This is a genomic window from Algoriphagus antarcticus (assembly GCF_002150685.1).
GTDB classification, from domain to species: domain Bacteria; phylum Bacteroidota; class Bacteroidia; order Cytophagales; family Cyclobacteriaceae; genus Algoriphagus; species Algoriphagus antarcticus.
In genome coordinates this window covers 1-55935 of the sequence record NZ_MSSW01000071.1, presented here as the reverse complement: position 1 = coordinate 55935, position 55935 = coordinate 1, and the positions used below count along the sequence as shown (strand labels likewise).

Genomic DNA, 55935 nt, shown 5'->3' with positions numbered 1-55935 from the left:
TAAAGATACTTATTAGAGAATTGGAAGGTTAGCTTTTGGTAAATAGATCTCTTTTTATAAACTAAAGCTGATTACTAGTTATAGGGCTTTGCAGTGGATTAGGAGCATAGAGCAATCTACGGTGTGACGGTGGATCGTGAGCCGAATCTTGTTCGGTTTGATTATTGAGTCATTTTCGTATTTTCAAATCTGTCAAATTATTCTTCCTGATGGAGTGGCAGATTATATCCAGGATAAGAAGCTGTATTAGTAGAGGTGATTTTAGTTTAAGTCCGCTAGAAAAATAAAGTAGGATGTGGAATATTCTTCAGATAAGTTAGACTTAAAAGCAGGAGATAGTTCATTGTAATTTTCTAGAATACTTTCTCCAGTTACACCAAAAGCTAATTGCTTGTCTTTTACTACCGACGGTGTATAAAGGGTGATGTTTGATAATAAATCATCATAGAAAGAAAGGTAGGTAGTGAAGGTGTTCTTGCTTTCACTCCAAATACCAATTTTTCTGTTTCCTTTTTCAATGAATTCAGCCATTATCAAGTCATTGGATAACGAAAAAATATCTCCAGAAAGATACGTGTATTTTTTTTGGCCAAAAAACTTCATCATATCCATGGCATTTTCGATTCGAAGGAATTCTCCGTCAGGGACTTTGCTTGATCCAAAATCTACAATAAATAGTGGCTTGAGCCTTTGTTCACTATAACTATATACTGTGTCGTTAAAATATTTCGTAAATAAAACTAGTCCTTTCCATATTGAAAATGGGGCGCTGGTTTCATATGAAAATTTATATTCTCGATCATCCAATGGGATAGCAACATAGTTTATAGTGTCTGTATAGGTGACGAAGTCCCAAGATAGATCATCATTTATCCAATTGGTAAACGCTAAATATTCGTTTTTATATGGAAATTGAAAGCTTGCTTTAACCAAGAGTGTTTCAGTATAATCCTCTTTTAGGTTTTCATCTAACCACGTCAGGTTAAGACCATTTTGAATAATTCCAATTTTATTATTTTTTAAAATTAGGTTTGTTATACTATTGCTGTTAATTCTGTCATCGACTCCAAATTGAATGGTGTTTAATATTGTTCCATTTTTATCAATCTGGTAAAGTGAGGTTGTAAAGTCTTGATCAAATAGATAGTAATATGAGTCTCCAATAAATACTCTAGGAGTGCCTGCAATAGGACTTTCAGATTTTATTTCCAAAAAATCCATCTTTTTGGAAATTGAGGACATCAAAAGTGGAGAATCTATATCTATAGGTATGAGTGATATAAGAGCTTCATCTTGGGGCTTTTGAGAACAGGCTAAAAACAAACATAAAAATACTAAAGTTAATAGTTGTTTCATAATTAGGTAGTGTTCATAAAGTTTGAAATAAGCTGGCCAGAAAATTCTAGGCCAGCTTTAACTATTACTCCCCAAAGGGATTTTCGTCACAGAAATACTGCATGTTAGCAAAGCATTCCCCAGCACCATCAGTTCTACACCGAATAACCTGTTCAACTGCACTACCTTCAGAACAATCAGTCCACTTAATTTTCCAAGGGTTCTCTTCAACTGCTTTTACTTCCGTAGTTGATGAAACCAAAAAAGCCAAAACTAGCAGCCCACTAAAAAGAGCGGATGCCATCATTTTATAAATCTTCATTTTATTTATTGTTTAAATGATCCATCTATTACAAGAGATGGCTTCTTGGATTCACTTAATCACTTAGGCCTACGGGAGTGCTTCAGTTGTAATTTAGTTACAAAATTATATTTACAAGGTAACTACTTTACAGTCGGTTCATTTAATGGGTGGGGGGGGGGTGAATAATTAGTTTGAACGGCAATTTTATGTTTTGAGTAAATTATAGACCCCAATCACTATTTGTATTAGGTACATTTTTTTAAAAGCAATCAAAAATTCAACAAAACCTTGCAATAAACTCCTCTTTTTCTTTTCTTGAATACCTACCCAAATTGCCTGACTTTTCAACTTCAAACCTGACCTTAATGAAATCGAGCCTGCTTGAGGCAGAAAGGCATGTAGTATCCGGCACACACCGGGATGTTCCGATGGCTATTGGGATTGGCATGCGAGATTCCATATGACAACTAAAAACCTATTATAAACAGATGAAAAAACATACCTACGGAAGTGGGGTGATCGGCAACTGTGCCTATATCGCTCATGTAGAACTAGACACCAATATCAGTTGGATGTGTCTTCCAAGATTCGATTCAGATTTTATTTTTGGAGGGATGCTGGATCGCGAGAAAGGCGGGGAATTCACCATACATCCTGAATCCACTGAGATTAAATCCTCCCAAGTCTATCTCGAAAATACCAATGTACTCAAGACTACCGTCAAATCGGGAGAAGACACTTATTCGGTAACGGATTTTGCCCCACGTTTCAAAAACTTTGATCGCTACTACAAGCCACTGATGCTGATACGTAAGATTGAGGCAGTATCTGGTTCTCCTAAAATCAAAATCATCTGCAAACCTCGGGCAGATCGAGGCTCTCGGGCTTTGACGGCGAGTATGGGTTCAAACCATATTAGTTTTGCTGGAATAGACCAAGAACTGCGACTCTCAACTAATGCTCCACTCAGCTATGTAATGGATGGAAAAGCGTTCCTTTTGACAAAGCCGGTGTATTTGGTGTTGACATTTGGACGTCCGCTCGAAGCTCCTATTGAGACTACTTCTGATCAGTTTCTCCAGGCGACCACGAGTTATTGGCAGGAATGGGTAAAGTCCACGAGTATCTACAATTTTCACCAGAAATTGGTGCTTCGTTCTGCATTGATTCTCAAGATCCACCAATACGAAGATACAGGAGCAATCATAGCGGCATCTACGACCAGCCTTCCAGAGTCTCCCGGATCCACACGAAACTGGGATTACCGCTACTGCTGGATACGTGATAGCTACTATACCTTGACCTGTTTCAATAGTCTAGGGCACTTTGAGGAGTTGGAGAAATACTTTGAGTTTATTCACAACCTAAAGCCAGGTCCGGATGGGCGCTATCAGCCTCTTTATTCGATCACCGGCGGTTCGCTTTTGACAGAAGAAATCTCCGAACTCGCAGGATATCTGGGTAACAAACCAGTCCGCTTTGGTAATCAGGCATATACTCATATTCAAAATGATCTCTATGGTCAGGTATTGGTTTCTTTATTGCCAATTTATTCTGATCAGCGTTTTACCGAAGAGGAGAGAAGTTCCTCCAAGCCTATGGTCATGAATTTGCTGAATAAGATCGAATCCACGATGAATGAGAAAGATGCAGGGCTGTGGGAATTTAGAAATCTGGCTCAGCAGCATTGCTATACATTTTTATTCCACTGGGCTGGAGCTTGTGCTGCCGCAAAAATCGGCATTCGAATGAAGGATGATAACATGTATCAAAAAGCGATTGTACTACGGGACATGGCAGTTGTAAAAATCGAAGAATGTTATCTACCCGATCGAAAAGCCTACGCTCAGGCATTGGGATCTACCTATATGGACGCTTCAACGCTTCAGTTGATTACGATGGGGTATTTTGGGGATGATCTGGAGCGTGCAAACGATCATCTCAAGGCTTTGGAAGATGAGCTTTTGGCTAAAGATTATCTCTTCTACCGTTACAAGCATATGGATGATTTTGGTGTGCCAGAGACTACTTTCTTGATCTGTGCATTTTGGTATATCGAAGCCTTGGCATGCGTGGGAAGATTGGATGAGGCTGTAGAAGGCTTTGAGACGCTGGTGAAATACTGCAATCATTTGCAGCTTTTCTCAGAAGATGTGGATCAGAAGACAGGAAGTCAATGGGGGAATTTCCCGCAGGCCTACTCTCATGTAGGACTGATGAATGCCGCTTTCCGTATCGGAAGGAAGCTGGATCGACCGAATTTCTTGTGATTCGTTTTCTACCGCGGTGAGCGCGGCGGGTTACGCAGAGGCAACAACTTACTGTTATCTTTCTTCTCCAGAAGCTGGACTTACTTAAACCTTAGAGGTGTCACCCTAAGCGAAGTCGAAGGGTCTCCTCGAAGGTTTTTTTGGTTTTTAACCACGAAGAGCGCAGAATTTTATGCAGCGGCCACAACATAGTGTTAACTTTCTTCTCAAGAAGCTGAACCTACTTAAACCTTTGAGCTGTCACCCTAAGCGAAGTCGGAGGGTCTCCTCGAAGGTTTTTTTGGTTTTTAACCACGATGATCGCAGAGTTTTACGCAGAGGGCACAACAAAGTGTTATCTTCCTTTTCCAAAACTGGATTTACTTTAACCTTTGAGGTGTCACCCTAAGCGAAGTCGAAGGGTCTCCTCGAAGGTTTTTTTAATTTGCAACTACGAAGAGCGTAGAGTTTTACCCAGAGGCCACAACTTACTGTTATCTTTCTTATCAAGAAGCTGAACTTGATTAAGAAATAAAAACCTTTGAGGAGGTTTCTCAAAAGTCCCTTCTTCAAAATGACACAGCAAGGGTTTAGGTGGAGTACTTAATTGAGAGTTATGGATTTAGGCGGAGTTCAGGGCTGAAAGCTTAAAATACCTTACCCAAGTTCGGTAGGGCTGGGTATTTTAAGTTACGTTTAATTGTAAAGCTATGAAAGAGCGAAATATAGCTACCAATTCTTGTTAGGAATTTTCAATTCATCTTTTTAAGATAGATTATAGGAAATAGTACAATACTTGTAGCTTCAACTTCTGATTAATTATTTCCGCACATGAGTTTCCATAGATTTTTCTCTGCTCTTCTACTTATCGGTATTTCAATAGCGTTTGCTTCCTGTTCCAAGAACATCTACAAGGACAATAATAAAGCACATAAAAAGGCAGTCAAAGAAGCCACTGCCTTCATCCGGGAAATTCCTAAGACCAAGGCTGAACTCGATTACGATACCCTTAGCATCACCGATGAGTGGGTGGGGACTACGAATTTTAGCATCAGAAAACCTAACTATGTCATCATTCATCATACAGCTCAGGATTCCCTGAAGCAGACGATCATTACATTCACTGTTAGCCGAACTCAGGTGAGTTCGCACTATGTGGTGGGAAGAGATGGAGAGATTGTACAGATGCTAAACGATTATTTGCGCTCCTGGCATGCAGGAAGTGGGCGTTGGGGAAATGACACCGATCTTAACTCGGCCTCAATCGGCATCGAGCTGGACAATAATGGGAGCGAGCCATTCACTAATGCGCAGATTGAAAGTCTCTTGGTACTACTGAAGCGATTGAAGTGGAAATACGGAATTCCTACTGCCAATTTTATTGGTCATTCTGATATTGCCCCTTCTCGTAAAGTTGACCCGAGTACTTATTTTCCATGGAGAAAGTTGGCCGAAGAAGGATATGGACTTTGGTATGATGAGGCCGAGGTTTTTCCTATTATTCCGCCTTTGGATTATACTTCGATACCTCTCGAAAACTCTGACTATTTGCCTAAGGAAACGGTAGATCCGATTTTAGCTCTGAGAATTATCGGCTATGACGTCAGTGATCCAAAAGCCGCCATTCGCTCTTTCAAATTGCATTTTATCCAACGTGATATAGAATCGGAATTGACCGAAACGGATAAGAGAATCTTAGATAGCCTGTATAAAAAATACCTCTAAGGTTTTTTACCACAGCAAATAAAAATTTACCGCAGGAGGGCACAAAGGGTAACGCGGAGAGCTCAATTCGGGATTGTATAAGGTAGGGGCGGAAAAACTTTCGATCAATAAATGGTCGGAGATTATCCAGGTTGTCTGCCAAGTTTCTCAATTGTGCAACCCCCGCCACTCGGGCAGGCATTTCAGGGTTGAAATTCGTCATTTCCAATCCTCTTAGATCCCGCATTTCATACTGGCTATTCGCGGTTTGATCCCATTAGGATCATATGCTCGGAACTATATAAATATAGAAAACCAGGAAGTCGTTAAACCATGAATAGCCATGGATGGAACCTATGGCTAATCGAATTCAAATCCGTCGAACGACCCCGAAGGGTGTCCAACTAATGGGCTTTAAAAATTCTTAGGGGCAAAAAATATTTCGCCCCTACATAAATTATAAATTCATTCCTCAAATCAGGAAGTTAACTTCTGAAGCAACTGCCTTACCTGTTTCACCGATTTGATATTGAAATTAGCTTTTGTGTAAGCATAGCCGACACGAATAGAATAGGCATTTTTTGGCATCGCTTTGAACGTATCTTCATCAGTCCAATCATCACCGATAGCCAAGATGAAATCATATTCCATTCCTTTCATCATCGCTGTAGCCGCACGGCCTTTATTGATATCGGGACGCTTGATCTCCAGGACCATATTTCCTTCCAATACCTGTAAATTGTAACCTCTCGCCATGTATTTCAGGTGGCTGAATAGTTCGCGCATTCTGAGATCTCCCAGACCACTTTCTACTTTTCTATAATGCCAGACGAGTGAGTGATGCTTCTCTTCGATAAATGCCCCGGGAGTTCGTAATACGTAATACTCCATTATTTTTCGGATGTCACCTTTCCAGGTGTCGTCGATCTCAGCGTATAATTCCCAATCCCCCTGATCCTCTTTCCTCTTCACCCATACGCCATGCTCTGCGATCATATCTATATTTTGGCCTTTAAACCACTCTCCAAGGGTGTCTTTATCTCTTCCCGAGATGATCACCACCTGAGAAACTTCGCTAAGGTCTTTGACTATCCCTCTTAGTTCTGCATCAGGCGAAGCCTTTTGTGGGTCTGAATGGAATCCTGTCAGCGTGCCGTCGTAGTCAAGAAACAGGATAGATTTCTTCGCTTTTTTGAAACTGGCTTGGATCTCGTTCATCACTTTAGTGTCTACATCCTTGGATGTCAGTTCCTCTTGCTTTTGCTTCACATGATCCAGACGATCCATGAATACTTTCACCCATTGGAAAACATCATACTTTTTCAGGCTTTCCTGCATGCTTTTCATCCTGGCTTTTTGCTCAGCCAGAGGCATAGAAAGCGCATTGTAAATTGCATCGACTACGCCTTGTCTGTCATTTGGATTGACGAGGTTAGCGTCCTGAAGCTCTTTGGAAGCACCAGCCATCTCTGAGAGAATCAATACACCAGTCTGGTCAGTTTTGCTTGCCACAAATTCCTTGCAGACCAAGTTCATACCGTCCCGAAGTGGAGTCACTAGGGCGATGTCGGACATATTGTAAAAAGCACTGAGCTCTTCGAAAGGAAAACTCCGGTAAAAATAATGCACCGGTACCCAGTTTAACGTGGAGAACTCACTATTTATACGACCCACCAAAAGATCAATTTCTTCCTTAAGTTCTTTGTAAGACTGCACCTTGTCTCGGCTAGGTACCACGATCATAATCATGGACACTTTGCCTTGTAGTTCCGTATGCTGTTCTAGTAGTTGATTGAAAGCCTGAATACGCTGAGGGATTCCTTTGGAATAATCCAGGCGATCTATGGTGAGTAGCAGTTTTTGGCCTTCCACCTGCTTCCCAAATTCTTCTACAAATCGAAGCGTTCGTTTGCTTTTTGCTTGCTTCGCAAATTTGTCGTAATCAATTCCCATCGGGAAAGAATCAACATTGATAATCCTGTTTTCTGCCTGGATATAGCCACTTTCGCTGGACAAACCGTTGATTCTGCCCACGGCGCTGAGGAAGTGACGCATATCATCATAGGTGTGAAAGCCTATCAAATCTGCTCCGCACATTCCTGCCAACAGCTCTTTTCTCCAAGGAATCATTCGAATGATCTCGTATGAAGGGAATGGGATATGTTGGAAAAATGCAATGGTAGCATTTGGAAGCACTTCACGTAGCATTTGTGGAAGTAGGAGCAGTTGATAATCATGAACCCAGATCGTGTCGTCTGGCCCTGCTTTTTTCAAGATGGCATCGCAAAACTTCTGATTCACACGGACATAAGCTTCCCAGTGCTCTGGATTATAGACCATGTATTGGGTGAAATAGTGAAATGCCGGCCACAACGTTTCGTTGCTGAAGCCTTCGTAGAATTCTTCCACATCTGCCTTTGAAAGGAAAACAGGAGCCATTTTGAGTTCATGAAGTTCAAGGATGATTTCTGCTCGTTGCTCTGGATCGTCCACGGTATTTCCAGGCCATCCAATCCAAATATTTTCTCCTTCTTTATAGATAGATCCAAGCCCTGTGGCTAGACCTCCAGCACTTGGCTTGAACTCAAACCGGCCGTTTCGGTGTCGTAAACTGATAGGAAGGCGGTTGGAAACGATTATGGTTTTTGACATAAAATAATAGGTTTAACAATTAGAAAAGGCATAATCCAATTCATAAGGATGATAAGAGAAGTTAAAGATTATCTCTTGGAAAAAAAAAGTAATAGGGATGATGAGTTTAATCTTAATTCTGATTTTACAATTTGGAAACAAAAAAAGCACCCGGGGTGTCGGGTGCTTTTAAGATTATTTGCTCGCTACATTTTTAGGTTTGGTGTCCACCTTTGTCCAGATGAATTCCGCCAAGTCCCGGCCCTCTATGATGCCGTATTCAATAGCAGGTCGGTAGTGGATTCCACCATAAAACCTGCTCAAAGCGGCTTCTTCAGCAGCTTGGGAAAAGGAATCATATTCTCGAATAGGAAGGCCATAAGCTACTTCGGAACTATCTACGATATGAAATTCATCTCCAAAAAGATGAGCCAATGTATAAGCAGATGCTGCTGAAGCAACACTATGCCCGCTGGTGTGCTCAGGGAATGGGGGTGTTTGCAAAAGTGGAACCCATTGCTCATCGATGTGCTGATTGATGTACGTTTCAGGTCTGATTAGATTGCTTCTGTATTTCTCATCCCAGCAGGATATGAACGCTTCATTAAGTGAGATTCCAGTCATCGCAAAAGCTTCTGTGATTCCTTTCCAGTCTCTTCCTGCCGCTTTTGAGGCTATTGCTGCGATGCTCATCCAATGCCCGCCAGGAGTGATTTTCTTCTCTGCAAACATCACATGACCTTTCACATTCATTTTGTATGGATTACAGTCCCAAAATAACGCAATGTTTTTTTGCTCTTGAGTTGCCGCTTTGTCCATATCATAGACTTCTTTGGCTACTTGATAAAACTCACTGCCTGGCTCGGTAGAGAATGGAGGCGGAGGTAGTGGTCTGAACTGAGATGCTGAGTCCAGCACGAAAGTCCTGATCTTACTCCAATGAGGCTCTATAGCCTCCATGTATGCCGGTGGAGTAGGCTGCCAAGTTCCTTCTGTATCGGTCACAGTAAATTTTGGAAAAGAGCGACTTTGGTGATAATTATCTTTGGAGGAATATGCTCTGATTACATCTCCTACTTCTTTGCCGAAGGCTACAGAAGCTTCAAATACATCGTCTGGAATTCCTTTCTCTTTCAAAGCAGCGAACGTAGCATCTCTATGCTCATTCATCATGTCTTCGGAGAAAATCAATCCTGTACCCACGTAATAATATGCTGCCAGTGAGGCTAAAGGCGGATATACTTTTTCAGAAGGAGTGAAAGTCACTTTCTCTGATCCATTCAATTGCCCCATAAGAGAAGCATAATTTGGATCAACGGATGCAGCGACTTCATAAGCTGCAAGTGAAGCGTAGGTGTAAATCCTCGCTGCTACAGGAGGGGAGAAAATATCGTGAATGATTACTTCTGTAATTCTATCTTGAGCTTCACTGATATAATGGCCATCGGTAATGGCCTGGGAGTAATCGATAGGTTCTGCGCAAGAAGCTGAAATCAGGAGTATCCCTGAAAAGAGCATGAATTTGACGGTACGCATATTTTGGGATTTATTTTGTGCTGTTAGAATTTGAAATCTTGGTGGAGCTTTAGCAAAGCAGATTTCGATTAGTTCTGTTTGGGCCTCAAAGCTATTGGAAATTAAGCAAGTATCAAAAGATTTCAATCAAGTTTGATCCAGTAAAGCGGTCCAGAATTGCTTACTGCCAGATTGTAGCTAGTGCCTTTGACAATTATTTTTTCAAGGTTTCTTATTTCAGATTTTGCAGGAATTGTATGTTTAATTGTGGACTCTCGCCATCCCGTAGTTTCCCGATGAAAAGCTGTAATGGCAGATGCAGTATTGATTCCAAGGTCAACACGAAACCCTGAGAAGTTGCCTCCAAGCAAAACTGATTTTTCAGATTTATCCCAGCTGATAGAGAAAATAGGGGAGAGTTGGGCTGCATCTGGAAATGGCTCAAATAGAAAGCTTCCATCTACTTGCTGGAGATAAACGCCTGAGCGGAATTCGTACACAGCATGCTTGGAAGTCTTCACCAAACTCTCCTCTGTAAACAAATCTGTTGGGCTAGCTATCTCTGCGTAGCTCTGATAGGAGGGGTGTTTTTTCTTGATTCCAGGAATTTGCTTGATCAGATCGTCCCGGGTGGCTAAAGGAACTAAGCGATCTCCCATGTAATGAAAGATTAACGGGTCTGCTTGGCCATTTTCATCGAAATCTCCATGATACAACCAAACAGGCTTTTCCGGACTTGCTTTCAACTTGCTGTTTAGACCAAGATTTCCTGTCAAAATATCAGGTTTTCCATCTCCGTTGACATCCGAAATTGCCAAACTTTGGATCCATCCAGATGAGTATTCTAAACCTTTGATGATTTTTTCTTGAAAAGATTTGCCGTTGATAATTTCGAAAACTCGGATTCCCTGCCAATCTCCAGTGAAAATCAATTCGCTTTTTCCATTATCGTCCAGATCAGCCCAAACTGCTGAATTGATCATTCCTAAGTCTGTTTCAGAACCAAACCATTCCTTGGTTCTATCCTGAAATATTCCATTGCCTTGGTTGATTAGCAGTGCGCTTTTTGGGCTTGCACCATAGTCACCCGTTACTACCGAGCTTCCTACGAAAATATCCAGATCACCGTCCGCATCCAGATCGTGTACAGCAATTGTGGAGGTATTCTCGCCACTATGCGGAAGTGACATGGGACTAAAGCGAAAATCCCCTTTTCCATTCCCCAACATCAGACGGTCAAAATTAAAGAGCACACCACTTTCGTGTTCATTGCCGCCACTACCTACATATAAGTCAAGGTTCCCATCTCCATTGAAGTCGGCAAATGCCGCTATCACGTCTTCGGCTCGCGCAAATTGTGAGAAGATTTCATTTTTCTTTTCCACAAACTCCCCATTAAGCAGTTGAAGAAACAATACTCCCGCATGGTCTTGAGCTCCTCCGACGTAGAAATCATCTAACCCATCGCCATTCACATCCCCGACGGCCAATGACGGCCCAATGCTGGCAAAACTTTTTGGAATCAAATACTCCCGTTTCGTTTCATCCAGGGTGTTTTTCTCCTGATGTCCCCAAGAAATTATAGGGTGGATGAAAGTTTCTTTCTCCTTCTTAGAGGTTGTGATAGCTGGCTTTCCTTCACCTTGAATTAGTTTAAAGGTCTGATTGATTGATTTTTCATGGAAAATCTCCTGCACTCCATCTGGCCAGCGTACAGAGATAGAATCTATTGCTTGCGCTTTTCCCAGACCAAAAACCAATGTGGATGAAGTGCCGGACATGAATCCTCTAGTTCCGGAATACTGCTGAAATAAGGATTTTCCTTCGAAATAAACACCAACTTTTGCTCCCATTCCGAAAGGATTGTTCCCCTTGGCTTTTAGATTAATCCGGAGGAAGGAACTCTCTGATTTCTCAGCGTGATTTTGATAGATAAATGCTGGTTGATTCAGGTTGTTGATGATCAAATCCAAATCGCCGTCATTGTCCAGATCTGCGTAAGTGGAACCATTGGAATAACTTGGCTGATCCAATCCCCAATTCGTAGCCTGATCAGTGAACTTTAAGTTGCCTTGATTTTGGAAGCTAAGATTAGGAAGCTTCACAGTTGGCAGCATGTCGATTTGCTTTTGGCGCAGCTCATCCATGCTAAGATTTGGATCGGCCTGCTGACTGTACTGTATAAAATCCAAGTCGTTGGGACGCTTTTCGATTCCATTGGTGATATGGATATCAGCTAAGCCATCATTATCCATGTCAAAAATCAAAGGTGACCAGCTCCAGTCAGAAGCATAAACTCCTGAAAAAAACGCTATCTCACTAAATCCATTTTCACCCTGGTTTAGCTGAAGATGATTTCTTACGTATTGATCTGAATACCCAAACTTCTTTTTGATTTGATATACTTCGGGCTTGTCTTCTCCCACAGATTTCATCCAAATCTCCGGAGCATCCGGTAGCATGTCCGTGGTGAAAATCTCCGGTAATCCATCCCCATTCAAATCCGCCAAATCATTTCCCATACTGTAGCGACTGGTATTCGATATAAGATCTTCCAGTGAATCTACAAATGTGCCGTCTTGCTGATTCAGATAGAGGTAGTCGTTCTCGGTGAAGTCATTTGATACATAAATATCAGGCCAGCCATCCCCATTCACGTCCTCTATCCCAACTCCCAATCCGAATCCCAAAATGCTCGAATAAATTCCTGATGCTTCGGTGACGTCTTCAAAGCCAGTTTGACCTTCCGAAAGTAGATTTTTAAACAATTTATCACCTAAGGCATCCGGGTGAATTCGCTGATCTGATTGGGTGAAAATCTCTGGAGATTTGACGGAGTGATTCAATAAATACATATCCAGATCTCCGTCATTGTCATAGTCTAGGAATGCTGCTTGAGTGCTAAAGCCAACGAAATCGACTCTGTATTTCTCGGCTTGATCTTCAAATTTATTAGCTCCTTGATTGATGTATAAACGGTTTTTTCCGGATAATCCTTTGTAATTACCTACCTGAGAAACGTAGATATCCATTAATCCATCGCCATTCACATCCGCCATGGTAACTCCTGTGGACCATCCACCCTCGCCGCTTACTCCTGCGGAATCGGTGATGTCTTCAAACTGAAAATTGCCAAGGTTGAGGTAAAGACGATTTGAAACCTGGTTTCCTGCGAAATACAAATCTACCAAACCATCATTATTGATGTCTCCCGCTGCGACTCCTCCGCCGTTATAGAAATAAAGATATTCTAGAATATTCAGCGAATCTGAGGAAATAAGTGTGTTCTGGAATTGTACACCTGTTTTTTCTGCAGGCATCAATTCAAAAAGCTTGTCTTCTTCTTTTTTCTCTTTACATGAAAAAAGAAGTCCAATCCCGATCAGAAATGCAATAGAAAATCTGTCCATCTTAATAGTTCCAGATTTCAGCAGAGGCACTGTTTTTCACTACCAAAAGTTTGCCCTCACCCAAAGATGCAAAAGCTCTAATGTCACCTTCCAGCTTAAGTCCGTTTTTCGCATTTGGCCAGTATTCGAACGTGCCGTCTCCCTTGCCTAAAAGCACATCACCGTAGCTAGCATCATACTTACCTACTTCAGGCTTCGCGTTAAATAAGTTCCCACCTAGGATAAGATCCTGATTCCCGTCATTATTAAGGTCAGCCACTTGGATGGCAAAGACGTAAGATCGCTGAGCCATTCTGGGGAATGGCCTCCAGGTGAATTTCTCATTTCCTTCATTCATCAGCACTCCTGATTGCAGACTATTGATCTCATTAATGATGGACTTGTCCAGTACTTCCTGGGGGAAAATATCCGATAGTGACTGATTGTTGTAGTTGCTATATCGCATGTACTTCTTTTTGATAGAAGGAATTTGTCTTTCTAGCTCATGCTTCAGCGTGTACGGTACTTGGACTTCTCCCTCCTGACGCGTGAAAATATGTTCTATGGAACCGTTTTGGTCAAAGTCATTCAGGTACATTTTTACAGGAGTACTTTCAGAAACTTTAAATCGTGAGTTCAGCCCATTGTTTCCCAAAATCAAATCTGGCAATCCATTACCATCTAGGTCTGCGATTTCCAACGTTCTATACCAGCCCTTGAGATTTTGCAATTCTGGCATTTCGATTTTTTGAAGTTTACCGCCTGTGTTTCTCATTAAAATAGGAGCAATCCATTCGCCTACAAGAACAAGATCATTCTTACCGTCGTTGTCCCAGTCGATTACTTTTGCATCAGTGATCATCCCGATTTCTGTCAGTTCTGGCGCCAAAGTGGACGTTTGTTCACTGAAGTTGCCTTTTCCATCATTGATCCAAATGCTGCTACTGGCAGGAGCTCCATAAACGAATGGCACAAGCCTACCTCCGATGAATAAGTCTGGAGCTCCATCTTCATTCAGGTCAATCACTTGTACTACCGAGCTACTTCCTCGATTAGCACTGAATTCTTGCTGTTGGCTTTTGGTAAAGTGGCCTTTGCCATCATTCAAATACAATCTATCCTCTAGTTCTAGTGCTCCAAGGCCGGATTCATTTCCTCCTGAGACTACTACTAAATCCTGACTTCCATCTGCATTAGCATCGAAAAAGACAGCATCAATATCCTCGGAGAGTGCATCATTGTCAAATGCGGTTTGATCAGACAATCTGTATTTCCCTGATTTTGATCCTAGAAATAACCTGCCGGAAAAGCCTTTGGCTCCGCCAAAATACAAATCTTCTATGCCGTCTCCGTTGACGTCTGCTTTTGCAAAAGCTGGCCCTTCGGTAGAGTACATGTGGAAAGTCAATCTATCCCGGTCGAAATCTACCATTGGATTTTCCTGATGAGTGAAATCTAGACTTGCCTGTTCCTCTTTATGGAAGAATGTAGCTTCTTTTTTATCAAAGAAACTTTCGCCTTCTGCTAATGGCTTGGCTTCATCCCATTTCAATTTCAATAATTTATCCGCCTGGATATTTTCAACCTGGGTGAAGCTTCCATCCGGCCAGAGAACTTTGACTTGGTCTACTGTTTCTATTTCCCCCAGGCCTATCGTCAGCTTTGGATCCACAGAAGACTCAAAACCACGATTTGGCATTTGCTCGGTATAGAATATTTGCTCTCCAGCAATGATCTTCACTTGAGCTCCGATAGCTTGGGTGTTTTTACCTTTACCGATCAGTTGAATCTGCAGGGAATGGTATTCGGGATTGAGTTCTCTTCCCTTGTTCTTGAAAATAGATACAGGCTTATTGACGTTATTTACCACCAAATCCAGAGTCCCGTCATTGTTCAAATCTCCATAAGCTGCGCCATTGGAATGGATAGCCTCACCTAGTCCCCAAGCTTCTGCCATATTTTCAAAATTGAGCTCACCCAGATTTTGGTAGGCAAAATTTGGAATTGGATTAATTGGAATCGGATCAATTAGAGCTTTGTAGTTTACTCCTGATTCAGAAATAATTTTGCTTTTGGTTTCATCATCATCTATGAAATTCAGGTAATCCAAGTCGGTAATATCCTGATAGATTCCATTCGCCACGAAAAGATCCCGCTTGCCGTCATTGTCCATGTCGAAGATCAATGCTCCCCAACTCCAGTCGGTTGCTTCCAAATTTGCCAATCGACCCATTTCGCTGAACGTTCCATCGCCATTGTTGACGTGGAGCATGTTTCTGGAAAATTGGTAATGGTAACCGTGGGTTTTATTGAATTGGAATTTATCCCAGTTTTCAAAAGTTGTTATTTGCTTCAGCCGAGTTTGTGACTCAGGAAGCATGTCGGTCACAAAAATATCCAGCAATCCATCTCCATTGATATCAGCAATATCAGCGCCCATGGAAGCAGCGGAAATAGAGCGTATGGATTTTTCCAGAGATTCAGTGAAAGTGCCGTCTTGGTTATTAATGTAGAGGTAATCCTTTTCGAAGAAATCATTGGAAATAAAAATATCTGGCCAAGAATCCTGATTCACGTCTCCAATGGTTATTCCCAGACCAAAACCGATCAGGGATCCATAAATTCCGGCTTCTGCGCTTACATCTACGAACTTCCCGTCATCATTTCTAAATAATTTGTCACCGCCGACTGAATCACGTTTGGGACGTTCATTCTGCATTTTATTAAAGCTTCCGATCGATTGGTAGCTATTGTTCAATAAGTAAGTGTCTAGGTCGCCGTCTTTGTCGTAATCGAAAAAGACTGCATGAGTAGAGAAACCCTTATCGGCCAATCCGTATGCTTCGGCCTGCTCTGTAAAAGTGCCATTTCCCTGATTAATGAAGAGCTCATTTTGCTTATTGTCTCCTGAGATATCACCGGAATTACAAACATAAATATCAAGAAAACCGTCTCCATTGACATCTGCCATGGCGACACCAGTACTCCATGCACGTGTGCCAGCCGTCCCGGATAGCTCAGTGACATCTTCAAATTCGAAGTCGCCCTTGTTGATGAACAGCTTGTTTGGACCAAGATTGGCAGTAAGGTAGATATCGAGCAGTCCGTCGTTATTCACGTCACCCAGCGCTACACCGCCACCATTATAGAAATTGCGATAGGTGAAAATATTAAAGGATTCATCATACGTCAGATCATTGCTAAATATAATACCGGACTCCGAAGACTGAACGGATTCAAACAGCGGATGGGAAGGAGTTGTATGCTCCTTTTTCCCGCAGGCAAAAAGTAGTGTGAGAAGAGCTAGAAGTTGGAGTGTTCGTTTCATGCCGGTTCCTTAGCTAGTTCTTTCTGGATTTTCAGATCTGAGATTTCTGCTCTCACTGAAGAAATATGTTTCTTAAAAATCCTGATACGCCTATTTCCGTCTATTTTCACCCAAGCGATCTGAGATCGATCCTCGTTGGTCACTTCAAAGAATCCATCGCCATACCATTTTTCGAAAAGCTTGACCACGTCTTTGAGTAACTTTTCCGAGGATAATTCTTCATTCCATGGAGCCCAATTGTCATACGCGAATTCCGCAGGCATGAGATAAATTTTGTTTTCTTCAAATTTTGGATAGAAGCGCATATTACCAGAATTTCCAGAAGGGAGCTCTACTTGGTACTCTACAGAAAGTTCACCAGGTCCGTTTGTCAACACGCCTTTTTCATTCAAATCCCAGCAGGTCTCGTAGAAGTTGTTTTTGTCCATTCCCAGTTCCAAACCGAGAAAAATCTCATTTACAGTATTTCCCGACGCGAGTTCTCTTTTTTCTACCTTCTCATATTCAGACTGGCAGGAAACTATAGATAGGGATAGAATTAAAATAGAAAGAAATTTATTGAATTTTAAATGCAAGAGGTTTTTCATTGTTTCTCAATGTGATAATATGTGGTTCGTTTTCGATTTTTATTGACAGGATTCCTCTGATTTCACCTGGGACGAATAGTCCGCTTTGCTCGGGAAGAAGGGACTTCCATTGGTTTTTTCCACTTGGTTTCAGTACCCACCCGTAGCTTCCCATTTGTCCTCCAAGTTCGGGTTTAATGCGACTTTGATTCCCTCCAAAAAAGAGAGTCGCAACACCTGATTCAGAAGGAAGCGCATAAATTGCAAAGATCGGTGAAGCTTGAATTTCATGTGGTAAGGGGCTTTGAGATAGCTTCCCATTTCCTTCATTTATCCAAAGTGAGGTCTCCAGTAAATCTGCCTGTAAAGTTACTGATTTTGACAGAACTGACTCAGGAAAAAGCTCTTCCAAGGTCTTGTTTTTATAGGAAGAATAAGTTAGTAACTGCTTCCTCAAAGAAGGGATTTGCTTCACCAGACTGTTTTTAAGTACCCATGGAATGGACCTTGTTCCGTCAAATGAAACTAGAATGTGATCCAAAGAGCCATTTTGATCAAAGTCATTGATGACCATTCGTAGTTTGGATTTTTCAGATGATTTAAGTCTTGAATTCAATCCCCAATTTCCTGCCAGGATATCCGGTTTGCCATCCCCATTGATATCTTCTACCAAAAGACAATTCCAAAGTCCACTAGTTTCCGTTAATCCAAATTCGGAGGTTTTTTCGATGAATTTATCCTTTGCAAGGGTGAAAATCCGAATAGACATCCATTCACCTGCTACAATAAGCTCTTGTTTTCCATCCTCATCTAAATCAGCAATCGCTCCGGAAGTGAGCATGCCCAGTGACTGAATTGCTTCTCCAAATTTTGATGAAATATTCAGAAAATTCCCTTTACTATCATTTTCCCAAACTTGAATTCCTGTAGGGATACCATAGGCAAACGGAATACTTCTTGATCCGATAATCAAATCTTCGTCACCATCCTGATCGATGTCATTGCTGAGAATAAAGGAAGTTGGGAGAGAAGAGAAAACCTGATCACTTTTTACAAAATTGCCTTTGCCGTCATTCAGATAGAGTCTGTCTTGATAAAGAGGTGAATTTGCACCAAACTCAATACTCCCGCTTCCTACCAATACGTCCGGTGCACTGTCTCCATCTGCATCAAAAAAGTAAACAGTTACGTCTTCTGCCAAACTATCTGGCTGGAACAGGGCTGCTTGATGGTTTCGGAATTTTCCACCATTTTCCTGAATCAAGAGACTTGAGGATTGGCCCTTTCCTCCAGGAATAAACAAGTCTTCCAAACCATCCTGATTGACGTCCGCTTTTGCGGCTTTTGGTCCTTCATTGCTGATCATCCAGAACCGTAGTCTGTCCCGATCAAAATCTGCGAAATCAATCTCGCGATGGCTAAAGGGAATTTCCTTGTCAGAAAGAGAAAGAAGTGTAGTGGGATTCGAAAAATTTTCTTCCAAAAGAATTGTATTTGCCTTATCCGGATTCAGGATTTGGTTGGCTGCTATATTTTTGAGTAAGCTAGTTTCCCCATTAGGCCATTGGATCTCAACGGAGTCCAGTTTGGTGATTTCCCCTAATCCAAAATGTAGTTTCGGATCGACCGAAGACATGTATCCTTTTACCGGCTGAAACTCCTGGTAGAATGTTTTGGCATTTGCAAAGCAAGTAACCTGAGCTCCAAACGCGTCTCCCAAATCTAATTGGAGGTAATTGCCTGATCCATTTTCACGACTTGTGTTTTTGTAGACAAATGCACGTTCGTTCAGATTATTCACTACCAAATCCAAATCCCCATCATTATCTAAATCTCCATAAGCTGATCCCGTACTAAACGTCAGTTGATCCAGGCCCTCTACCGCTGATTGATTTTCAAATTGCCAATTGCCCAGATTTTTGAACCAGTAGTTTTGCTGAGGAATAGAGGGAAACGCGTCTATCATTTTGGTCAGGAGTACAGAGTCCTCTTTGTAGCCTTTTACTTTCTCTTGGTTATTCACGTAGAAGTCGACGAAGTCAAAATCAGTCAAATCCTTAACTATCCCATTTGCAACAAAAACATCTTTCCATCCGTCATTGTCTGCATCAAAAATCAAAGCTCCCCAGCTCCAGTCTGTCGCATCCATGCCTGTCTGGCGGGAGATTTCAGAGAAAATCGGCTCCTTGGTTCCTGGTTTAAATCCTAGATTTCTTTGAAGTGTATTTCGTGTGAATTGATGATGATATCCGGCTTTTACACTTGCCTGATACTTGTCCCACTCTTCGAAAGGAGTTTTGGTTTTCACCCTGGCCATGTCTGCAGGAAGCATTTCGGTAACAAATATGTCCGGGCGCATGTCATTGTCCAGATCGGCTATGTCCGCTCCCATCGAACCCATGCTTATTTCACTCAAAGCTTCAGGTAAAACTTCAGAAAAAGTACCATCCTGATTGTTGAGGTATAGATAGTCACGCTCAAAAAAATCATTGGAAATGTAAAGGTCTTGCCAAGTATCCTGATTGAGATCTGCCACAGTCACGCCCAAACCATAACCAATCACACTACCGTAGATTCCGGCTGCTTCGCTTATATCGGTAAAGAGATTGCCATCATTACGGTAGAGTTTATTTCCTCCTTCAGGATCGCGTTGTTCACGTTGCCCTATTCGAAGATCATAGATGCCAACAGATCTGCCTGAATTTGAAAGTAGATACATGTCGAGATCTCCGTCCTTGTCGAAATCAAAAAATACTGCATGTTGAGAAAGTCCGATATCCGCTAGTCCATACGCTTCGGATTCTTCTGAAAATGTAGAATTTCCTTGATTGATGAAAAGCTCATTATGTCGTTTGTCACCACCCAGAGGTCCTGATTTGCAGACGAAAATATCGACCAAGCCATCATTATTTATGTCGGCCATGCTGACTCCTGTGGACCAGCTTCCTGTGGAGGAGAGTCCAGCTTCTTGGGTAATATCTCTAAATTTTAGATTGCCCTCGTTAAGGAATAGCTTATTTGATGTTTGGTTTCCAGCGAAAAATATATCCAGAAGACCATCATTATTAATATCTCCGAGCGCGACACCGGCACCATTATAGAAATTTCTAAAAGTATATGGGTTGACTTTTTCAGTGTAAGCGAGATCATTCCGGAAGCTTACACCGGTCAGATCCTCTGAGAGAAGTTCGAAAAGAGGATCAGGAGTTTTCTCTTCCTTTTGGCAAGAAGAAAATAGAAGAATAATCGGCAGGATGTAATTCCTAATTTTCATCTGGGCTTTTGAAAAAAAGAAAGTGTACGAAAGTACACTTTCTTTAGAAATTTTTGGGTGTAATTAATAATCTAAGTTTTCCTTCAAGTTAGAGTGGGCATTGATTTGTTCCAATGGAATAGGTAATAATAGCACTGAAAGGCTGATAATTAATTTTTCCCGCCATAGCTGATTTTATTTTTTAAAAAGAATCTTATTGCTTCTTCTTGAAGTATATGCAATCATTTCATGCCCTTTTTTTTAGAACATTAACAAGTGTAGAAGAAATATAAGAAGAAACTCCGACCCTAGTTCTGATTTAATTGATTGCAATTAATGCATCCCCAGTTTCAGCTTTTATCAAAATGATATCTTCAAGAAGAATCAAAAGATGGTCATTGCTCAAATTTGAAGCTTGATCTGATGTGAATTTAAATTTTCCAACTCTAACCCCAGTTGATTTAAATAACCACCTCCAGCGTCTAATCATTTCGCCAGAAATGCTTGATCCCAGCCGATTTCTCCTAAGGATTTACCGCTTTTGTGCAACTTGACTATTACCGGTTGAAAGCTTTGTCTAAGATTCTTCCTTCTTTCATAGACTCAAAGTTAAGGGGCTAAACTTAATAATTCAATCTAAATTAGGTGGTTCATTTTTTTTATCGACTTAACTTGTAATGAAAATTACGGAACAAACAACCTGTTCGAAAAATAATAAAGAAATATTATTGGGTGATTGGAGGGATGGGAATATTTTTATGCTGAAAATATATATGGGAAATACGTAGCATTTCAGGTTTTAAATCTTAAAATTATACAAGAATGGAACTGAATCCCAATTATAATATTCCTATTGAAAATCTTGTGGTATCAGTAACATTTCATTGAGTTCAATTATTAATCAAACCATTAAACTAATTAACCATGAAAAAACAAAGGAAGTTGTCTTTCCTATTGGTTTTCCTGCTGTTTCTGAGCCTACAAAGCCAGACTTTTGCCCAACAGGAAGAAATAACGGGAAAAGTTACTGACACAGAATCCGGCGAAGGAATTCCCGGTGTGAGTGTCCTTGTCAAAGGCACCTCGAGAGGAGCCATCACCGATTTAGACGGGAGCTTTTCGATCATAGCAGGATCTGAAGAAGTCCTCGTCTTTTCATTTTTGGGCTATGAATCCGTGGAGCAGGCTGTCGCCAACAGGTCTGTCATCAACATTGGATTATCGCCATCCATTCAGGCCCTTAACGAGGTAGTGGTCGTAGGCTACGGTACCCAAGAAAGAAAGGAAATTACAAGTGCTGTGACTAGTGTAAAAGCTGAGAATTTCAATCAAGGTACTGTAAACGACCCGCGCCAGTTGCTTCAGGGCAAAGTAGCTGGTTTGAACATTGCCAGGCCTGGAGGTAACCCCAACGGCGGCTATAACATGCGACTAAGGGGAATTTCATCAATAGGCGAAAATGCTGAACCTCTTGTAGTAATTGACGGAGTGATAGGAGCTTCTCTGAGCACTGTGGATCCCAATGACATCGAATCCATGGATGTACTAAAAGACGGATCAGCTGCTGCAATATATGGAACAAGGGGTTCTGCGGGGGTTATCTTGGTAACTACCAAAAAAGGAAAAACAGGCAGAACTGTAGTGGAATTCAACAGCAGCGTGGCCACTGAAAATGTTGCCAGGACAATCAGCGTGATGAATGCCGATGAATACAAACAGGTTCCCAATTCTGTTGACCTTGGTGGCAACACCAACTGGTTAGAGGAAGTGACAGGCACCGGCTTAAGTTTTGTAAACAACCTTTCATTGGGAGGAGGCACCGCCTCGACAAGCTATAGGGTCTCCATCAACTCACGAAACGTGAATGGTGTTGGTATCAATTCCGGTTTTGACCAATTAAACGCAAGATTAAACCTCACCCAAAAGGCATTGAAGGACAAAGCCATCTTCACAGTAAACGTTTCAAATACTACAATTGACAGAGAATTTGGAAATGACAACTCCTTCAGATATGCGATTGTAAGTAACCCTACTATACCGGTTAGGAGTACCTTACCCCAAGATGCCAGATTTGGAGGATATACTGAGCGGGATATTTTCGACTGGTTCAATCCGGTTTCAATTGCTGAACAAAATATCGCAGATGGTCGTGACAGCAGGTTGCTGGCAAGCATACGAGGGGAATATAATTTTACAACCAAATTCAGAGGGGCTGTATTCTATGCAACCCAAAGGGAAACTGAATGGAGAGGATCATATTCGCCAAAAACATCAAAATTTGGAGGAGGATTTGGCAGAAACGGCTTGGCTACCATTAGAAATGATGAAAGGTTAAACCAGCTGTTTGAAACTACTCTAAATTATGATGAAACTTTAGGTAGTGTTGGAATGGCTTTCTTGGCAGGTTATTCCTATCAGGAGTTTTTCAATCAAGGCAACTATACCCAAGCAGGAAATTTCCTGACAGATGCATTTAGCTTTAACAATATTGGAGCAGCACTTGATTTGGCCAATGGATTGGCAAACGTTACCAGCTACGCCAACTCAAACAAATTGGTGGCATTCTTTGGACGTGCCAACTTCAACTTGGATGATACTTACCTTTTATCTGTGAGTGCACGATATGAGGGATCAACTAGGTTTGGAGCCAATAACAAATGGGGATTGTTCCCTGCGATTAGTGCGGGAGTCAACATTGCCAACTTGATCGATATGTCAGGAGTAAGTGCTATGAAATTCAGAGCCAGTTATGGTAGAACAGGTACACAACCCGGAGAATCCTATTTGTCATTACTGAGATTTGGCCGTCAGGGCAACTTCTTTTACAATGGACAGTTCGTGCCTTCCTATGGGCCGGTATCCAATGCCAACCCAGACTTGGCTTGGGAAACAAAGGACGAATATAACGTTGGTTTGGACTTTGTTATCCTAAACAATAAACTGGATGGTGCGATCGACTACTACACTAGGGTCACGACAGGTATGATCTTACCGATAAATGTTCCTGTTCCACCAAATCTTTTTCCTACCACCCAATTGAACATCGGTGAAATGTCTAACTCGGGTCTTGAGGTCATGTTGAATTACAAAGTCATCCAAAAATCTGATTTCAGATGGACTACCGGTGTCAATTTCTCTACATTAAAAACAAATTTGAGGAGCCTATCATCAGAAGATTTAAGTTTTGGAGAAGTGAATTACAGGTCCAACTTTGGATCTCCTGGTCAAAACTCGACTCAATTGATTCGAATCCAAGAAAATGGTCCACTTGGGCAGATATGGGGTCCAATCCTAGAAGGAATAAATGAAGATGGAAGTCCGAGGATGCAGGTCATCAACGGTACAGCCGTCGATGCCAACAAAAATCCTATTTATTGTAACTGCAATGATGACCGTGCCCAACTGGGAACTGCTTATCCTACTTTAAATTTTGGTTTCAATAACAACTTTAGTTATAAGAACTGGGACTTGAATTTCTTTTTCAGAGGATCATTTGGCCATTATCTGATCAATAGCTACAGAGGTTTCTACGAGAACACAGAAGGCACAACTGTTCAGAACTATAACATAGTCAATACTAAGTATTACGATCCAACAATCAAAAAAGCTGAATATAACAGCACTCACGTGGAGAAAGCGGATTTCGTAGTTCTTGACAATGCCACTATTGGATACAACTTTAAAGTGAGTCCTGGAAAAGCAATCGGAAGAATTAGAACTTTCATCTCTGTCCAAAACCCGTTCATGTTTACTGGTTATACAGGAGTTGATCCTGAGGTAAGGTATGGGGATTCGGAGTCAAACAATGACCCACTTGCTCCAGGTATCGAACGTAGGGCTACCTATTTTACTACTACGATCACTACTTTGGGCCTAAATTTAAATTTCTAAGCTAAAAATAAGATATCATGAAAAAATTAATCAACATAAGATACTTCTTGATTTGCCTTGGAATGAGTTATTTCTCTTCATCATGTGTGGACTTGGAAGAAGAAGTTTTCAGTGCCGTTACAGCTGAAAACTTTTTTCAAACAGATGAAGAATTTATTTCTGCCTTAGGCCAAGCCTACAGCTCATTGGGTGGAATTGGTAATTCGGGAGGCCTTTGGGCACTTAATGAGGTGTCTTCTGACGAATTGACAGTTTCGACTAAAGGGGGGGACTGGTTCGATGGTGGACAATGGCTTCAATTGCATCAACATGAGTTTCAACCTGACAATCCGTTTTTCCAAAATGCATGGGGCTTTCTTTTCGGTGGAATAAATACTTGCAACAGGTTGATATTTTCATTTGAGGATTTGGACAACCCAAATTCCCCTGCATTTATCGCAGAACTGAGGGCCCTGAGAGCGTTGTATTATTATTGGGCGATGGATGCATTTGGAAATATACCGATTGTAACTGATTTCACTTCTGTAGAAATACCTGAGACGAAATCAAGGGTAGAAGTTTATAATTTTATATTAGCCGAACTTAATGAAATCATCCCTCTACTTCCGACAGCCAAGGACGGAACCACTTACGGAAGGATGACAAAATGGGGTACTTTGATGATACGAATGAAGATGTACCTAAATGCGGAAGTATATACAGGTACTCCCCAATGGGCATTGGCAGCTGCTGACGCATCGGAAATAATCAATACCGGTCCATACAGCTTAATGGTTTCCTACAAGGACAACTTTATTATCAACAATAGCGGATCAACGGAAAATATATTTGTCTATCCGTATGATAAAGTCTTTGCGAGAGGATTCAACTGGCAAATGATGACTTTGCATATCGCAAGCCAAAGCACATATAACCTTACCCAACAGCCCTGGAATGGTTTTCAGACCGTTGAGGAATTTTATAATTCATATGTTGAACCTTCTAAAAACGCGGGGGTTCAAGGACCTGTTTGGAAAGGCCTAGCGTTACAAATTTCCACAGGAACTATTGACGGAAGGTTGAGCAATTTCTTGGTTGGTCCTCAGAAAAGATCAAATGGCGCTCCTCTGGAAGACCCGGGAGTGGAACCCACGGATCCTACAGGCCGAAATGGTGATCCAAACGGAAAGCCAATCACTTTCATGCCGTACTTGAATGAAATATGGCCACAAGGGTTGCGTCAATCAGGTGCCCGGATTGGGAAGTATGAATATGAGGTCGGAGGAACTGATAATATGAGCAATGATTTTGTGATATTTAGGTTGTCAGATGCTATTTTATCACTTGCAGAAGCTAGGTTTAAGTTGGGTCAAACTGCAGAAGCTTTGGCTTTAGTCAACCAAATCCGTGCGAGGGCAGGAAATCTTGACTCATTTACGGTATTGACAGAAAAAAATCTTTTTGACGAGAGAGGAAGAGAAATGTATGCGGAAATGACCAGAAGACAGGATCTGATCCGATTCAAGAAATTCGGAGAGGCATGGTGGCCGTTTGAGGGGATGAATCGTCCTAAGAAGGTGCACAGCCCAGGAAGTTTTCTGGAGTTGTTTCCCATCCCACAGCCTCAGCTTTTGGCAAATCTGAAGCTGAAGCAAAATCCAGGTTATAATTAATAGGGGATCGTTGCATAAAAAAAAGCAGGCTGAAAGTTCACTCAGCTTGTTTTTTTTTGACTTTTCACTTTTCATTATCTTAAGCTTTGGCCGTCTGCTTTGCAGTTGAATTACTCATGTCACTAAATCATTCTAGGTTTTGCTTTCCTCTTTATCTTAATTTCTATCCATATATCACCTCAGAATGAATAATAAAAATATGATTTTACTTTTTTTTCTCGCTTTGGTCCTTGGACAAGGCTGTAATTCTCCGATCAATTGGGAAGATGAAAACTATAACTCATCGGACAGTCTGTTTCTGGGTATTTATCTGGGGATGGGGCAAAATGATTTTTTTGACCTTTGTACTGAGCTAAATAAGCAGGAGCTTATCACACAGGGATCTGGAGGAAATACTAATGTGGAACATCGGATGACTGTAGAATTTGACAGTGAGGTGAGCATGCGTTTTTTCCCCACATTTATTGAAAACGAAGTGTTCGAAGTGCCAGTTACCTATTCATACATTGCTTGGGCGCCCTGGAACAAGCAATACTGGGCAGACAGCCTGCTGGAAAAGGTTCTGGACAAATATAAAATTTGGTATGGAGACGATTTCAAATTGATTAATCATCCAGACCAAGGCAAGGTTTACTACAAAATTGACGGGAAAAGAAGAATCAATTTGTTTATCCGGGATGAACAGTTTGTTCAGGCGGTTTTTACAGATCTGAAAGTAGAGAAAAGGCTGAGGGAGGAATTCGAGAAAACCAAACCTTCAAACTATGTACCCTCAAATTGATTGATTAACGTTCTAAACGTTGAATGCCTGATGATGAAGAAAGCCTGTCTATTGGCTCATCTCCTTTCCCTTTTGAAATATTACTCCTGTAATAAGCAAGGTAAGTCTAAGTATGAATGTTTGTTGATGAAGTTGGATTCCAATATAGCAGGCACTGATTTCACCAACCAACCGGTAGAGGCGCATGAATATAACATCATTTAATACTTGTATTTCTACAATGGAGAAGGAGAGTAGATATGGGCGAAGTCAATAATAAAGGGCTTCTGGACTTTTACTTTTCTGACAAATAGCTGACAATAAGTCTTTTTTGGATATAGGAATTGGAAATATGGTCTTTGAAGATTTCACTGCTCAAAGAGAACTAGCCTCCGCAGGAGCTTAGGAGACAGGAGTGAGCATGTCAGATAACACTGGAGGCGGACTTTTGGATATATATGTCTGCACACTGGGGGACTAGAATGGGATAAAAGTAAGAGAGGCTATTCTTTAACGAATACGAAGAGGAGTTTTGGTTTGACTTTTAGGGATTAAGTTCACAGGTGGCATTCTTTGACAAAGATCAGGACGAAGATCTAAATATGAATCTATTAATAATGCTTTGCATACTGCCAACAGTTAGGTAAAGTAAAAATAGAATCAGCAGTCCTCAGGCAGAATTCCTCTACCGTAACAACTTAGATAAGGGTGAAAAAATAAATTCAACTCTGTCAACAATGAAGACTGGATTTTTTCCCCCCAAATTGGCTATGCCCTAGGTAGGAATTTCAGATGTCAATATTAAAGGATGGCTGAAGGAATTGTATTTTTGCAACGATTTTAATAGAAAATGATTAACTCTATCTCAATCTTGGAAATGGAACCCTTTAGGAATCTGTTCAGAAATTATAATCCAGACCAGTCGGTTAACGTCCAAAAGTCCAAGCGCGACTCCGGCACCATTATAAAAATTTATAAAAGTATATGGGTTGACTTTTTCAGTGTAACCGAGATCATTCCGGAAGCTTACACCGGTCAGATCCTCTGAGAGAAGTTTGAAAAGCGGATTAGGAGTGTGTTTTTCCTGGGAGCAGGAAAAAAAAAGGATTAAAATCAGTAAAATCGGATTTCGATGTTTCTTGATGGGTATTGCAAAAAAAAGGAAGTGTAAAAATATACACTTCCTTTAATTAGGCTGATTTTATTCAATTAATAACCTGGATTCTGGGTAATGTTTGGATTGTCATTGACAATATTCAAAGGAATAGGAAACAAAGCTCTGAAAGGCTCTGATTGTCCTTTTTCCCACCAAGGTTGATTCCATTTGCCGAATCTGATCTGATCAGTTCTTCTGGAAGCTTCCGCAAACATTTCATATCCACGTTCATTGTAAAGTGCATCCAAAGTAACCGCAGTTAAAGGTGCTACGCTGGCTCTTGTCCTTATTTGGTTGATAGCAGTAAGAGCAACAGCAGTTTTTCCTTGACGAAAAGCCGCCTCAGCCTTAGTGAGAATCATATCTCCCAATCGAATTAATACATAATCATTACTCAAATTGGAACTGGCTCCATTGGCAAATTCATATTTTCCAACTCTGACACCTTCCTGACGCAATGCCCCAGGAGCAAGCTCGTTAATACGAGGAGTGAATGTTAAGGGAGGTCCATTTGGGTCGTTTGCTTCAGCTTGAACATCTAATAGCCTTGCGCCAGTAGACGAGAATTGATCTCCTACGATAAATGATTGTTTCCGAACATCCGCATCTCCAAAACTGTTGTAAAATTCTTCTAATGAAGCATATCCGTTCCAAGGCTGCTCCTGAAGATCATAGGTAAACTGGTTTTCATAATGTAGGGTCATTTGCACCAAGTTGAATCCACCAGCATTGTTTTCATCGTATGGTAGCGTCAAAATGTTTTCTGTTGATCCACTATTTCGAGTAGCAAAGTTAGAGAAGAAGTTTGAACTAAGAGAATAAGGTCCCGAAATTACCACATCTGCTGCTGCTTCGGCATCAGCCCATCGGGCAGTTCCAGTATAGACTTCTGCATTGAGGTACAACTTAGCCAAAATCGCATGGGCGGTATAGAAGTTAATTGTAGTCTTATTGGATTCCGTAGATAGAAGTGCAACATTATCGAGCACGGACTGCTCGATGAAATCAAATACTTCTTGGCGAGAGTTGTTTTTTGGATTTGCTCCCAAAGCATCTTGTGTAACTATCGGCACATTGCCAAAACTATCGATAAGCCACAAATAAACTAAAGATCTCAATACACTTAACTCTGCATTCAATACTTCCAAATCTGGATACTGAACAAGAAGGTTATTGATTTCACCGATGGCTGTAAAACAATAGTTATAAGAGTTTCTAAATGCTTCATCAGAAGGGAGCCACTGATGCCTATGCATTCTCAACCAAAGTCCTCCGTCTTGCCAATCTGCTCCTTTCTGAGGGATCGCCATTTCATCAGAGGATACTTCATAGATGGACCAAATGCTATTATGACCACCCCAGCTACCTACAATTCTTGAATAAGCCGAAGCTTTCAACACATCTATCAATACAGGATTCTTGCTGTTGTCCACTTGTTCTTGCGTCACGCCGTCGAGCACCTCTTGGTCAAGTTCCCAGCAGGAACTTACAAGAATTGGGGTCGCCACCACCATCAAAATTCTGCTTATATTTTTCAACATATCTATGATAGTTTATTAATTATTTGAAATTCAACGTCACGCCTACCGTGAAGGATCTGGTCTGGAAATAAGTGCTTCTTCGCTCAATACCCGGAGATAAAGCAGAAGTTAAAGCATTTCCATTTTCAGAATCCGTTAATCTTACTTCTGGGTCTATTCCGGTATACTTCGTAATAGTGAATAGATTCTGAGCCGCAAAGTACGCTCTCAAAGAACCCAGATTTTTCAAATTGGTTTTGAAATTATAACCTAACTCCAAGTTATCCAATCTGATGAAAGAAGCGTCTTCCACGTAGGAGCTATTATAACGAGGATCAGAAGTGACCAATGGGTTGGTAGGTGTCTTATCCGTCACTACAGAATTCCAAGTGTTAGAGCTCGCATCTCCATTCTCATAGAATCCTCTATAGGAATTGTAAATATCATGACCCCAAACGCCTCGGAAGAAGAAATTTAAAGACCATTGATTATACATAAAGCTGTTGGCAATACCGAATTCTCCTTGTGGAAGACCGTTTCCTACTTTTTCCCATTCATCCGGATTGTCAGTGGATAAGATATATTCTCCTCCATCGGTAAGCCCTTCCAGTATTGGTGCATAAATATCTCCTAAAGTTTGACCTACTCGGTTATAGATAATTGGATCATTGTTTTGCCCTGGAGATCCTGGAGTAGCATATCGCAATTCCGTGAATCCTAAACCGCCTGCCGAGAATCGCTCAATGGTTGTTTTCTGGTAGATGGTAAAGTTTGCACTTGGAGACCAGGTAACTGCGCCTAACTTAACTGCGTTTACAGTTGCTGCAAACTCGAATCCTGCAGCCTTAAGATCTGCAAGATTCACCCAAGTGGATGCTACGGTGTTAAATCTTCCGGGATCAAAAATATTTGGCGTACCAGCTTCTACAGGTACTTGAAATAGTAGATCGGAAATGTTTCTGGTGTAATAATCTACACTACCTGTTACCTTATCATTCCAGATTCCAAAATCTATTCCGAAGTTAAGCTCTTGTTTGTTCTCCCACTTTAGGTCTCTATTTGGGTTAGAGTTTTGAATAATTCCAACATATAGATCATCAGTAGTCAGTGGATCATTATCCAAATCCACTCTATTACCATTACCGAAAGCTCCAATCGCCAAAGTAGGTGAAGGAGGAAGATTACCTGTTACCCCAAATGATACTCTTGGCTTAAACTGGCTCAAAACACCCATGTCAAAAATCTGTGTAAAATCTGATCCGATGGATACAGCTGGGAATACACCTGTCTGATTATTTGGACCAAAACCGGAATAAGTTTCCGCTCTAACCGAAGCAGAGAAGAAGAAAGTATTTTGATAATTAAAATTAGCTCTTCCGAATATGGAGTTCAACTGATCTTCATTTGCATACGAAGACAATTCGGTATTATTTCCTACTCTGATAGATCCACCACCAAGGTTGTCCCATCCTTGATCAAACAAGAACTGGCGTGATCTGGCGTTGAATCCTTGATTCTTGATGGTCTGAAGCCCTATACCACCCAATAAAGTCATGTTTAAACCGTCAGCGATATCTACATCATATCTCAAAGTTGATTCGAAAATCTGCTGTCTTCTGTCGTTCGTAATTCTTTGCGCAGAACCTCTGGCTCCAAAACCAATTCCAAAATCCTCTCTTGACCAGAAATTTCCAACGAGCTCATTTCTATTATCTTTAGAATATTGTGCTGATATAGTAAGATTATTAAGGATATCGAACTCAACCTGATACGAAACTAAACTTGTTTTCCTTTCATTTACAAATTTTTGCTGATTTGCAAGTGCTACAGGGTTTAAGAAATCCGTCAATGATCTCTGGAAATAGCCTCCAAAACGCTCTGCATCAGCGCCATCTTCAAATATTGGGGCAGTGGGATTGTATATGGTGGCATAGCGGAAAGCAGCGTCATTAATAGAATTTCTGTCCTCACTAGTGTTGGAAACATTGAGATTCATTCTCAATCTATTATTCATGGCTCCATGAGAAACGTTGATTCTGGTATTTAGTCGCTCATTTGAGACACCGTTTACGATACCGTTGTTATCCCGGTAATTGACAGAAGCAAGAAAATTTGTGTTGTTGAATCCACCGGATACACTTGCGTTTGTTGTAAATGAAAAAGCATCAGAGATCAACTCATCTCTCCAATCTGTTCTGGAACCGAAGTCTGTACCGCCTCTAGCCACAAATTCTTCTGGAGACAACATGTCGAGAAGATTGGTCGCCTGATCCATAGTAGCAAAGGAATTTATTGCAACATTGGTGATTCCTTCCTTACTGCTCTTCTTAGTGGTAGTGATCAAAATCACACCCGAAGATCCTCTGGCTCCGTATATTGCCGCAGCAGATCCATCCTTTAGCACATCTATGGATTGAATGTCATTTGGATCTACGTTTTCGATCGAAGCACCAATGACACCATCCAATACAATAAGAGGTGATGAGTTAGCTCCGAATGTAGATAGACCTCTCAACCTAATATTGAAACCGTTGTTTGGGTTACCGCCAGCACGCGTGATTGATAGACCGGCTACCTTTCCCTGCAGCAGCTGTGCTGGATTTGACACATTTCCATTGTTAAAGTCTTCCGGTTTGACACCTACTACTGCAGAGGTAATCTCTTTTTTGTCCTGAGTACCGTACCCTATTACTACTGCTTCTTCGAGACTTTGGATATCTTCCTCAAGGTTAACAGTAATATTGGTCTGGTTACCGATTTCTATCTCTTGTGCGAGATAGCCAACAAAGGAAACCACAAGTATTTGATCTCCTGCTTGCAGATCGATGGCAAATTTTCCATCCAGATCAGTGGCGGTTCCGCGGGTAGTTCCTTTTACAAGTACTGTAGCTCCTGGTACAGTTTCTCCGGTGATAGGATCCATGACTGTGCCAGTCACAGTTCTACTTTGGGCGCTAGCTACGAGGGTAGCGCAGAAGATCAGCGCCAAAGCAAGTAGAAACGTTTTTTGTTTTAGTAAATAGTTTCTCATAGGGTTTTATTATTTGGTATGAGTGAAATAACTTTTGGTTCAATTATCTCGAATCTAAAGTCTGCTATTAATTTTAATTTTGCAATTCTTAACATTTTTCCCATTTAATAATCGTAAAACTCGATTTAACAGAATATTGTTTTATCAACTGATTAGTTAAATAAACTGCTGATTTGTTGTGATTTCAGCAATGGAAATCGTTTTCCATTTTCGAAAAGTCATGAATTAGAGTTTTTTTTAAAAAATCGGAAAAACTTCATTTGGGTTATATTATTTATTTTTCTTGAGAAATACATTCTTAAAAATTTTTAATAAGTTATATTTTATTGTAAAAATTCAGCGAAAGTTTTTCCAATAATAGCATTCGTATTCAGCTAGTTTGCCCACTGAATTCTAGTGTTTCTCTTGCAATTTTTTTTTAAAATAGCATGAAGAATAAATGTTCCTAAATCATCTTAAAACTTAAGTAAAGAAAATGCCGGTTTTGAAATGCTGTTTATCTTTGGGTATAAACTGACTTTTATGAAAAAACAAGTACACCTAATTGTTGTCTTAAGTGTTTCTCTTATTGTGTTATTTTTTACCAATCACTCAGAAGCCCAAGGTATCAAAGGCAAGGTGAGATCTTCTGACGGTGAGCCTTTGGCTTTTGCATCAGTTTATATCCGAAATCTCGGTGACGGCGTACCCACCAATGAAGAAGGTAGTTACGAATACAAGTTACCAAAGGGAGTTTACGATGTATTAGTCCAATACCTTGGCTACAAATCCCAACTGGAAACTATCATTGTAACCGATGGGTGGATCGTGAAAGACTTTGTGCTGGAACCTCAAGAATATACGCTGGCTGAGGTGGAGGTAAGGGCAGGAGCAGAAGATCCGGCACTGACTATCATGCGAAAGGCAATAGCCAAAGCTAAGTATCATCGGCTTCAGATCCAGAAATACAGCATGACGGTTTATCTTAAAGGAACAGGGAAGCTGACCGATGCGCCTTTCTTTCTTCGAAAAACCATCGAAAAAGAAGGTCTCAAACTCAATGAGGCTTACACCTCTGAATCAGTTTCGAGAATCACTTTCACCCAGCCTAATAAAGTAGAAGAAAAAGTAATTTCTATCCGTACCAATGGAGATAATCAATCCACCTCGCCAGCGCCTTACATTCAGACTACTTTTTACCAAGAGAAGATCAATGGGATCATCTCTCCGCTTTCTAGGTCAGCTTTTCAGTATTACAAGTTTCAGTATGAAGGAAGCTTTTTTGATCAGAATGTAATAGTGAGCAAAATCAAAGTGACGCCTAGGTCTCGTGGTGAGCAGGTCTTCGAAGGGTTCATTTACATTATTGAAGATTTGTGGGCGATTCATAGTTTGAACCTGCAGACTTCTATGCTTGGCTTTCAGGTTCAAGCCAAACAGCAATATGCTCCTGTAGCTGAGAATGTATGGATGCCACTGACGCACACCTATGACTTTGGAGGGAAAATATTTGGCTTTGAAGGTAATTTCAAGTACTTAGCTTCTACCCGTGAATATGAAATAGAGCTGAATCCCGACCTGGAAATAGTACCTGAGATAATTGATGAGAAAGTGCAGGAAGTACCTGAAGAAGCCGTGAAGTTTGATAAGTCTGTTTCCGCTTTGGAACAACTCGCTGCAGAAGAACCCAAAACCAGAAAGGAGTACCGCAAACTGCTGAACGAATATGAAAAGGAATCTCTGAAAGAACAGGAGGAGCCGGATGTGGTCAAAGAGAGCTATTATGAAGTCGACTCCATGGCCAAAAAGTACAATCAAGCCTATTGGGATAGTATTCGTCCAGTTCCATTGACAGAGAATGAGATTCAGGGATATCAGCGGGACGATAGTTTGGCGACAGTGGAAGCTGCTAAAATGAGTGATGTAGACTCGGTAGCAAGTAAGGCTAAGAAAAAATACCAACCACTGGATTTTATGAATGGCTCCTCTTACAGCATGGGCAAAGGTGTTTCTATAGGCTTCAAGCAGAACTGGACGAAGACTTCTTTCAATACAGTAGAGGGTTTCAAGCTTGGATTGGGCCTTTTTTATAGAAAGAAGTCAGAAACGAAACTCGCTGACAGTGTGAGCGTACTTCGCAAAAGTTTCAATATTGAACCTGAGCTGCGCTATGGTTTTTCGAGTAATCGTTTTTATGGAAAAGTTGATTTCCGATGGTCCAGCACTTTGCCTGTTTCAGGGACGACTTTCGGTATAAAAGGTGGGAGATACATCTATCAATTCAATGGAGGGGAACCGATCAATGAGCAGGTAAATGCGCTATACACTCTAGTATTCAGGCAAAATTACATGAAGCTTTACGAGCAGGATTTTGCACAAGCTTACTGGGCGCATCGGATAAATGGAGGTATTACTTATCGAGTCAACATGACTTATGCTCATCGTGCGGAATTATTCAACACCAATAATTACAGCTTCTATAACAAGTCCGGGCGGGAGTACTCTTCCAACCAGCCAGAGAATGTAGAGACAAATTCGGATTCATTTGCCGATCACGACATTCTAAAATTGAATGCAGAGCTGGAGTGGAGACCAGGGATAAAGTATGGAATAAGAAATGGGAGAAAATATCCGATAAATGATCGGTCACCTCTGATCAAGTTATCCTACAATAAAGCCTTTGGTGGTATCAGCAATGAAGGAAATGCAGCTGATTTTGATCATTTGGAGCTTGGCATTCAGCACAATTACACTTTTGGAGTCAGCGGCAAGCTGGACTTCAATCTGTCAGCAGGAGCTTTTTTATCAAATGATCAGGTGTATTTTCCGGATTTTCAGCACTTCGGAGGGAATAGAACTATCTTCTCCAACTTTGGGCCAGCGTCCAATTACCGTTTTATGGACTATTACAAATACAGCACAAATTCCAAGTATTTCTCAGGGATAGTACATTACCAGTTTAGGAAATTCATTTTCACACAACTGCCTATGCTGAGATTCTCAGGAGTGAGAGAAAACATCTTTGTTAATTATTTGAAGACTGACAATTCGCCTAATTATTGGGAAGTAGGCTATTCTTTGGATAATCTCTTTAGAATATTCCGGGTGGAAATGGGAGCAGGATTTGAAAATACTAATTACCTACGTGGTGGAGTGAGGTTTGGGATAGCCACTTTTATCAATGTAAGTTTTGATTAATCTGAAAAAAAGAAGTACTAAAAAACCCGGCTAGAAACCGGGTTTTTTTAGTGATTAGACTTTCATGATCTCTACTTCTTTTTTCGCAAGAATCTCATCTATTTTAGTTGAAAATTGATCAGTTAGCTTTTGCACAACGTCCTCAGCTCTTTTGATTTCATCTTCTGCGGCTCCATCTTTTTGAAGCTTTTTCAACTCGTCATTGATATCCTTTCGCACAGTTCTTAGGGATATTTTTCCTCCGTCACATTCATGCTTAGCTTGTTTTACCAAGTTAATACGCCTTTCTTCAGTAAGCGCCGGAATGGTCAGAATGATCACCTCCCCATTATTTTGTGGAGCTAGTCCAAGGTCTGAATTGATGATGGCCTTCTCTATCTCAGAAATCATCGTGCGCTCAAAAGGCTTGATGGAAAGGGTTCGTGCATCAGGCGTGTTTACGGAGGATATTTGGCTCAACGGAGTATTAGCGCCGTAATACTGGACCATAATACCGTCGAGGAGATTTGGCATTGCCTTTCCTGCGCGGATTTTCAAAAGTTCTGAAGAGGTATGAGCTACCGCTTTTTGCATCAACTCTTTTGCTTCGTCTAAGTATAATTCGATTTCTTCCATGATTTTTAAGCTTAAAGAGAAGTGATCAAAGTCCCAATTTCTTCGCCTTCCACCAGTTTTTTAAGGTTTCCTGCCAAATTCATATCGAATACAATGATAGGAAGGTTGTTTTCCTGGCACAAAGTAAAGGCCGTCATGTCCATGACGTTTAGGTTCTTTTCATAAACTTCTTGAAACGATATGGTTTTATATTTTGTGGCTGTTGGATCTTTTTCTGGATCGGCAGTATATACGCCATCCACTCTTGTTCCTTTCAATACGATATCTGCTTCGACTTCTATAGCTCTCAAACTTGCTGTAGAGTCAGTAGTGAAGTACGGATTACCAATACCTGCACCGAAAATTACTATACGACCTTTTTCCAAGTGTCGGATTGCTCTTCTTCGAATAAAGGGTTCGCAAACACTTTCGATTTTAATTCCAGACATCAAGCGAGTGTACATCCCGCCTTGCTCCAGTGCACTTTGCAGCGCCATGGCATTGATCAACGTAGCAAGCATACCCATGTAGTCGCCCTGCACTCTATCGATCCCTGACTTTTCTGCTTGAACTCCTCTGAAAATATTGCCACCTCCGATTACGATTGCAACTTCTACACCCATGTCATGTACTTTTTTGATCTCCTGCGTGTATTGCTGAAGTCTAACTGGATCTATGCCATAATTCTTGTCACCCATGAGCGCTTCTCCACTGAGTTTGAGCAATATTCTCTTGTATTTCATGTGTTTGATGTTGTATTTCAGAGGTTTTTTGTCGCTATTGTTGCGATTATTTGAGGCGAGTTATTCTCAGGATCGCGCTAAAAAACATTAGCAAACTGACTGAAAAAGGATCGGACATAGCCCGATTTGCACAAAATAATCCGACAAATATAATTTCTTCATTTCATTATGCTAGGCTTAAAAGCTAAAATTGAATCAAGACTTGATTTTTTTCTACACTTTGATTGAGAGAAACTTTTACTGCTTTCACGATACCATCTCCTGGGGATTTCAGAATGTTCTCCATTTTCATGGCTTCCAAAATCAGTACTACATCTCCTTTTTTGACCTCATCACCTGGCTTTACTTTCAGGTCTAGGATCAATCCAGGCATTGGAGCTTTTATTTCTTTCAGAGCCTGCGAGGCCATATTGGTCATTCCCATTTGTTCCAGAAGCAAATCAAATCTATCCTTGAGTTGCAGGGTTGAGATTTTGTTGCCAAGTTTGATTTGAACAGTTTTTGTTTCCTTATCTATGGAAATCAATTCTGCCTCTAGGGACTTATTTTCATAAATCAGGTGAATTTTTCGATCCGAAATCCACTGAAGATCCCAATCGATCGTTTTGCTATTTACTTGAATAATATCACCGGTTTTTTCTACCGAATAGCTTTTATTTTGGATGGTAACTGTAAACATTCATGTTAATTTGAAGCCGAATATACAATTTCCCATAAAACAGAAACCCTTCTTTCTTTTTAAATATGAATCAAATGATCTTGAAGAACATAGGATTTTGGAGAAATTCATCCAGACTTTCGGCTCTTTTTATAGTGATAATTACGATGGCATGTAAGTCTAATCAACTACCTGTGCAAGAGTCCAAGGAAAATATTTCTGCAATTACTGTCTCCCTTGATACTATCCCGAAGAAAATAGACAGTGTTGCCGTGAAAGCGAAAATTGAAGAGAAAGAGCGGGCAATTGCCGCATATAATCCCTCGGTAAAAAAAGATTTTGACATCCTGCATACAGACTTGGACTTATCGTTTGACTTTAAGCGTCAGGCTGTAATTGGAAAAGCTGAATTGACCATCAAACCATTTTTTTATCCAAATAAAGAACTTGTACTTGATGCGCAGGATTTTGAGTTGGGAGAGATATTTTTTGTTCAAAATGGGAATAGAGAATCGATAACCTATGACTACGACGAAGCTAAGCTCCGGATTCATCTGCCGAGGGTATTAACTAAAGCTGATACGTTCCGAATAGCATTAGACTATTCTGCTTTTCCTGAGCGAAATGCAGGAGGTGGGAGCCAGGCTATCACGGATACTAAGGGTCTTTATTTTATTGACCCTTTGGACACTCTACCCGATAAACCAACGATGATCTGGACACAGGGGGAGACGACGCATAATTCCAAATGGTTTCCCACCATTGACTCTCCAAATGAAAAGTTCACTCAGCTCATTAAATTGACAGTGGCGGATACTTTGATTACAATAGGAAATGGGGAATTGATCAAGCAGGAGTCTTTAGGGGAAGGGTTGAGAAAAGATTACTGGGAAATGAAGCTTCCTCATTCGGCTTATTTGGCAGCATTTGCCATTGGGGATTTCGGTAAAGTGGAGGCTAAATGGGAGGATGTTTCGCTTGGTTATTTTGTGGAAAAAGGCTACGAAAAAGGGGCAGCTATAGTATTCCAAGATACTCCAGAAATGATCGGTTTCTTTTCGGATTTACTTGGTGTGAGATACCCATGGCCGAAGTATGATCAAATAGTCGTTCGAGACTTTGTGTCAGGTGCTATGGAAAATACGACTGCTTCCATTTTTATGGAGGAATTGAGGTTGACAGAACGGGAGGCTATTGACTCTGAGTGGGATTATATTATTGCTCACGAGCTTTTTCATCAGTGGTTCGGTGACTATGTGACCACTGAGTCATGGGCAAACCTTACTTTGAATGAAGGATTTGCTAATTACAGTGAGTTCTTGTGGAATGAGTATAAGCATGGGGAAGATGAAGCTAAGCTGAAGCTTATAGCTGAAACAGAGAATTACTTTTTGGAAGCAGAAACTAAACTGGCTGACCTGATCCGATTTGATTACGATGATGCGGAAGACATGTTTGATTCGCATAGTTATTCCAAAGGGGGAGCAATTTTCCACATGCTTCGGGAGTACTTAGGAAAGGATGCATTTTATGCAGGGTTAAAATATTATCTAACGAAGCATGCTTTTGATAACGTAGAAGTTAATGATCTCCGAATAGCATTTGAAAAAGTCAGTGGGGAGGATTTGAATTGGTTTTTCAACCAGTGGTTTTTAGCTAAAGGACATCCAAAACTTCATTTTGAGGTGGATTATTCTAAGCCAGAAAACATCCTTATTTCGGTAACTCAACTTCAGGACTTGAATACAACCCCGCTTTATCAACTGCCATTGGATGTGAGTTGGTATGAGGGAAATCAAAGAAAAAGTAAGCGATTCATGATCACAAAGGGTTTCCAGCAGATCTCCTTAGAAAATGAAAATCCAGTTGATCTGGTATTTGTAGATGAGCAGAAAAACCTGCTTGCCAAAAAGTCTATGGAAGCAAGCCCTGATCAAATGCGCCGACAGTTCAGAACTTCTAACTATGGAATTTCCAGATACGAGGCATTGGATAGTTTGGCTGCTTGGGAAGCGGTGACGGAATTAGAATCCATCATTCCTGAGGCATTAGAGGATGAGTTTTGGTCTGTCAGAGAATCTGCTTTATCCATCTTACAGGGATATCCAGAATGGCTAGAAGATACGCCAGAATTAGCACAAAGAGTTGTTTACATTGCTGAGAATGATGAAAGAAACTCAGTCAGAGCAGGGGCGATTGATGTGCTGTCAGCTTATTCTCCCGATGACTATTATTCTGTTTTTCTGAAATTAGCTGAGGACTCATCCTATATGGTCTCAGGGTCTGCATTGATGGGGTTGGTCAGTATGGAATCTCAGGAGATTGATCCTTTATTGATGGAAGGTTTTGCAGGTGAAAGTAATTTCCGTATGGTGATCCCTGTTGCTGATTATTACATATCGAATGCTTTTCCCGGTAAAGGAGAATGGTTTTTGAATCAAGCTAATACAATTTCTGGGGAGGGTCTCTATTACTTCTTGGGCTATTTGAGTGAGTATTTCAGCCGCTTCCCGGAAGAAGGCGAAGGCAAGGCTACTAATTATTTATTTGGAATAATGGAAAATGATACAAGAAGCTATGTTCGATTAGGAGCTTTTCAGGGTTTATTGGGCTTTTCTGACAATCCTGAGATTTTGAAGAAAATCAGTGAGGTAGCAGCCCAGGAATCGGATAGTGAACTGATAATGTACTACCAATATTTTCTAGAGACTTTAAAAGATGAAAATTAAGGCCTTGATTTATAATTGTTTGGAAATAAAAACTGCAAAACCCCGCCAAATTTGAAATTCATGTTTTGAATCTTTGATAAAAGCTTATAATTTTGCCATCCGTTACGATAGGAAAGCCCGATAAAAAGGCAAGAAAGTAGCAGTAAAGGGGGAATACCAAAGCGGCCAACTGGGACGGACTGTAAATCCGTTGACTTAAGTCTTCATAGGTTCGAATCCTATTTCCCCCACACCATTGCCAGAATGCGAAATTATTTTTCTAATTTTGCAGGGCGAAAAAAGACCGGGGTAAGACCAGGTCAAAATGGAAGTAGCTCTCCAAGGTATTAACTGAAATGTAAAGTACTTAGAGGTAGAGCGGCCAGAGATGAAATCATCTCGAAAGATTACAAGCGGGAGTAGCTCAGTTGGTAGAGCGGCAGCCTTCCAAGCTGCAGGTCGCGGGTTCGAGCCTCGTCTCCCGCTCTTTAGTTTCCCCAAGAATTCTTGTGGGAGCATAAGAGTCTAAGCCGACGTAGCTCAGGGGTAGAGTACTTCCTTGGTAAGGAAGGGGTCAGGGGTTCAAATCCCCTCGTTGGCTCATTTCGATTAAAAGAAAAAAAAATTAAATATATCTTTAAACTTAAACTGAGGATTTTCACGCATGGCAAAAGCACAATTCGACCGTTCCAAGCCGCACGTTAATATCGGTACGATTGGTCACGTAGATCATGGAAAGACCACTTTGACTGCTGCCATCACTACCGTACTGGCTAGTAAGGGTCTATCTGAATTAAGAGACTTTTCTTCTATCGATAACGCGCCAGAGGAAAAAGAAAGAGGTATCACCATTAACACCTCTCACGTAGAATATCAAACTGAAAAAAGACACTACGCTCACGTAGATTGTCCAGGTCACGCTGATTACGTTAAGAACATGGTAACTGGTGCTGCCCAAATGGACGGCGCCATCCTAGTAGTAGCTGCTACTGACGGACCAATGCCTCAAACTAGAGAGCATATCCTTTTGGCTCGCCAGGTAGGTGTGCCTCAACTAGTAGTATTTATGAATAAAGTAGATATGGTTGATGATCCTGAGCTTCTTGAGCTTGTGGAGATGGAAATCAGAGAACTACTTTCTTTCTATGAATTCGACGGTGACAATATCCCTGTAATTGCTGGTTCTGCACTTGGTGCATTGAACGGTGAAGAAAAGTGGGTTGAAACTGTGATGGAATTGATGAATGCTGTTGATTCTTTTATCCCTCTTCCAGAAAGAGCGATTGATAAGGATTTCTTGATGCCTGTAGAGGACGTATTCTCGATCACTGGTCGTGGTACTGTAGCTACTGGTAGAATTGAAAGAGGAATCATTAACTCTGGTGAAGGAGTTGACATTATCGGTATGGGTGCTGAAGGCCTTAAGTCTACAGTAACTGGTGTTGAGATGTTCCGTAAGATTCTTGACAGAGGTGAAGCTGGTGACAACGTTGGTCTATTGCTAAGAGGTATTGAAAAATCACAAATCAAACGTGGTATGATTATCTGTAAGCCAGGATCTGTGAAGCCCCATTCTCACTTCAACGCTGAAGTTTATGTTCTTTCTAAAGAAGAAGGTGGACGTCACACTCCATTCTTCAACAGATACCGTCCACAGTTCTACCTTAGAACTACAGATGTAACTGGCGAAATTACACTTCCAGAGAACGTTGAGATGGTAATGCCAGGTGATAACGTGACTATCGAGGTAAATTTGCTTAACGCGGTTGCTCTTGAGAAAGGTCTTCGTTTTGCGATCCGTGAGGGTGGTAGAACAGTAGGAGCTGGTCAGGTTACTGAAATTCTTGACTAATCATCAATCACTGATTGACTATTTATACAATGCGATCTCAAATTATTTTGGGATCGCATTTGTTTCTTTAGTAATCAATCCCTAATTTTGCGTTCCCATTAGCGGGACGTTCATTTACACGGGCATAGTTCAACGGCAGAATAGCGGTCTCCAAAACCGTTGATGGGAGTTCGAATCTCTCTGCCCGTGCCAGTAAGTTAAGTACACTATGAATCTGAAAAACTTTGTTCTAGAATCTTATGATGAGATGGTAAATAAGGTCACCTGGCCGAAATTTTCATTTCTTCAAAATAGTGCAGTATTGGTGCTAGTCGCCTCGCTGATCTTCGCCCTATTTATAGGTGTGGTAGATTTGGGATTCGAAAACATCATGAAATGGTTTTATGATTTATTCTAATTGAATTGACATTACAGAATGGCTGAACATAAGTGGTACGTACTCAGAGTAGTAGCGGGACAGGAGAAAAAAACTAAAACCTATCTGGATAATGAAATTGCCAGAGAAGATATTGGTGGTTTTATTCCTGAAGTCTTAATACCCTCAGAGAAAGTATATGAGATGCGCAACGGTAAAAAGCGCGTCAGAGAAAGAAACTTCTTTCCTGGCTACGTTTTAGTTAATGCGGATCTCTCAAATGGTGAAGCCAATCACGTAATTACAAGTATTCCGGGAGTGATCGGTTTCTTAGGATCTAACTCAGGCGGGGCTTCCAAAACCCCTGAGCCACTTCGTCAGTCAGAAATCAACCGTATTTTAGGTAAGGTTGAAGAGATTGATGAGTTCGCAGAGAAGCTGGATACTCCATTTATAATTGGGGAGACTGTCAAAGTTATGGACGGCCCTTTCAGTGGATTTACCGGAATTATAGAGGAAATATTTGAGGAGAAGAAAAAACTTAATGTTATGGTTAAGATCTTCGGCCGAAATACTCCTGTTGAATTAAACTTTATACAAGTAGAAAAACAAGACTAAGCAATGGCTAAGGAAATCACTGGTTATATAAAACTACAAGTGAAAGGTGGCCAGGCAAACCCGTCGCCTCCAGTTGGTCCGGCCCTTGGTTCCAAGGGTCTGAACATCATGGAGTTTTGTAAGCAGTACAACGCACGTACCCAAGAAAAAATTGGTCAAGTGCTACCTGTATTGATTACGATCTACTCAGACAAAACTTTTGACTTCGTAGTAAAAACTCCTCCTGCAGCAAATTTGTTGCTAGAGGCTGCGAAAGCAAAAAGCGGATCTGCTGAACCTAACCGTAAGAAGGTAGGATCAGTAACCTGGGATCAGGTGAGAGAAATAGCGGAGGTTAAAATGCCTGACCTTAATGCTTTCAAAGTTGAGTCTGCTATGAAAATGGTAGCTGGTACAGCAAGAAGCATGGGAATCACAGTATCTGGTAAAGCCCCTTGGGAAGTATAAATAAAAAACAATGGCTAAGTTAACAAAAAAGCAAAAAGAAGCTCTTTCTAAGTACGACCCAAGCCAAGTGTACTCCCTGGAGGCAGCTTCTACTATCGTGAAGGATATTACTATGACGAAGTTTGACGCTTCTGTAGATTTAGACATCCGTTTGGGTGTAGATCCACGGAAAGCTGATCAAATGGTAAGAGGCGTTGTTGCGCTTCCACATGGTACAGGCAAAGACATCAAAGTATTGGTGCTTTGTACTCCTGACAAAGTAGCAGAAGCAACCGAAGCAGGTGCAGATTACGCAGGCTTGGACGACTACATAGCTAAAATCGAAGGCGGATGGACTGACATTGATGTCATCATCACTATGCCTAACGTAATGGCGAAAGTAGGTAGATTGGGTAGAGTATTAGGACCTAGAGGTCTTATGCCAAATCCTAAATCAGGAACCGTTACTCTGGATGTAGCAAAGGCAGTAAAAGAAGTAAAAGCAGGTAAAATTGATTTCAAAGTAGATAAGTTTGGGATCATACATGCTGGTATCGGTAGGGCATCCTTCACTGCAGCGCAGATTGAAGAGAATGTAAAAGAACTTATCCTTACTATTTCTAGGCTAAAGCCATCATCCTCTAAGGGAACGTATTTCAAGAGTATTCATTTATCCAGTACAATGTCTCCTGGAATTGCAGTGGACAAGGGTAGCATTCAAGGAATTTAATCATGACTAGAGACGAAAAGAAAGTAATAATCGACGGTCTTACTGAGAAATTTAAAGAAAACCCTTTCTTCTATATCACTGATGCTTCAGGTTTCTCTGTTGCGCAAGTGAATGCATTCAGAAGAGCTTGTTACGAAAAAGGCGTTGAGTACAAAGTGTACAAAAACACCTTGGTAACCAAAGCTCTGGAAAATTTAGATGCCGACTTTACAGAGTTGTCAGATAAAGCATTGAAAGGATTCTCTGGAATTATTTTCTCTAAAGAGACGAGTAATCTTCCAGCAAATGTATTGCTGGATTTCAGAAAAAAATTAGGTAAAAAAGCAACGAAGCCAGCATTCAAAGGAGCTTCTATCGATGCAGATATATTCATCGGTGAAGAAAATCTAGAAATGCTTTCTAAGTTGAAGTCAAAGGAGGAGTTGCTAGGCGATCTTATCGGCTTGCTACAATCTCCAGCGATGAATCTTATCTCAGCATTGCAAAGTGGCCAGAACAATATTACTGGCGTGCTTAAGACTCTTGCTGATAGAGAAGAAAAATAAGTTAAAAAAAATAATTCAAACAAATATTAAATTTCAAATACAATGGCAGATCTTACGCAACTTGCAGATCAGTTGGTAAACTTGACTGTAAAAGAGGTTAAAGAATTGACAGATATCCTTAAGGATCAGTATGGCATCGAGCCAGCTTCTGCAGGCGCAGTAGTTGTAGCAGGTGGTGCTGGTGCTGGTGAAGCTGCAGCTGAAGAAGAGAAAACGACTTTTGACGTGATCTTGAAAGCTGCTGGTGGATCAAAACTGGCAGTTGTTAAGCTTGTAAAAGAATTGACAGGTCTTGGTCTTAAAGAGGCTAAAGAACTAGTTGACTCTGCTCCTAAAGCATTGAAAGAAGGTGTAGCTAAGGACGAAGCTGAAGGCTTGAAGAAGTCTTTGGAAGAAGCCGGTGCTGAAGTAGAGATCAAATAATTTGCTGAGCCGCAACTATTAGGTTGGGGTTCACACCTAAGACCTGACTATTTTAGTCAGGTCTTTTCCTGTTTATGCACAGGTTCAAAATTGCATTATTTTAAGCGAAAATTGTATTTTATCGCTATTAATATTTCACCATAAACATACACTACCTTGGCTATCAAGAATCAAACCGAAAGGAAAAGTTTCTCCTCCATTAAGGTGGTCAAAAGCTATCCGGATTTTCTCGATATTCAGTTGCAGTCTTTCAAAGACTTTTTCCAACTGGATACTCCAGCAGAAAAACGCCGGGCAGACGGTTTATTTAAAGTATTCGCAGAAAACTTCCCAATCAGTGATTCCAGAGAGAATTTCACTCTTGAATTTATTGATTACGCAGTAGACCCACCGAAATATTCTGTGAGCGAATGCATTGACCGTGGCTTGACCTACTCTGTACCGTTGAAAGCAAAGTTGAGATTACTTTGCCATGATGAGGATAATGAAGATTTCGAAACGATTGAGCAAGAAGTATTCCTAGGTAATCTTCCGTATATGACCGAGAAAGGGTCATTTGTAATTAATGGTGCAGAACGAGTAATTGTTTCACAACTTCACCGTTCGCCAGGTGTGTTCTTTGCGCAAAGCAAGCACACAAATGGCACGAAGCTTTACTCTGCCAGAATTATCCCTTTCAAAGGATCTTGGATTGAATTTGCTACTGACATTAATAATGTGATGTATGCATATATTGATCGTAAGAAGAAGTTCCCAGTAACTACCTTGCTAAGATCTATTGGCTATGGCTCTGACAAAGATATTCTCGACTTGTTCGGTCTATCTGAGGAAGTCAATGCTACTAAGACAGCAATGAAAAAAGTGGCTGGAAGGAAGCTTGCTGCGAGGGTTCTAAGGACCTGGGTAGAAGATTTCGTAGATGAAGATACTGGTGAAGTAGTCTCCATCGATAGAAATGAGGTATTGCTAGAGCGTGATACCATTCTTTCAGACGAAGATATTGAAATGATCTTAGACTCAGGCTCGAAGAGCATCATTCTCCACAGAGAAGATGTAAACGTGGCTGATTACTCTATCATTTATAACACATTACAAAAAGATAGCTCTAACTCTGAGAAAGAGGCTGTAGAAGTTATCTACCGTCAATTGAGAAATACGGAAGCACCAGATGAGTCAACGGCTCGTGAGGTGATTCATAGCTTATTCTTCTCCGACAAGCGTTATGATCTAGGTGAAGTAGGTCGTTATAGAATCAATAAAAAACTTGGTCTTGATATCGATTCAGCTAAAATCGTTCTTACCAAGGAAGATATTATTCACATCGTAAAATACCTTATCGGATTAATTAATTCTAAGGCTGTGGTCGATGATATTGACCACTTGAGCAATAGACGAGTAAGAACTGTAGGCGAGCAGCTGTACAGCCAATTCGGTGTTGGTTTGGCTAGAATGTCCAGAACGATCCGTGAAAGAATGAACGTTCGAGACAATGAAGACTTTAAACCAGTCGATTTGATCAATGCTCGTACACTTTCTTCAGTGATCAATTCCTTCTTTGGAACAAACCAGCTTTCTCAGTTTATGGATCAAACCAATCCATTGGCTGAATTGACTCATAAGAGAAGACTTTCAGCTTTGGGTCCAGGTGGTCTTTCCAGAGAAAGAGCAGGATTTGAGGTTCGAGATGTTCATTATACGCACTACGGTCGTCTGTGTACTATCGAAACTCCAGAAGGTCCTAACATTGGTTTGATTTCTTCACTTTGCGTTCATGCCAAGGTCAACTCTATGGGCTTCCTTGAGACTCCTTACCGCAAGGTAAAGGAGGGTAAAGTAAGTATGAAAGCTGAGGATATCTTGTTCCTTACAGCTGAAGAAGAAGATAATCATAACATTGCCCAGGCAAATGCTCCTTTGGATGAGTCTGGCAAGTTTATTAACGAAAAAGTAAAAGCAAGATTCGAAGGTGACTTCCCTGTGTTGGAGCCTTCAGAAATCAGCTATATGGACGTTGCTCCTAATCAGATTGTATCAGTTGCGGCATCTTTGATTCCATTCTTGGAACATGATGATGCTAACCGTGCATTGATGGGATCCAACATGCAGCGTCAAGCAGTGCCTTTGTTGAAAGCTGAAGCACCGATTGTAGGTACTGGCCTTGAAGCAAAAGCAGCTGTAGATTCTAGATCACTAATCATAGCGGAAGCAAGTGGTGTAGTTGATTATGTGGATGCTAGGAAAATCACCATCAAGTACGATTTAACTGATGATGAGCTACTGGTTAATTTCACAGACGAATACAAGTCTTATAATTTGATCAAATTCAGAAGAACTAACCAAGACACTACAATCAACCTTACTCCTTTGGTCCTGAAAGGCCAAAAGGTGAAAAAAGGTCAGGTGCTAGTAGAAGGTTACTCTACTAATAACGGTGAGCTAGCTCTAGGTAAAAACTTGAAAGTGGCATACATGCCTTGGCAAGGATACAACTTTGAAGATGCGATCGTAATCTCTGAGCGTGTAGTAAGAGAGGATGTCTTTACTTCTATCCACGTTGAAGAATTCCAATTGGAAGTTCGTGATACGAAGAGAGGTGAAGAAGAATTGACTTCTGAAATACCTAACGTCTCTGAAGAAGCAGTTAAAAATCTTGATGAGCATGGTATCATCGCGATTGGAGCTGAAGTAAAAGAAGGCGATATTATCATTGGTAAGATCACTCCAAAAGGTGAAACAGATCCGACTCCAGAGGAGAAATTGCTTAGAGCAATCTTCGGTGATAAAGCAGGTGATGTGAAAGATGCGTCTTTAAAAGCTTCACCTTCCTTGAATGGTGTAGTAATCGAGACCAAGCTTTTCGCAAGACCTAAGAAAGATAAAGACGTAAGAGCGAAGTCTAAAGCTGAGGTTGAAAAACTCAAGGGCAGATACTCCAAAGACCTATCAGGTCTAAGAGCCCGCATGATCAATAAGATGGTTACCATCTTAGACGGTAAAACATCTCAGAGCGTAAAGCACAAATTTGGGGATGAGATCATCACCAAAGGGCAGAAGTTCAACTTGAAAAACATTGAAAACAACCTTTTCCCTGCTAAGAATCCTTACAGAGATGAGAGTAACTACAATGTTCCAGAAGAGGCTAACCTAATATCTGATATCGTTCTTGACGACTGGACAAATGATCCGCATATCAATGGGTTGATTGTTCATCTGGTGAAAAACTTTATCAACTCAAGAAATGAGATCAGTGGTACCTTCAAAAGAGAAAGATTCACTCTTGAGGTAGGAGACGAACTTCCTGCTGGTATCGTTCAACTTGCCAAAGTTTACATCGCTAAGAAGCGTAAGCTAAAAGTAGGTGATAAGATGGCGGGTCGCCACGGTAACAAGGGTATCGTAGCAAGAATCGTCAGAGACGAGGATATGCCATTCCTTGAGGACGGAACTCCAATGGATATCGTATTGAATCCGCTAGGTGTACCTTCTCGTATGAACATCGGACAGATCTTCGAAACTGTATTGGCTTGGGCTGGACAGAAACTGGATAAGAAATATGCTACCCCAATCTTTGATGGTGCTTCTATGGAGGAAGTATCTCATGAATTGGAATTGGCAGGCTTGCCAGCGTACGGACGAACTTACCTTTACGATGGTCTTTCGGGTGTGAAATTCGATCAGCCAATCACAGTAGGTATTTCATACATGCTGAAACTTGGACACTTGGTAGATGATAAGATGCACGCACGTTCAATCGGACCTTACTCATTGATCACGCAGCAGCCATTGGGTGGTAAAGCTCAGTTTGGTGGTCAGCGTTTCGGAGAGATGGAAGTTTGGGCACTGGAAGCATTCGGAGCATCTCACGTACTGCAGGAAATCCTGACAGTGAAGTCTGATGACGTAATCGGTAGAGCAAAAGCTTACGAAGCAATTGTGAAGGGTGAAAACCTTCCTAAACCTAATATTCCTGAATCATTCAACGTATTGGTTCATGAGTTGAGAGGTTTGGCTCTTGAAATTACCCTAGATTAATAAAGCGAATGGGCTCGCAAGAGCCCTTTACATATCTTTCAAAAAACTATGGCGTTCAGAAAAAATAAAAAACTTAACAATGATTTTTCCAGAGTCACCATCAGTTTGGCTTCCCCAGAATCTATTCTGGATAGCTCAAACGGTGAAGTGACCCAGCCAGAGACGATCAATTATAGAACCTACAAGCCAGAAATGGGCGGGTTGTTCTGTGAGAGAATCTTTGGTCCAGTCAAAGACTGGGAGTGTCATTGTGGCAAGTACAAGCGCATCAGGTATAAAGGTATTATCTGCGACCGCTGCGGTGTAGAGGTTACAGAGAAGAAAGTAAGAAGAGAGAGAATGGGGCACATCGAACTTGTAGTTCCAGTTGCTCACATTTGGTATTTCAAATCTCTTCCTAATAAAATCGGTTACCTTCTTGGTCTTCCAACTAAGAAGCTTGACCAGATTGTCTATTACGAGCGTTATGCAGTAGTACAGGCAGGTATCAAAGCAGAAGAGGGAGTTCAATATTTAGATTTCTTAACTGAAGATGAATACTTGGACATCATGGATAAGCTGCCTAAGGAAAACCACATGCTTGATGATGCTGATCCAAATAAATTCATCGCCAAAATGGGTGCTGAAGCTTTGGAGATGCTATTGGCAAGAATTGATCTGGATGATCTTTCTTACTCACTTCGTCACCAGGCAGCCACAGATACTTCTCAGCAGAGAAAAGCAGAAGCGCTGAAAAGACTGAAAGTAGTAGAAGCATTCCGTGATGCTAGGACTAGAATCGAAAACCGTCCTGAGTGGATGGTCGTTCGTATGGTCCCGGTAATTCCTCCGGAATTGCGTCCATTGGTTCCTTTGGATGGTGGTCGTTTTGCGACGTCCGATTTGAATGACCTTTATAGAAGAGTAATTATCAGAAACAACCGTCTGAAGAGATTGATCGATATCAAAGCTCCAGAGGTGATTTTGAGAAACGAGAAAAGAATGCTTCAGGAAGCTGTGGATTCTTTATTCGATAACTCTAGAAAAGTAAATGCGGTAAGATCTGATGGAAACCGTGCTTTGAAGTCTCTTTCTGATATGTTGAAAGGTAAGCAAGGTCGATTCCGTCAAAACTTGCTCGGTAAGCGTGTGGATTACTCCGGTCGTTCGGTGATTGTAGTAGGTCCAGAACTGAAGCTTCACGAGTGTGGTCTTCCTAAAAATATGGCAGCTGAACTTTTCAAGCCTTTTATAATCAGAAAACTGATCGAAAGAGGTATCGTAAAGACAGTGAAGTCAGCTAAGAAAATCGTGGATCGTAAAGATCCCGTGGTTTGGGATATCTTGGAAAACGTTTTGAAAGGACACCCTGTGCTCCTCAACCGTGCTCCAACGCTTCACAGATTGGGTATCCAAGCTTTTCAGCCGAAACTAATAGAAGGAAAAGCCATCCAGCTTCACCCATTGGTTTGTACCGCATTCAACGCCGATTTTGACGGTGATCAGATGGCGGTTCACGTTCCACTTGGTCATGAGGCGATTTTGGAAGCTTCTACCTTGATGCTTTCTTCTCACAACATACTTAATCCAGCGAACGGAGCTCCAATTACTGTGCCTTCTCAGGATATGGTATTGGGTCTATACTACGTGACAAAGGGTAAGAAATCTACGCCTGAGGAAATCGTGGCTGGTGAAGGCATGACTTTCTATAGTGTTGAGGAAGTGATCATCGCATTGAATGAAGAGAAAATCTCCAAACATGCGAATATTAAATGCAAAGTTCAATTGAGAACTGAAGATGGAGGTTACAAGGATGAAATCATTGAGACTGTAGCCGGTCGTTTGATTTTCAACCAGTTTGTGCCAAAAGAAGTAGGTTACGTAAATGAGCTTTTGACCAAGAAAAAACTTCAGCAAATTATTGCTAAGGTGGTTAAAGTTTGTGGAATGGCACGTACTGCTCTGTTCTTGGATGATATCAAGCACCTAGGATTTCAGATGGCCTACAAAGGCGGTCTTTCTATGGGATTGAATGATGTAATTATCCCGGAAGAAAAAGAACCTATGATCTCCAAAGCGAAAGACGAGGTAGATGAGGTTTGGAATAACTATAGAATGGGTCTGATCACAGACAACGAACGTTACAACCAGGTAATTGATATCTGGACTCGTACCAACTCTCATTTGACTAATAATCTAATGAAGCAGATGGAAGAGGATAAGCAAGGATTCAATGCGATCTACATGATGATGCACTCAGGAGCTCGTGGTTCCAGAGAACAAATTCGTCAGTTGGGTGGTATGAGAGGTTTAATGGCCAAGCCACAGAAAAACCTTCAAGGTTCTGTAGGTGAAATCATCGAAAACCCAATCCTTTCTAACTTCAAAGAAGGTCTGGATGTATTGGAATACTTTATCTCTACTCACGGTGCACGTAAAGGTCTTGCCGATACTGCATTGAAAACTGCTGATGCTGGTTACCTAACCAGACGTTTAGTAGATGTGGCTCAGGATATGATCATCACTGAAGATGATTGTGGTAGCTTAAGAGGACTTCTGGTTCAGCCATTGAGAGACAATGACGAGATCGTAGAACCTCTTTTTGAAAGGGTGCTGGGACGTGTTTCTGTTCACGATATTTTCCATCCTACCACGGATGAATTGATCGTAGAATCAGGTCTTGAAATTGATGATGAAGTAGCTAAGTTGATCGACGAATCTGGAATCGATGAAGTCGAGATCAGATCTGTGTTGACCTGCGAGACTCGTAGAGGTGTATGTGGTAAATGTTACGGAAGAAACCTTACTACTGGCCACATGGTGCAGGAAGGTGAATCTGTAGGTGTTATTGCAGCACAGTCTATTGGTGAGCCAGGTACGCAGCTTACACTAAGAACATTCCACGTGGGTGGTACCGCATCAAACATGGCTGTAGAGGCAAGTGTGATTGCTAAGTTTGATGGTGTTGTTGAATTTGACGATGAATTGAGATTGATCGAGACTACCAATAAAGATGGCGAGCATATCACGGTCGTCATGGGTAGATCAGGAGAGATCAAAGTCAATGATGCTAAGACTGGTAAGACGTTAGTGTCTAACCATGCTCCTTATGGTTCTATTGTCAATGTGAAGGATGGAGAAAAAATCACCAAGAACCAGACGCTTTGTAAGTGGGATCCATACAACGCAGTAATCTTGTCAGAATTCGATGGTAAAATTGAATTTGAAGCAATTGTAGAAGGTGTTACTTATAAGGAAGTGTCCGATGATCAGACAGGCTTCCGTGAGAAAGTAATCATTGATACTAAGGATAGAACTAAGAACCCTGCGATTATTGTAAACTATGGTGAAGAGACAAAAGCATACAATATTCCAGTAGGTGCTCACTTGGCAATTGAAGCAGGTGATAAAGTTAGATCTGGCCAAATCTTGGTAAAAATTCCAAGATCAGTAGGTAAGACAAGAGATATTACCGGTGGTCTTCCAAGAGTTACCGAGCTATTCGAAGCAAGAAATCCATCCAATCCGGCTGTAGTTTCTGAGATCGACGGTGTAGTAACATACGGTGGTATCAAAAGAGGTAACAGAGAGATCATCATCGAATCTAAAGATGGTGTGATCAAAAAGTATATGGTATCCTTGTCCAAGCATATCCTGGTTCAGGAGAATGACTTTATCAGAGCTGGTGAACCACTTTCTGACGGAGCAATTACTCCAAACGATATCTTGGCAATCAAAGGTCCAACTGCTGTTCAAGAATACTTGGTGAACGAAATACAAGAAGTTTACCGTCTTCAGGGTGTAAAAATCAACGATAAGCACATCGAGGTGATAGTAAGCCAGATGATGCAGAAAGTTGAAATCCTTGATGCTGGTGATACTGGGTTCCTTCAAAATCAGGTAGTGGATAAGTGGGCTTTCCGAGAAGAGAATGACAATATCCTTGACCGTAAGGTGGTCATGGATGCCGGTGATTCTTCTACGTTGAAGCCAGGAATGATTCTCTCTGCCAGAAGATTGAGAGATGAGAACTCTAGCTTGAAGCGTAAGGATCTTAAGTTGGTGCAGGTGCGTGATGCTGAAACTGCGGTTTCTAAGCCTACGCTACAAGGTATCACAGCGGCATCTTTGGGTACTGAGTCATTTATCTCTGCGGCTTCCTTCCAGGAGACTACTAAGGTGCTTTCAGAAGCAGCCATTAGAGGTAAGCGAGATGAATTGAAAGGACTGAAAGAAAACGTAATCGTTGGTCACTTGATTCCTGCCGGTACTGGTCAGAGAAGATTGCAGTCAGTGATCGTTGGTTCTCAAGAAGAATACGACAAACTTTCGGACAACATGGAGCGTAGTTCTAAGAGATCTAGCGAAGCGATCCTTTAATATTCTAATAACTTAATTTAAAAGGCCTGTTTTACGACAGGCCTTTTTTCTTAAAAGCTATACTAACCACGGTGGACGCAGAGTGTTTCGCAGAGGACGCAGTTGTTTTCGCCTCCCACCCAGAAGCTACGTTTGGGTATTTCTCTTTTATTACCTTTTGCGAGTTCCCAAATCATGTGGCTTTTATAACTTAAATTTGTACATATGCTTTATGTCCCAATTGAGGTAAAACTAAAATAGATTTTCCCTAACAAAAGCGGGAACGCCTCTTCGGTCTTCCGGCAGCCCCGCATGTCTTTCTAGTAAGGGTCTTCCAGCACGATAGACAACGAAAATAAGACTACTGGCTTCATTACGGATAATCATATAAAATAATATCAACCATGCAAGACGACAACAAAAAAGTAGATCAGCAGATCAATGTAGAGCTTTCGGAAGAAGTAGCTGAAGGTGTTTATTCCAATTTGGCTATGATCGCTCATTCCAATTCAGAATTTGTAATCGACTTCATTCGCCTGATGCCGGGTGTGCCAAAGGCCAAAGTAAAATCACGCATTATAGTAACTCCGGATCACGCCAAGCGTTTGCTTTCTGCCCTCAAGGATAACATCGAGAAGTACGAAGCTACTTTTGGGAAGATCAATCAATCGGGAGGAGCTCCTCAGTTTCCGATTAGTTTCGGTACACCTGGGGAAGCATGATTTCCTTTGAATCTCAAGAAAGAATTAGTCGGAAATTTCAGGTAATTCCATAGGATTGTATCTGACGATATTTCCGAGTATGATATACTGATGGCAGGAGACAATTCAAGTTAGGATTTCCCATGTATTTTGAGGCTATCCATGTAGAGATTGCCTGGATAGTCTTTAAAATCTTCTTTCAGCAATACCAAGTTCTTGATGTCCCTGATGATCAAGGTTTCTGCTCCACTTCCTGAGGCCGCAGCGTATTGTTGAACTATCTTCCTACAACCTTGACAGGCATTGTCTGCAAGTATTATATAGTTCCCATCTATGTTATTGGATTCTTTGATTTTTTCTATAAGCTTATCAAATGACCATCTTCGCTGACATCGGCAGATGGACTTTGGCATCCATATACTATCGCCATTAAAAAAACCAATGGACACAGGAGTTTATTCATTGTCCTGTTCCAGGATAAATTGCTTGAATACCAGCTCATCTTCATTTTCATAATCCACATAGGCGATATGAAAGCCTTGTTCATTGACAAAGCAGTTTTCGAAATAAGCCCCATCTTTGGGCTGTGAGATGTTATATTCAGTGAGTTTCTGGAATTTGCTATCCAATACGATAATGACCAGATCTCGGGGATTGGACATTGGATACAGGTAGTCACTCCTATAAGGATCGTAAGCTCCCTTTTTAGGGAGCTTACCTAAACGGTAATAGACATCACGATATATGTCGTAGTAGATGCTCCCAAACGTTGGCATGTTCATATAGTGGTCGATCTCCTCTTCTACCATTTCATAAGGCTTATAAGCAGGCCGGATATCTTTAAGCTTTTCTGATAAGGCTTGAAAATACTCAGTTTTTATAAAGTCGGGGTCAGAAACTGAAATTTGACCACTTCCAGCGTAACTAGTTATAATTTTGTTGGTTTTAGGGTTATAGCATGTGTAGGTAAATGTTAACATCCCTCCCCAAAATTTATCTTGCATATCTTCGGGGTATTTTAGCTTATAGGCAAAAGCCCTACTTTCTAAGTCAAAGACCGTAAATAGATGTCCATCACGTGTATAGGATTTTTCATCCGCTCTAGACATATTCATGGAAGGAATTATCACTTTCCCAGATCTGACAGTTAAAGGAGCTCTACTCGAAATGGATGCCGTCTGAATAAAATTACCTTTCTTCGGCACATGACTTGATACTTTGAATTCCACATTTTCGGGAGCCAAATCCAACTCATCAATTTTTTCAAATTTTGAGTTCAAAAGGAGTAGTCTGTAATGGTACTGCTGGCTGAGGAAAATACTGTCTGGATTGTGGATGTAGAATCCATATACAGAGTTGAGTGCACTTGGGCCTGAGATTGGATATTTGATTTCATGGTGGACTTTTCCTGTATTGAGATCGTAAAACTTAAACATATTTGCCCCAAGAATATGAAAAGCAATGGTTTCCTTTCCATGAAAGTTCTTCAGGTATCGGAAATAATTCTCATTTGGAGCGGTAACAGAATCAAGGTGAAGAACCAGTTCTTTTCCAGGTTTTATTGACCAAGAAAGGTTACTACTCTCTTCGTTTGGTTGAGAGCATGCAGCTAAAAATAGAATTACAAGTGCATTCAAAAACAGCCTTGTTAAATGTCTTTTCCTAAGCTTCATTCAAATCAAATCTAAGTCTGTTTCAATTTAGTTATTTATGCACAAAATCTTTTGATAAAGAATGTTCTGCCATTTACT

At 41.0% G+C, this 55935-nt stretch carries 33 protein-coding genes and 4 tRNA genes; 22 read left to right on the top strand and 15 right to left on the bottom strand.

What is annotated here, in order from left to right; genetic code table 11:
* Positions 1-261: 261 nt before the first annotated feature.
* Positions 262-1356 carry a 6-bladed beta-propeller gene (locus tag BVH04_RS20795; RefSeq protein ID WP_140160630.1) on the bottom strand — a complete coding sequence of 365 codons (1095 nt, stop codon included), beginning with the start codon at positions 1354-1356 and terminating at the stop codon, positions 262-264.
* A gap of 64 nt (positions 1357-1420) precedes the next feature.
* On the bottom strand, positions 1421-1657 hold the full coding sequence (locus tag BVH04_RS20790; RefSeq protein ID WP_086543383.1) for a hypothetical protein: 237 nt from the start codon (positions 1655-1657) through the stop codon (positions 1421-1423).
* A 470-nt stretch (positions 1658-2127) separates the two neighbouring features.
* Here BVH04_RS20790 and BVH04_RS20785 point away from each other — a divergent pair, with 470 nt between their 5' ends.
* Complete coding sequence (locus BVH04_RS20785; RefSeq protein WP_086543382.1) at positions 2128-3909, top strand: glycoside hydrolase family 15 protein; 1782 nt, start codon at positions 2128-2130, stop codon at positions 3907-3909.
* Between the two features lie 810 nt (positions 3910-4719).
* A complete protein-coding gene (locus BVH04_RS20780; protein WP_086543381.1) occupies positions 4720-5613 on the top strand; it encodes an N-acetylmuramoyl-L-alanine amidase in 894 nt (297 codons plus the stop codon).
* Between the two features lie 456 nt (positions 5614-6069).
* On the opposite strand, the gene BVH04_RS20775 is transcribed toward BVH04_RS20780, so the two are convergent.
* The 6 genes from BVH04_RS20775 to BVH04_RS20750 form a co-directional block, all read right to left on the bottom strand.
* Positions 6070-8244, bottom strand: a complete 2175-nt coding sequence (locus BVH04_RS20775) for a bifunctional alpha,alpha-trehalose-phosphate synthase (UDP-forming)/trehalose-phosphatase (RefSeq protein ID WP_086543380.1) — start codon at positions 8242-8244, stop codon at positions 6070-6072.
* A gap of 174 nt (positions 8245-8418) precedes the next feature.
* Positions 8419-9759 (bottom strand): vanadium-dependent haloperoxidase, encoded by a 1341-nt coding sequence (locus BVH04_RS20770; protein ID WP_086543389.1) that lies wholly within the window; start codon positions 9757-9759, stop codon positions 8419-8421.
* A gap of 122 nt (positions 9760-9881) precedes the next feature.
* Positions 9882-13148 carry a VCBS repeat-containing protein gene (locus BVH04_RS20765; RefSeq protein ID WP_086543388.1) on the bottom strand — a complete coding sequence of 1089 codons (3267 nt, stop codon included), beginning with the start codon at positions 13146-13148 and terminating at the stop codon, positions 9882-9884.
* A gap of 1 nt (position 13149) precedes the next feature.
* Positions 13150-16455: a VCBS repeat-containing protein gene (locus BVH04_RS20760; protein WP_086543379.1), complete on the bottom strand. Its 3306-nt coding sequence runs from the start codon at positions 16453-16455 to the stop codon at positions 13150-13152.
* Positions 16452-17042: a hypothetical protein gene (locus BVH04_RS20755; RefSeq protein WP_086543378.1), complete on the bottom strand. Its 591-nt coding sequence runs from the start codon at positions 17040-17042 to the stop codon at positions 16452-16454. Before BVH04_RS20755 ends, BVH04_RS20760 begins: the two co-directional genes overlap by 4 nt.
* Positions 17011-20295 (bottom strand): VCBS repeat-containing protein, encoded by a 3285-nt coding sequence (locus tag BVH04_RS20750; RefSeq protein WP_086543377.1) that lies wholly within the window; start codon positions 20293-20295, stop codon positions 17011-17013. Before BVH04_RS20750 ends, BVH04_RS20755 begins: the two co-directional genes overlap by 32 nt.
* A 903-nt stretch (positions 20296-21198) precedes the next feature.
* Between BVH04_RS20750 and BVH04_RS20745 the strand changes: the two genes are divergently transcribed.
* The 4 genes from BVH04_RS20745 (at position 21199) to BVH04_RS25555 (ending at position 26802) form a co-directional block, all read left to right on the top strand.
* Positions 21199-24165, top strand: a complete 2967-nt coding sequence (locus BVH04_RS20745) for a SusC/RagA family TonB-linked outer membrane protein (protein ID WP_086543376.1) — start codon at positions 21199-21201, stop codon at positions 24163-24165.
* 17 nt (positions 24166-24182) lie between these two features.
* The gene (locus BVH04_RS20740) at positions 24183-25817 is read left to right on the top strand and encodes a RagB/SusD family nutrient uptake outer membrane protein (protein ID WP_086543375.1); all 1635 of its coding nucleotides are present in this window, start codon (positions 24183-24185) and stop codon (positions 25815-25817) included.
* Between the two features lie 184 nt (positions 25818-26001).
* On the top strand, positions 26002-26598 hold the full coding sequence (locus tag BVH04_RS20735) for a hypothetical protein (RefSeq protein WP_205635894.1): 597 nt from the start codon (positions 26002-26004) through the stop codon (positions 26596-26598).
* 30 nt (positions 26599-26628) lie between these two features.
* Positions 26629-26802, top strand: a complete 174-nt coding sequence (locus tag BVH04_RS25555) for a hypothetical protein (RefSeq protein WP_169714475.1) — start codon at positions 26629-26631, stop codon at positions 26800-26802.
* Between the two features lie 984 nt (positions 26803-27786).
* Here the strand turns inward: BVH04_RS25555 and BVH04_RS20725 are convergent.
* Together BVH04_RS20725 and BVH04_RS20720 are read right to left on the bottom strand one after the other, a co-directional pair.
* Positions 27787-29274, bottom strand: a complete 1488-nt coding sequence (locus tag BVH04_RS20725) for a RagB/SusD family nutrient uptake outer membrane protein (protein WP_086543373.1) — start codon at positions 29272-29274, stop codon at positions 27787-27789.
* 19 nt (positions 29275-29293) lie between these two features.
* On the bottom strand, positions 29294-32284 hold the full coding sequence (locus BVH04_RS20720; protein ID WP_086543372.1) for a SusC/RagA family TonB-linked outer membrane protein: 2991 nt from the start codon (positions 32282-32284) through the stop codon (positions 29294-29296).
* A 522-nt stretch (positions 32285-32806) separates the two neighbouring features.
* On the opposite strand from BVH04_RS20720, the gene BVH04_RS20715 reads away from it, so the two are divergent.
* Positions 32807-35461, top strand: coding sequence for a DUF5686 and carboxypeptidase regulatory-like domain-containing protein (locus tag BVH04_RS20715; protein ID WP_086543386.1), 2655 nt, complete (start codon positions 32807-32809; stop codon positions 35459-35461).
* A 54-nt stretch (positions 35462-35515) separates the two neighbouring features.
* Here the strand turns inward: BVH04_RS20715 and frr are convergent, their stop codons facing one another.
* From frr to BVH04_RS20700, 3 genes are all read right to left on the bottom strand, one after another.
* Positions 35516-36076 (bottom strand): ribosome recycling factor, encoded by a 561-nt coding sequence (gene frr, locus BVH04_RS20710; protein ID WP_086543371.1) that lies wholly within the window; start codon positions 36074-36076, stop codon positions 35516-35518.
* An 11-nt stretch (positions 36077-36087) separates the two neighbouring features.
* Positions 36088-36798, bottom strand: a complete 711-nt coding sequence (gene pyrH, locus BVH04_RS20705; RefSeq protein ID WP_086543370.1) for a UMP kinase — start codon at positions 36796-36798, stop codon at positions 36088-36090.
* A gap of 184 nt (positions 36799-36982) precedes the next feature.
* On the bottom strand, positions 36983-37477 hold the full coding sequence (locus BVH04_RS20700; RefSeq protein ID WP_086543369.1) for an acetyl-CoA carboxylase biotin carboxyl carrier protein subunit: 495 nt from the start codon (positions 37475-37477) through the stop codon (positions 36983-36985).
* Between the two features lie 74 nt (positions 37478-37551).
* Here BVH04_RS20700 and BVH04_RS20695 point away from each other — a divergent pair, with 74 nt between their 5' ends.
* The 15 genes from BVH04_RS20695 to BVH04_RS20625 all read left to right on the top strand — a co-directional run bounded on the left by BVH04_RS20695 (position 37552) and on the right by BVH04_RS20625 (position 54205).
* The gene (locus tag BVH04_RS20695; RefSeq protein ID WP_086543385.1) at positions 37552-40185 is read left to right on the top strand and encodes a M1 family aminopeptidase; all 2634 of its coding nucleotides are present in this window, start codon (positions 37552-37554) and stop codon (positions 40183-40185) included.
* A 147-nt stretch (positions 40186-40332) separates the two neighbouring features.
* Positions 40333-40415 (top strand) — tRNA-Tyr (locus tag BVH04_RS20690).
* 162 nt (positions 40416-40577) lie between these two features.
* A tRNA-Gly gene (locus BVH04_RS20685) sits at positions 40578-40650 on the top strand.
* Between the two features lie 43 nt (positions 40651-40693).
* A tRNA-Thr gene (locus BVH04_RS20680) sits at positions 40694-40765 on the top strand.
* Between the two features lie 63 nt (positions 40766-40828).
* On the top strand, positions 40829-42016 hold the full coding sequence (tuf, locus tag BVH04_RS20675; RefSeq protein WP_086543368.1) for an elongation factor Tu: 1188 nt from the start codon (positions 40829-40831) through the stop codon (positions 42014-42016).
* Between the two features lie 118 nt (positions 42017-42134).
* Positions 42135-42208: transfer RNA gene (locus BVH04_RS20670), tRNA-Trp, on the top strand.
* Positions 42209-42224: 16 nt separating this feature from the next.
* Positions 42225-42413, top strand: a complete 189-nt coding sequence (gene secE, locus BVH04_RS20665) for a preprotein translocase subunit SecE (protein WP_086543367.1) — start codon at positions 42225-42227, stop codon at positions 42411-42413.
* An 18-nt stretch (positions 42414-42431) separates the two neighbouring features.
* Positions 42432-42989, top strand: coding sequence for a transcription termination/antitermination protein NusG (gene nusG, locus BVH04_RS20660; RefSeq protein ID WP_086543366.1), 558 nt, complete (start codon positions 42432-42434; stop codon positions 42987-42989).
* A 3-nt stretch (positions 42990-42992) separates the two neighbouring features.
* On the top strand, positions 42993-43436 hold the full coding sequence (gene rplK, locus BVH04_RS20655) for a 50S ribosomal protein L11 (protein ID WP_086543365.1): 444 nt from the start codon (positions 42993-42995) through the stop codon (positions 43434-43436).
* A 10-nt stretch (positions 43437-43446) separates the two neighbouring features.
* Positions 43447-44145, top strand: a complete 699-nt coding sequence (rplA, locus tag BVH04_RS20650) for a 50S ribosomal protein L1 (RefSeq protein ID WP_086543364.1) — start codon at positions 43447-43449, stop codon at positions 44143-44145.
* A 2-nt stretch (positions 44146-44147) separates the two neighbouring features.
* Entirely contained in the window at positions 44148-44690 is a 543-nt protein-coding gene (rplJ, locus tag BVH04_RS20645) for a 50S ribosomal protein L10 (RefSeq protein ID WP_086543363.1), read from the top strand.
* A gap of 42 nt (positions 44691-44732) precedes the next feature.
* Complete coding sequence (gene rplL, locus BVH04_RS20640; protein WP_086543362.1) at positions 44733-45113, top strand: 50S ribosomal protein L7/L12; 381 nt, start codon at positions 44733-44735, stop codon at positions 45111-45113.
* Positions 45114-45269: 156 nt separating this feature from the next.
* Positions 45270-49145, top strand: coding sequence for a DNA-directed RNA polymerase subunit beta (gene rpoB, locus BVH04_RS20635; protein WP_086543361.1), 3876 nt, complete (start codon positions 45270-45272; stop codon positions 49143-49145).
* Positions 49146-49193: 48 nt separating this feature from the next.
* Entirely contained in the window at positions 49194-53504 is a 4311-nt protein-coding gene (rpoC, locus tag BVH04_RS20630) for a DNA-directed RNA polymerase subunit beta' (protein WP_086543360.1), read from the top strand.
* A 383-nt stretch (positions 53505-53887) separates the two neighbouring features.
* Positions 53888-54205, top strand: coding sequence for a DUF3467 domain-containing protein (locus tag BVH04_RS20625; RefSeq protein ID WP_086543359.1), 318 nt, complete (start codon positions 53888-53890; stop codon positions 54203-54205).
* 110 nt (positions 54206-54315) lie between these two features.
* Here the strand turns inward: BVH04_RS20625 and BVH04_RS20620 are convergent, their stop codons facing one another.
* Positions 54316-54633: a hypothetical protein gene (locus BVH04_RS20620; RefSeq protein WP_147303442.1), complete on the bottom strand. Its 318-nt coding sequence runs from the start codon at positions 54631-54633 to the stop codon at positions 54316-54318.
* 6 nt (positions 54634-54639) lie between these two features.
* Positions 54640-55821, bottom strand: coding sequence for a DUF4221 family protein (locus tag BVH04_RS20615; protein WP_169714474.1), 1182 nt, complete (start codon positions 55819-55821; stop codon positions 54640-54642).
* Between the last annotated feature and the right edge of the window lie 114 nt (positions 55822-55935).

Coding starts and splice junctions, on each gene's coding strand:
- BVH04_RS20795 (WP_140160630.1), bottom strand. CDS start 1,356: ATGAAACAACTATTAACTTTAGTATTTTTATGTTTGTTTTTAGCCTGT.
- BVH04_RS20790 (WP_086543383.1), bottom strand. CDS start 1,657: ATGAAGATTTATAAAATGATGGCATCCGCTCTTTTTAGTGGGCTGCTA.
- BVH04_RS20785 (WP_086543382.1), top strand. CDS start 2,128: ATGAAAAAACATACCTACGGAAGTGGGGTGATCGGCAACTGTGCCTAT.
- BVH04_RS20780 (WP_086543381.1), top strand. CDS start 4,720: ATGAGTTTCCATAGATTTTTCTCTGCTCTTCTACTTATCGGTATTTCA.
- BVH04_RS20775 (WP_086543380.1), bottom strand. CDS start 8,244: ATGTCAAAAACCATAATCGTTTCCAACCGCCTTCCTATCAGTTTACGA.
- BVH04_RS20770 (WP_086543389.1), bottom strand. CDS start 9,759: ATGCGTACCGTCAAATTCATGCTCTTTTCAGGGATACTCCTGATTTCA.
- BVH04_RS20765 (WP_086543388.1), bottom strand. CDS start 13,148: ATGGACAGATTTTCTATTGCATTTCTGATCGGGATTGGACTTCTTTTT.
- BVH04_RS20760 (WP_086543379.1), bottom strand. CDS start 16,455: ATGAAACGAACACTCCAACTTCTAGCTCTTCTCACACTACTTTTTGCC.
- BVH04_RS20755 (WP_086543378.1), bottom strand. CDS start 17,042: ATGAAAAACCTCTTGCATTTAAAATTCAATAAATTTCTTTCTATTTTA.
- BVH04_RS20750 (WP_086543377.1), bottom strand. CDS start 20,295: ATGAAAATTAGGAATTACATCCTGCCGATTATTCTTCTATTTTCTTCT.
- BVH04_RS20745 (WP_086543376.1), top strand. CDS start 21,199: ATGAAAAAACAAAGGAAGTTGTCTTTCCTATTGGTTTTCCTGCTGTTT.
- BVH04_RS20740 (WP_086543375.1), top strand. CDS start 24,183: ATGAAAAAATTAATCAACATAAGATACTTCTTGATTTGCCTTGGAATG.
- BVH04_RS20735 (WP_205635894.1), top strand. CDS start 26,002: ATGAATAATAAAAATATGATTTTACTTTTTTTTCTCGCTTTGGTCCTT.
- BVH04_RS25555 (WP_169714475.1), top strand. CDS start 26,629: ATGATGAAGAAAGCCTGTCTATTGGCTCATCTCCTTTCCCTTTTGAAA.
- BVH04_RS20725 (WP_086543373.1), bottom strand. CDS start 29,274: ATGTTGAAAAATATAAGCAGAATTTTGATGGTGGTGGCGACCCCAATT.
- BVH04_RS20720 (WP_086543372.1), bottom strand. CDS start 32,284: ATGAGAAACTATTTACTAAAACAAAAAACGTTTCTACTTGCTTTGGCG.
- BVH04_RS20715 (WP_086543386.1), top strand. CDS start 32,807: ATGAAAAAACAAGTACACCTAATTGTTGTCTTAAGTGTTTCTCTTATT.
- frr (WP_086543371.1), bottom strand. CDS start 36,076: ATGGAAGAAATCGAATTATACTTAGACGAAGCAAAAGAGTTGATGCAA.
- pyrH (WP_086543370.1), bottom strand. CDS start 36,798: ATGAAATACAAGAGAATATTGCTCAAACTCAGTGGAGAAGCGCTCATG.
- BVH04_RS20700 (WP_086543369.1), bottom strand. CDS start 37,477: ATGTTTACAGTTACCATCCAAAATAAAAGCTATTCGGTAGAAAAAACC.
- BVH04_RS20695 (WP_086543385.1), top strand. CDS start 37,552: ATGATCTTGAAGAACATAGGATTTTGGAGAAATTCATCCAGACTTTCG.
- tuf (WP_086543368.1), top strand. CDS start 40,829: ATGGCAAAAGCACAATTCGACCGTTCCAAGCCGCACGTTAATATCGGT.
- secE (WP_086543367.1), top strand. CDS start 42,225: ATGAATCTGAAAAACTTTGTTCTAGAATCTTATGATGAGATGGTAAAT.
- nusG (WP_086543366.1), top strand. CDS start 42,432: ATGGCTGAACATAAGTGGTACGTACTCAGAGTAGTAGCGGGACAGGAG.
- rplK (WP_086543365.1), top strand. CDS start 42,993: ATGGCTAAGGAAATCACTGGTTATATAAAACTACAAGTGAAAGGTGGC.
- rplA (WP_086543364.1), top strand. CDS start 43,447: ATGGCTAAGTTAACAAAAAAGCAAAAAGAAGCTCTTTCTAAGTACGAC.
- rplJ (WP_086543363.1), top strand. CDS start 44,148: ATGACTAGAGACGAAAAGAAAGTAATAATCGACGGTCTTACTGAGAAA.
- rplL (WP_086543362.1), top strand. CDS start 44,733: ATGGCAGATCTTACGCAACTTGCAGATCAGTTGGTAAACTTGACTGTA.
- rpoC (WP_086543360.1), top strand. CDS start 49,194: ATGGCGTTCAGAAAAAATAAAAAACTTAACAATGATTTTTCCAGAGTC.
- BVH04_RS20625 (WP_086543359.1), top strand. CDS start 53,888: ATGCAAGACGACAACAAAAAAGTAGATCAGCAGATCAATGTAGAGCTT.